Origin of the sequence: Peptoniphilus duerdenii ATCC BAA-1640 (assembly GCF_000146345.1) — a bacterium.
In the GTDB taxonomy this organism is placed as follows: domain Bacteria; phylum Bacillota; class Clostridia; order Tissierellales; family Peptoniphilaceae; genus Peptoniphilus_B; species Peptoniphilus_B duerdenii.
On record NZ_GL397071.1, the window covers coordinates 1 to 54048 of the forward strand.

At 36.8% G+C, this 54048-nt stretch carries 53 protein-coding genes, 2 tRNA genes, 1 other RNA gene and 1 riboswitch; of the genes, 14 read left to right on the forward strand and 42 right to left on the reverse strand.

What is annotated here, in order from left to right; all coding sequences use genetic code 11:
* The 6 genes from HMPREF9225_RS09915 to HMPREF9225_RS00025 all read right to left on the reverse strand — a co-directional run.
* Window positions 1-162, reverse strand: a 162-nt coding sequence (locus tag HMPREF9225_RS09915; RefSeq protein WP_008900842.1) for a LacI family DNA-binding transcriptional regulator, incomplete at its 3' end; no start/stop codon positions are given.
* A gap of 9 nt (window positions 163-171) precedes the next feature.
* Window positions 172-1071 carry a diacylglycerol/lipid kinase family protein gene (locus tag HMPREF9225_RS00010; RefSeq protein WP_008900843.1) on the reverse strand — a complete coding sequence of 300 codons (900 nt, stop codon included), beginning with the start codon at window positions 1069-1071 and terminating at the stop codon, window positions 172-174.
* A gap of 154 nt (window positions 1072-1225) precedes the next feature.
* Window positions 1226-1714 carry a methyl-accepting chemotaxis domain-containing protein gene (locus HMPREF9225_RS00015; RefSeq protein WP_008900844.1) on the reverse strand — a complete coding sequence of 163 codons (489 nt, stop codon included), beginning with the start codon at window positions 1712-1714 and terminating at the stop codon, window positions 1226-1228.
* A 22-nt stretch (window positions 1715-1736) separates the two neighbouring features.
* On the reverse strand, window positions 1737-2294 hold the full coding sequence (locus HMPREF9225_RS00020) for a YtxH domain-containing protein (RefSeq protein ID WP_040551218.1): 558 nt from the start codon (window positions 2292-2294) through the stop codon (window positions 1737-1739).
* Window positions 2295-2381: 87 nt separating this feature from the next.
* Window positions 2382-2564: non-coding RNA, 6S RNA (gene ssrS / locus HMPREF9225_RS09920), on the reverse strand.
* Between the two features lie 54 nt (window positions 2565-2618).
* Window positions 2619-3497, reverse strand: a complete 879-nt coding sequence (locus tag HMPREF9225_RS00025) for an RluA family pseudouridine synthase (protein ID WP_008900845.1) — start codon at window positions 3495-3497, stop codon at window positions 2619-2621.
* An 83-nt stretch (window positions 3498-3580) separates the two neighbouring features.
* Between HMPREF9225_RS00025 and HMPREF9225_RS00030 the strand changes: the two genes are divergently transcribed.
* Window positions 3581-4378 (forward strand): NAD(+)/NADH kinase, encoded by a 798-nt coding sequence (locus tag HMPREF9225_RS00030; protein ID WP_008900846.1) that lies wholly within the window; start codon window positions 3581-3583, stop codon window positions 4376-4378.
* Window positions 4379-4381: 3 nt separating this feature from the next.
* Here HMPREF9225_RS00030 and HMPREF9225_RS00035 read toward each other — a convergent pair whose 3' ends face one another.
* The 4 genes from HMPREF9225_RS00035 to pflB are packed head-to-tail and all read right to left on the reverse strand — an operon-like array spanning window position 4382 to window position 8105.
* On the reverse strand, window positions 4382-4777 hold the full coding sequence (locus HMPREF9225_RS00035) for a hypothetical protein (protein ID WP_008900847.1): 396 nt from the start codon (window positions 4775-4777) through the stop codon (window positions 4382-4384).
* 46 nt (window positions 4778-4823) lie between these two features.
* Window positions 4824-5747 carry a pyruvate formate-lyase-activating protein gene (gene pflA, locus HMPREF9225_RS00040; protein WP_008900848.1) on the reverse strand — a complete coding sequence of 308 codons (924 nt, stop codon included), beginning with the start codon at window positions 5745-5747 and terminating at the stop codon, window positions 4824-4826.
* 28 nt (window positions 5748-5775) lie between these two features.
* On the reverse strand, window positions 5776-6009 hold the full coding sequence (locus HMPREF9225_RS00045) for a glycine radical domain-containing protein (protein ID WP_008900849.1): 234 nt from the start codon (window positions 6007-6009) through the stop codon (window positions 5776-5778).
* Window positions 6009-8105 (reverse strand): formate C-acetyltransferase, encoded by a 2097-nt coding sequence (pflB, locus tag HMPREF9225_RS00050; RefSeq protein ID WP_008900850.1) that lies wholly within the window; start codon window positions 8103-8105, stop codon window positions 6009-6011. Before pflB ends, HMPREF9225_RS00045 begins: the two co-directional genes overlap by 1 nt.
* A gap of 225 nt (window positions 8106-8330) precedes the next feature.
* On the opposite strand from pflB, the gene HMPREF9225_RS00055 reads away from it, so the two are divergent.
* Genes HMPREF9225_RS00055 through HMPREF9225_RS00065 form a run of 3 tightly spaced genes read left to right on the forward strand, consistent with a single transcriptional unit; the run spans window position 8331 to window position 10390 of the window.
* A complete protein-coding gene (locus HMPREF9225_RS00055; RefSeq protein WP_008900851.1) occupies window positions 8331-8804 on the forward strand; it encodes a QueT transporter family protein in 474 nt (157 codons plus the stop codon).
* Window position 8805: 1 nt separating this feature from the next.
* The gene (locus HMPREF9225_RS00060; RefSeq protein ID WP_008900852.1) at window positions 8806-9255 is read left to right on the forward strand and encodes an NUDIX hydrolase; all 450 of its coding nucleotides are present in this window, start codon (window positions 8806-8808) and stop codon (window positions 9253-9255) included.
* Window positions 9248-10390 carry an MFS transporter gene (locus HMPREF9225_RS00065; RefSeq protein ID WP_008900853.1) on the forward strand — a complete coding sequence of 381 codons (1143 nt, stop codon included), beginning with the start codon at window positions 9248-9250 and terminating at the stop codon, window positions 10388-10390. Before HMPREF9225_RS00060 ends, HMPREF9225_RS00065 begins: the two co-directional genes overlap by 8 nt.
* An 84-nt stretch (window positions 10391-10474) precedes the next feature.
* Here HMPREF9225_RS00065 and HMPREF9225_RS00070 read toward each other — a convergent pair whose 3' ends face one another.
* The 4 genes from HMPREF9225_RS00070 to yqeC all read right to left on the reverse strand — a co-directional run bounded on the left by HMPREF9225_RS00070 (window position 10475) and on the right by yqeC (window position 13924).
* The gene (locus tag HMPREF9225_RS00070) at window positions 10475-11725 is read right to left on the reverse strand and encodes a hypothetical protein (protein WP_008900854.1); all 1251 of its coding nucleotides are present in this window, start codon (window positions 11723-11725) and stop codon (window positions 10475-10477) included.
* 792 nt (window positions 11726-12517) lie between these two features.
* Entirely contained in the window at window positions 12518-12973 is a 456-nt protein-coding gene (locus tag HMPREF9225_RS09925) for a DUF4364 family protein (protein WP_008900855.1), read from the reverse strand.
* 64 nt (window positions 12974-13037) lie between these two features.
* Window positions 13038-13113: transfer RNA gene (locus tag HMPREF9225_RS00080), tRNA-Lys, on the reverse strand.
* A gap of 115 nt (window positions 13114-13228) precedes the next feature.
* Window positions 13229-13924: a selenium cofactor biosynthesis protein YqeC gene (yqeC, locus tag HMPREF9225_RS00085; RefSeq protein WP_008900856.1), complete on the reverse strand. Its 696-nt coding sequence runs from the start codon at window positions 13922-13924 to the stop codon at window positions 13229-13231.
* Window positions 13925-14039: 115 nt separating this feature from the next.
* On the opposite strand from yqeC, the gene HMPREF9225_RS00090 reads away from it, so the two are divergent.
* On the forward strand, window positions 14040-14768 hold the full coding sequence (locus HMPREF9225_RS00090; RefSeq protein WP_008900857.1) for a glutaredoxin family protein: 729 nt from the start codon (window positions 14040-14042) through the stop codon (window positions 14766-14768).
* Between the two features lie 67 nt (window positions 14769-14835).
* On the opposite strand, the gene HMPREF9225_RS00095 is transcribed toward HMPREF9225_RS00090, so the two are convergent.
* The 3 genes from HMPREF9225_RS00095 to HMPREF9225_RS00105 all read right to left on the reverse strand — a co-directional run bounded on the left by HMPREF9225_RS00095 (window position 14836) and on the right by HMPREF9225_RS00105 (window position 19348).
* The gene (locus HMPREF9225_RS00095) at window positions 14836-15468 is read right to left on the reverse strand and encodes a YitT family protein (protein ID WP_008900858.1); all 633 of its coding nucleotides are present in this window, start codon (window positions 15466-15468) and stop codon (window positions 14836-14838) included.
* Between the two features lie 1336 nt (window positions 15469-16804).
* Window positions 16805-18199 carry a S1C family serine protease gene (locus HMPREF9225_RS00100; RefSeq protein ID WP_083772981.1) on the reverse strand — a complete coding sequence of 465 codons (1395 nt, stop codon included), beginning with the start codon at window positions 18197-18199 and terminating at the stop codon, window positions 16805-16807.
* Window positions 18200-18295: 96 nt separating this feature from the next.
* The gene (locus HMPREF9225_RS00105) at window positions 18296-19348 is read right to left on the reverse strand and encodes a DmpA family aminopeptidase (RefSeq protein ID WP_008900860.1); all 1053 of its coding nucleotides are present in this window, start codon (window positions 19346-19348) and stop codon (window positions 18296-18298) included.
* 132 nt (window positions 19349-19480) lie between these two features.
* On the opposite strand from HMPREF9225_RS00105, the gene nhaC reads away from it, so the two are divergent.
* Both nhaC and HMPREF9225_RS00115 read left to right on the forward strand, forming a co-directional pair.
* Window positions 19481-20899 (forward strand): Na+/H+ antiporter NhaC, encoded by a 1419-nt coding sequence (gene nhaC / locus HMPREF9225_RS00110; protein WP_008900861.1) that lies wholly within the window; start codon window positions 19481-19483, stop codon window positions 20897-20899.
* A 1-nt stretch (window position 20900) separates the two neighbouring features.
* Entirely contained in the window at window positions 20901-21887 is a 987-nt protein-coding gene (locus HMPREF9225_RS00115) for an asparaginase (protein ID WP_008900862.1), read from the forward strand.
* 103 nt (window positions 21888-21990) lie between these two features.
* Here the strand turns inward: HMPREF9225_RS00115 and HMPREF9225_RS00120 are convergent, their stop codons facing one another.
* The 12 genes from HMPREF9225_RS00120 to HMPREF9225_RS00180 form a co-directional block, all read right to left on the reverse strand.
* Window positions 21991-23364 (reverse strand): L,D-transpeptidase family protein, encoded by a 1374-nt coding sequence (locus HMPREF9225_RS00120; RefSeq protein WP_050748274.1) that lies wholly within the window; start codon window positions 23362-23364, stop codon window positions 21991-21993.
* 169 nt (window positions 23365-23533) lie between these two features.
* The gene (locus tag HMPREF9225_RS00125) at window positions 23534-23875 is read right to left on the reverse strand and encodes a type II toxin-antitoxin system PemK/MazF family toxin (protein ID WP_008900864.1); all 342 of its coding nucleotides are present in this window, start codon (window positions 23873-23875) and stop codon (window positions 23534-23536) included.
* Window positions 23876-23893: 18 nt separating this feature from the next.
* Window positions 23894-25036 (reverse strand): NAD(P)H-hydrate dehydratase, encoded by a 1143-nt coding sequence (locus HMPREF9225_RS00130; protein WP_008900865.1) that lies wholly within the window; start codon window positions 25034-25036, stop codon window positions 23894-23896.
* 67 nt (window positions 25037-25103) lie between these two features.
* Window positions 25104-25197: transfer RNA gene (locus tag HMPREF9225_RS10285), tRNA-Sec, on the reverse strand.
* 56 nt (window positions 25198-25253) lie between these two features.
* Entirely contained in the window at window positions 25254-26384 is a 1131-nt protein-coding gene (grdD, locus tag HMPREF9225_RS00135; RefSeq protein ID WP_008900866.1) for a glycine/sarcosine/betaine reductase complex component C subunit alpha, read from the reverse strand.
* Window position 26385: 1 nt separating this feature from the next.
* Window positions 26386-27921, reverse strand: coding sequence for a glycine/sarcosine/betaine reductase complex component C subunit beta (gene grdC, locus HMPREF9225_RS00140; protein ID WP_008900867.1), 1536 nt, complete (start codon window positions 27919-27921; stop codon window positions 26386-26388).
* 8 nt (window positions 27922-27929) lie between these two features.
* Window positions 27930-29240, reverse strand: coding sequence for a glycine reductase complex selenoprotein B (grdB, locus tag HMPREF9225_RS00150; protein ID WP_083772982.1), 1311 nt, complete (start codon window positions 29238-29240; stop codon window positions 27930-27932).
* Window positions 29241-29264: 24 nt separating this feature from the next.
* Window positions 29265-29744: a glycine/sarcosine/betaine reductase complex selenoprotein A gene (gene grdA, locus HMPREF9225_RS00155; RefSeq protein WP_083772983.1), complete on the reverse strand. Its 480-nt coding sequence runs from the start codon at window positions 29742-29744 to the stop codon at window positions 29265-29267.
* A gap of 80 nt (window positions 29745-29824) precedes the next feature.
* A complete protein-coding gene (locus HMPREF9225_RS00165) occupies window positions 29825-31114 on the reverse strand; it encodes a glycine/sarcosine/betaine reductase component B subunit (protein WP_008900872.1) in 1290 nt (429 codons plus the stop codon).
* Between the two features lie 17 nt (window positions 31115-31131).
* Window positions 31132-31449 carry a thioredoxin TrxA gene (gene trxA, locus HMPREF9225_RS00170; RefSeq protein WP_008900873.1) on the reverse strand — a complete coding sequence of 106 codons (318 nt, stop codon included), beginning with the start codon at window positions 31447-31449 and terminating at the stop codon, window positions 31132-31134.
* A 14-nt stretch (window positions 31450-31463) separates the two neighbouring features.
* The gene (locus tag HMPREF9225_RS00175; protein WP_008900874.1) at window positions 31464-32408 is read right to left on the reverse strand and encodes an NAD(P)/FAD-dependent oxidoreductase; all 945 of its coding nucleotides are present in this window, start codon (window positions 32406-32408) and stop codon (window positions 31464-31466) included.
* Window positions 32409-32418: 10 nt separating this feature from the next.
* Entirely contained in the window at window positions 32419-32796 is a 378-nt protein-coding gene (locus tag HMPREF9225_RS00180) for a GrdX family protein (RefSeq protein WP_008900875.1), read from the reverse strand.
* A 116-nt stretch (window positions 32797-32912) separates the two neighbouring features.
* Window positions 32913-33015, reverse strand: a riboswitch (glycine riboswitch).
* Window positions 33016-33127: 112 nt separating this feature from the next.
* On the opposite strand from HMPREF9225_RS00180, the gene selA reads away from it, so the two are divergent.
* Both selA and selB read left to right on the forward strand, forming a co-directional pair.
* The gene (gene selA, locus HMPREF9225_RS00185) at window positions 33128-34483 is read left to right on the forward strand and encodes an L-seryl-tRNA(Sec) selenium transferase (RefSeq protein WP_008900876.1); all 1356 of its coding nucleotides are present in this window, start codon (window positions 33128-33130) and stop codon (window positions 34481-34483) included.
* Window positions 34480-36348: a selenocysteine-specific translation elongation factor gene (gene selB, locus HMPREF9225_RS00190; RefSeq protein ID WP_008900877.1), complete on the forward strand. Its 1869-nt coding sequence runs from the start codon at window positions 34480-34482 to the stop codon at window positions 36346-36348. The genes selA and selB overlap by 4 nt, the downstream gene beginning before the upstream one ends.
* A gap of 1110 nt (window positions 36349-37458) precedes the next feature.
* Here selB and HMPREF9225_RS00195 read toward each other — a convergent pair.
* The 8 genes from HMPREF9225_RS00195 to murB all read right to left on the reverse strand — a co-directional run bounded on the left by HMPREF9225_RS00195 (window position 37459) and on the right by murB (window position 44178).
* On the reverse strand, window positions 37459-37989 hold the full coding sequence (locus tag HMPREF9225_RS00195; protein WP_008900879.1) for an NYN domain-containing protein: 531 nt from the start codon (window positions 37987-37989) through the stop codon (window positions 37459-37461).
* Window positions 37986-38705 (reverse strand): 23S rRNA (guanosine(2251)-2'-O)-methyltransferase RlmB, encoded by a 720-nt coding sequence (rlmB, locus tag HMPREF9225_RS00200; RefSeq protein ID WP_008900880.1) that lies wholly within the window; start codon window positions 38703-38705, stop codon window positions 37986-37988. Before rlmB ends, HMPREF9225_RS00195 begins: the two co-directional genes overlap by 4 nt.
* Before the next feature lie 3 nt (window positions 38706-38708).
* Window positions 38709-39470 carry an FAD-dependent thymidylate synthase gene (thyX, locus tag HMPREF9225_RS00205; RefSeq protein ID WP_008900881.1) on the reverse strand — a complete coding sequence of 254 codons (762 nt, stop codon included), beginning with the start codon at window positions 39468-39470 and terminating at the stop codon, window positions 38709-38711.
* Window positions 39460-39876, reverse strand: a complete 417-nt coding sequence (locus tag HMPREF9225_RS00210) for a Mini-ribonuclease 3 (protein WP_008900882.1) — start codon at window positions 39874-39876, stop codon at window positions 39460-39462. Before HMPREF9225_RS00210 ends, thyX begins: the two co-directional genes overlap by 11 nt.
* Window positions 39861-41246, reverse strand: coding sequence for a cysteine--tRNA ligase (gene cysS / locus HMPREF9225_RS00215; protein ID WP_008900883.1), 1386 nt, complete (start codon window positions 41244-41246; stop codon window positions 39861-39863). The genes HMPREF9225_RS00210 and cysS overlap by 16 nt, the downstream gene beginning before the upstream one ends.
* A gap of 270 nt (window positions 41247-41516) precedes the next feature.
* The gene (locus HMPREF9225_RS00220) at window positions 41517-42464 is read right to left on the reverse strand and encodes a gluconeogenesis factor YvcK family protein (protein WP_008900884.1); all 948 of its coding nucleotides are present in this window, start codon (window positions 42462-42464) and stop codon (window positions 41517-41519) included.
* Window positions 42461-43294 carry an RNase adapter RapZ gene (gene rapZ / locus HMPREF9225_RS00225; RefSeq protein ID WP_008900885.1) on the reverse strand — a complete coding sequence of 278 codons (834 nt, stop codon included), beginning with the start codon at window positions 43292-43294 and terminating at the stop codon, window positions 42461-42463. The genes HMPREF9225_RS00220 and rapZ overlap by 4 nt, the downstream gene beginning before the upstream one ends.
* The gene (gene murB, locus HMPREF9225_RS00230) at window positions 43294-44178 is read right to left on the reverse strand and encodes a UDP-N-acetylmuramate dehydrogenase (RefSeq protein WP_008900886.1); all 885 of its coding nucleotides are present in this window, start codon (window positions 44176-44178) and stop codon (window positions 43294-43296) included. Before murB ends, rapZ begins: the two co-directional genes overlap by 1 nt.
* Before the next feature lie 51 nt (window positions 44179-44229).
* Between murB and HMPREF9225_RS00235 the strand changes: the two genes are divergently transcribed.
* Entirely contained in the window at window positions 44230-44880 is a 651-nt protein-coding gene (locus tag HMPREF9225_RS00235) for a hypothetical protein (protein WP_008900887.1), read from the forward strand.
* Between the two features lie 92 nt (window positions 44881-44972).
* Here the strand turns inward: HMPREF9225_RS00235 and HMPREF9225_RS00240 are convergent, their stop codons facing one another.
* From HMPREF9225_RS00240 to HMPREF9225_RS00260, 5 genes are all read right to left on the reverse strand, one after another.
* On the reverse strand, window positions 44973-45905 hold the full coding sequence (locus HMPREF9225_RS00240; protein WP_008900888.1) for a magnesium transporter CorA family protein: 933 nt from the start codon (window positions 45903-45905) through the stop codon (window positions 44973-44975).
* Between the two features lie 174 nt (window positions 45906-46079).
* Window positions 46080-46922: a 3-hydroxybutyryl-CoA dehydrogenase gene (locus tag HMPREF9225_RS00245; RefSeq protein ID WP_008900889.1), complete on the reverse strand. Its 843-nt coding sequence runs from the start codon at window positions 46920-46922 to the stop codon at window positions 46080-46082.
* A gap of 12 nt (window positions 46923-46934) precedes the next feature.
* Complete coding sequence (locus HMPREF9225_RS00250; RefSeq protein ID WP_008900890.1) at window positions 46935-47717, reverse strand: enoyl-CoA hydratase-related protein; 783 nt, start codon at window positions 47715-47717, stop codon at window positions 46935-46937.
* 4 nt (window positions 47718-47721) lie between these two features.
* On the reverse strand, window positions 47722-48897 hold the full coding sequence (locus HMPREF9225_RS00255) for an acetyl-CoA C-acetyltransferase (RefSeq protein ID WP_008900891.1): 1176 nt from the start codon (window positions 48895-48897) through the stop codon (window positions 47722-47724).
* A gap of 19 nt (window positions 48898-48916) precedes the next feature.
* On the reverse strand, window positions 48917-49333 hold the full coding sequence (locus HMPREF9225_RS00260; RefSeq protein WP_008900892.1) for a MaoC family dehydratase: 417 nt from the start codon (window positions 49331-49333) through the stop codon (window positions 48917-48919).
* A 285-nt stretch (window positions 49334-49618) separates the two neighbouring features.
* On the opposite strand from HMPREF9225_RS00260, the gene HMPREF9225_RS00265 reads away from it, so the two are divergent.
* The 4 genes from HMPREF9225_RS00265 to wecB are packed head-to-tail and all read left to right on the forward strand — an operon-like array spanning window position 49619 to window position 53435.
* The gene (locus HMPREF9225_RS00265) at window positions 49619-50683 is read left to right on the forward strand and encodes an L-threonylcarbamoyladenylate synthase (protein ID WP_008900893.1); all 1065 of its coding nucleotides are present in this window, start codon (window positions 49619-49621) and stop codon (window positions 50681-50683) included.
* Complete coding sequence (gene upp, locus HMPREF9225_RS00270) at window positions 50671-51300, forward strand: uracil phosphoribosyltransferase (RefSeq protein ID WP_008900894.1); 630 nt, start codon at window positions 50671-50673, stop codon at window positions 51298-51300. Before HMPREF9225_RS00265 ends, upp begins: the two co-directional genes overlap by 13 nt.
* The gene (locus HMPREF9225_RS00275; RefSeq protein WP_008900895.1) at window positions 51301-52335 is read left to right on the forward strand and encodes a glycosyltransferase family 4 protein; all 1035 of its coding nucleotides are present in this window, start codon (window positions 51301-51303) and stop codon (window positions 52333-52335) included. It begins immediately after the preceding gene.
* Window positions 52332-53435 carry a non-hydrolyzing UDP-N-acetylglucosamine 2-epimerase gene (wecB, locus tag HMPREF9225_RS00280; RefSeq protein WP_008900896.1) on the forward strand — a complete coding sequence of 368 codons (1104 nt, stop codon included), beginning with the start codon at window positions 52332-52334 and terminating at the stop codon, window positions 53433-53435. Before HMPREF9225_RS00275 ends, wecB begins: the two co-directional genes overlap by 4 nt.
* Window positions 53436-54048 lie beyond the last annotated feature (613 nt).

Here is a 54048-nt window from a genome sequence, read left to right on the forward strand (position 1 = left end):
GGATCTTGCTACTTCGTTTGGTTTGTAGTCTAGTACTTCTATCGCTTTTAGTACCCTTCTTCTTGCTTCTGGGCTTACTGGTTTTGAGTCGTTTATTACTCTTGATACGGTAGATATGGACACGTCTGCCATCTTAGCTACATCTTTTATTGTGGATGCCATTATTTCCTCCTATATTATTATGGTTAAGGCTTCTTCAAGTACTTTAAAATTCATAGGTAATTTGCCTGATTGTTCTCCGTCTACGTCTATGTCAAGTTCTATGTCTGAACTTAGACTTATATCTTTTGTCTTTAGATAGATTACTTTTTCGTGGTCTATGTGATTTCCTGTTAGTACTAGTGGTGCTATTTGCATAAAGTCTACCAGGCTACATTCTTTGATTAGTAGTACGTCTAGATATCCATCTGTCACTGTTGCTGCTGGTGCCATCTTCTTAAATCCGCCCACTGATGATGTGTTTGTTATCAAGAAGAAGAATAGATTTTCTTCGCCTTTGTATTCTTCACAGTCAATCTTTACTTTGTAGGCTTTTTCGTCTTGGAAGTTTAGTTTTACCATTTGTCTTGCGCCTTCTAAGTAGTATGCCATTCTTCCTAGGACTGCTTTTTGATCTTCCGGTACTGTGTAGGCTATTTCTGTTAACATGCCTCCTGCTGCCACATTGGCAAAGACTCTATCTCCTGCTAGTCCCACGTCTATTTTCTTGGTCCTTCCTTCTTTTATTAGTTTATAAAATTTGGATGGGTCCTGTGGTAGTTTGAAATAGTTTGCGAAGTCATTTACCGTTCCTGCTTGTAGGATTGCTAGTGGTGTATCTCTTTTAGATTTTACTATTCCATTTACCACTTCGTTTAAGGTTCCGTCTCCTCCGCAGGCTACGATTATATCTTCTCCATCGTCTGATTCTGCGAATCTCATGCCGTCGCCTCTTTTATGTGTAAATAGTAAATTTATATCCCATTGATCCAGGCTTAAAAGTCTTATAAATTCCAATACTTTGTCTAAGGCTTCTTCCCTACCAGAAAGTGGATTGGCTATTATTTTTATTTTTTTGAATCTATTTTCCATAATTACCTCTTTATATATTATACATCATTTTCATTTTTCTTCCTATTATTGTAATACATTTCTAATCATTTTTTCTCTTATTTTTCTTCTTTCAAATAATTTTCATAAAAAAAAGAACAAGCTCTCGCTTGCTCTAGTTTCTTTTTGTTAAATTTTATAAGAACTTTTCTTTAAATACTTCTATTACTTCTTTTAGTATATAGAAGTAATCTATGACGTTATTTGCGTTTAGATTTATAGTTTTTGTTGCGTCGGATACTGTGTCGGTTACGCTGTTTACTGCTCCAGTGATGTTTAGTGCTACATTATCTATAGATCTTGTAACTCCTGATACTGTTTCTCCGACTTCTCCTACTGATAGTGCAAGTTTTTCCACTTCCGGTCTAACTGCTACTATGATTTCTTGTGCATCTTTAGATATTACAGATACATTCTTGGTGATTTCTGTAACATTATCTGTTAGTTCTGGCACTTGGCTTAAACTGTGGTCTATTGCTTCTTGGTTGTCTTCTATGACGTCATTAATCTTTCCAAGTATTGAAACCACTTTTTTAAGTGCTAATGCAAGATATACTAATACTCCAATTCCTGCTAAGTAAAGAAATATTCTTAGTAAATCGTTGAGAGTAATAGGACTATTCATGCTTATCCTCCTCTAATCTCTTTTATTTGTTAAGATCTTTTTTTACTTCTTTAGCTCCGTCTTTAACTTCTTTTCCTACTTCTTTTGCAGTTTTTTCTACATCTTCTTTGATGTCTTTAGATTTTTCTTTTGCTTCTTTTGCAGCTTCTTTAACGTCTTTTTCTATTTCGTCTTTCTTTTCTTTAAGATCGTCTTTTGTTTCTTCTGCTTTTTCTGAAAGTACTTCTCCAACTGCTTTTGCTTTTCTCTTAGCATTTTCCATAGCTTCGTTAAGTTCTACTTTTTTGTCTTGTGCGTAATCTTTTACATTTCCGTAAGTTTTCTTAACTTGTTCGCCAGCTTGGCAAGCTTTGTATTGTACGCTATCAGCTAAATCTTCTGCTGCATCTCTTGCATTTTCTGCAAGTTCTCTTGATTTATCAGCTATGTCTTTTCTAGTTTCTTTTCCAGATTTTGGTGCAAAAAGAATGCCTGCTAATCCGCCTAGTGCTGCTCCTGTTAGAACTGCTCCAGCTTTTTCAGCTGCTTCTCTTCTTTGTGCTTCTCTTCTTTTTCTTTCAAAATAATCAAATATACCCATTATTTTCCCCCTGTTTTCTATTAAAATTCATATTTATTACTTACCCAGTATTGTTATTTTAAAACAAATCCAAATTTTTTTGTAATAAAAAAATCCGCGGTGTCGTCAGCTATATTAATTCAGACCCGCTCCCAACTAGTAGGTGGGTGACCTGCTCGAGTACTCTAAAGTCCCGTCTGGCGGGCATTTTATCATACCAAAGACTCAGTCTCCCGGATCTTCGATGTCGGTTGAATTAATAAAAGACGTCGACGTGCATCGCAGATTAACTATCTATATTATATCAATTCCAGATTAGTTTTTCAAATTATAATCGTAAGTTACTTACTCTAAATCCAAGAGATTTTTCATGTCCTGAGGTAGTGGAGCTTCTATCTCGATTTCTTCCCCAGTTCTTGGCGATTTTATCTTTGTATAATAGGAGTGGAGTGCCTGCCTATTTATAAGTTCCGTTTCATTTCCGTAGAGGGTATCTCCCACAATTGGATGTCCAATATATTTTAGATGCACTCTTATTTGATGGGTACGACCAGTATGAAGCACAACTCTTAGAAGTGTCATATTATTTTTAGAAAGAATCGCTTCGTAGGAAGTCTTCGCATACTTTCCATTTGGATTTACTTCTCTTAAAATCCCATCTGGTCCTCTATCTATCGGTTCTTCTATTATGCCGCTACCTTCTACCACACCTTCTACAATTGCGTAGTACTTTTTCAAAATATTTCTATCCTGTAGTTCTCTCGCTACGGTACTATGAGCATTGGAATTTTTCGCAATTAAAATTACCCCAGAAGTATCTCTGTCCAAACGGTTGATAAGACGTACCTTTCTGTGGATATCATGTTTCAAAAAATAACATTGAACGTAGTTTGAAATGGTCCCCGTCTGTTTAAAATCCACCGCGTGTACTATCATAAAAGGCTCCTTGTTAACCGCCAAGATATCTCCATCTTCGTAGAGAATTTCTACTTTATAGTCCTCTGGGATTGCGTTTGGCTCCTCGTCTGGAATCTTTATGGACACCACATCTCCAGGCTGAAGGTCCACATTTCTTTTATTTAATTTTTCATTTATATATATCATCTCTTCCCTTATGGATCTTCTAATATATCTTGAAGAGAGATTTAATTTTTTTAAAAAATTCTTGATACTTATTTCTTCTTCTACCTGGTAATGATAGTAGTTAAAATTATCTTCTAGCATGGGTTTCCTTTCAAATTTTAAATTTGTTTCCTTTAATTTAGATTACATGATAAAATTAAATTATAAATGATAGAGGGTGCAATATGAATAAATATATAAATATAGTTTCAAATGCTAATATAGAATCGAGAAAAACAGCTCACGAGCTCCAGGAAAAACTTGCAAGTAGAGGTTATACCCCGGAACTTAGGTTCAATCCACAGAGTGAACTTACCATATGCGTAGGTGGTGACGGTGCTTTTATCAAATCTCTGCACAACAACTTCCCACGTATGCCGATTGTAGGAATTAACACTGGTCATCTCGGTTTCTTCCAAGAAATCCAACCGAACCAAATCGATTGGTTTCTCGATATGTACGAACAAGGCAGGTATGAAATCGAAGATTTAAAACTAGTTCGTGCAGAAATATTTACAAAGAATAAAAATATAGTAGTCCACGCTTTAAACGAAGTAATTTTAAAGGCACAAAGATCAAAAACTATACATATAAATGTTTTTGTTCAAAAGAATCACGTGGAAAAATTCTCCGGAGATGGTATGATGATCTCCACCCCATCAGGTTCAACTGCCTACAACTTCTCCTGTGGCGGCTCAATAGTATTTCCTACTCTCGATGTGCTTCAGTTAACTCCAATAAGTCCGGTGTTTTCTGCGGCATATAGATCTCTATTAAGTTCCATCATCGTGCCCGGAGATTTTGATATTTCTCTAGTGCCGGAGAGAAGGTACGCAAACTCTTCTCTAGTTGTGGTGGACGGAATGGAATACTATTATCCAGGACTTAAACGTGTCAATTTCAAAATGAGTAACAAATCCATCAAGAAACTTACCATCAGCCCAGATTCTTACTTTGAAAATCTTAAGAGTAAGTTTTTATAATTATTATTTTTTATCGAATAGATTGTTGATTATTACAATTATAATTATAAAGGACCAAAATCCAATATTTCTTCCATTACCTGAAAACACAAAGAATATTAAAAGAGCTGCTAACAAAATATTTACAGTTGGCACTCTTTTTCCTTTTTTGATAGGAAGCTCTTCCTCTTCCGTATCAAGCACTTCACTGAGTTCTTTCATATCACTAAATTCAGATAGAAGTTTCTCCCTCGCATCCGTTGGATTTAATCCGTTTTTAATCATATCGTCAAATCCAAGGTACATATTTTCCCTAATCTTTTCTTTTATTTCTATATTTCTCCTAGTAACTGGATATTTTTCAAAAGTTTTTTCAAGATACAGATCTATTTCTCTTCTATTGTTATCTATTTCTCTCATAGCTCACCTCTACTATATTATATCATCTAGAAATAAAAAAAGAGAGCTACCTGCTCTCCATTCTATATTTTCTCATGCCATATAATATTACATCTCTCGCGGACTTTGCGTGTTTGTCCGTCATAGGTTTCGTGCCCTTTAGAGGATATTCGATTCCTAACTCTTCATATTTTTTCTCACCCATATTGTGGTAAGGAAGCACATCCACCTTCTTTATATTTTTGTAGCGTCCAAGTTCATATCCGAGCCTTTCCAAAAGTTTTGCATCATAGGTGATTCCTGGAACTATGACATGTCTTATCCAGACTTCTACTCCATTTTCGTCTAAGAATTTTAGAAAATCCAAGATATTTCTATTTGAAAATCCAGTGAGTTTTCTGTGCCCTTCGTCGTCGATATGCTTAATGTCTAGAAGTACAAGGTCCACATACTTTATAAGTTCTTTGTATTTTTCTAAATTTGTTTCTCTTGAAAATAATGCTCCGGAGCTATCGAGAGCCGTGTGTATATTTCTCTTCTTTGCCTCTTTAAAAAGCTCCGTTACAAAATCCATCTGCAATAGAGGCTCTCCACCAGTGACGGTGATGCCTCCATTTTTCAGATAAACTCTGTACTTTTCGTAATCATTAAGCACTTCTTCTACGCTCATGAGTTTTCCGCCGGTGGTCCTCCAGGTATCAGGATTGTGGCAATATAGGCATCTCATGGGACAACCTTGCAAAAATAAAATGTACCTAAGCCCTGGTCCATCGACTGCGCCAAAGGTTTCTATTGAGTGTACCCTTCCAAGTATTTTGTCCGTTGATTTAGATTCTCTATCTAAATTTTTATTTTCACAGTTTAAAATAGGATTTTCATCTCTATATGCAGAATTAAAAAGAGGTGAATCCATAGTATTATCACTTGTAGAAATATTTTCTGAACTTATATTTTCGTTCAAATTATTTTTCTTTAAATGATTTAAATCCATGATTCACCTCCGATTTTATAGTTTATATTTACATTTGTCCGTGGAAAGTTCTGTTTACAATATCTTCTTGTTGTTCCCTAGTAAGTTTGTTGAAGTTTACCGCATATCCTGAAACTCTCACAGTTAGTTGTGGATATTTTTCAGGATGATCCATCGCATCAAGTAACATCTCTCTATTAAAAACATTTACGTTTAGATGATGTCCACCTTTTTCCATATACCCATCTAGCATGCTTACTAAATTATCAATTCTTTGTTCCATTATTTTTCCTCCTCGTAATCTAAAAATTCCATCAGCGTTGGACTTGTGCAAGCTCCATTGCTGCAAAGTTTCAAATCTACATCTATATCTCCCATAAATACTTCATCCTTTCCAAGAGCATTTGGAATGATTGAGAAAGTATTTGAAATTCCATCCTGTGCATCCTTAAACGGAAGTTTTGCCACTGAAGATAGGGATGCTAGTGCTCCATGAGTGTCGCGGCGATGCATTGGGTTTGCTCCAGGAGCGAATGGTTCGCCGGCACGTCTTCCATCCGGTGTATTTCCAGTCTTCTTACCATATACAATGTTTGAAGTAATGGTCAATATACTCATGGTAGGAATAGCATCTCTGTAGAATTTATGATTTCTTATTTTGTTCATAAATCTCGTTACTAAATCCTGAGCAATGGCGTCTACCCTGTCATCATCGTTTCCATATTTTGGATAGTCGCCTTCGATTTCATAATCCACAACCAATCCGTCCTCGTCACGAATAGCTTTTACCTTTGCGTATTTTATAGCTGAAAGGGAGTCTGTTACTACGGAAAGCCCTGCGATCCCTGTCGCAAAGTATCTCTTTACATCCCTATCGTGTAGCGCCATTTGAAGTGATTCGTAGGAATATTTATCGTGCATGTAGTGGATGATATTTAAAGTATTTACATAGAGTTCTGCAAGCCAGGTGAGCATATCGTCGAACTTTTCCATAACTTCGTCATAGTCAAGTATCTCTGAAGTTATAGGTCTATACTTAGGTCCCACTTGAATCTTTTGTTTTTCATCCATTCCACCATTTATAGCATAGAGTAGTGCCTTTGCCATATTTGCGCGGGCTCCGAAGAATTGCATCTCCTTGCCAACTCTCATAGAAGATACGCAGCAGGCAATTGCATAGTCGTCCCCATGTTCAGATCTCATGATGTCGTCGTTTTCGTATTGAACACTAGAAGTATTTATGCTGGTCTTAGCACAGAATCTTTTGAAATGCTCCGGCAAGTTTTTCGCCCAAAGCACAGTCATATTTGGTTCTGGTGAAGTTCCAATATTTATAAGTGTGTGAAGGAATCTAAAAGAGTTCTTGGTAACTAGACTTCTTCCATCCAGTGCCATTCCACCGATAGATTCTGTAACCCAGGTTGGATCTCCAGAATAAAGCTCTTGATATTCAGGAGTTCTAGCAAACTTAATAAGTCTTAACTTCATTACGAATTGATCTATAAGTTCTTGGGCTTCCTTTTCAGTAAGAGTTCCTTCCCTCAAATCTCTTTCGATGTAAATGTCTAAAAATGTGCTGACCCTTCCGAGACTCATTGCAGCACCATTTTGTTGTTTCGTTGCAGCAAGGTATGCAAAATAGGTCCATTGCACAGCTTCCTTCGCATTTTCAGCCGGTCTTCTGATGTCGAATCCGTACATATCTCCCAGTTCAATCAAATCTTTTAGAGCAGTGATTTGGTCAGAAAGTTCTTCCCTTAAACGAATGACACCTTCATCGAAAATTCCAGTAGTGTTTTCCTTTTGTTTCTTCTTGTCTTCAATTAGTAAATCGACACCGTATAGGGCAACCCTTCTGTAGTCACCAATGATTCTTCCTCTGCCGTAAGCATCAGGAAGTCCAGTTATAATTCCAGTGTGTCTAGCGAGTCTCATCTCATCTGTGTAAGCTTCGAACACCCCTTGGTTGTGAGTCTTTCTATACTTGGTAAAAATATCTCTTACCCTATCTGAAAGTTCAAGACCATGAGTTTTAAGAGCACCATCCGCCATTCTCACTCCACCGAAAGGTTGAAGAGATCTTTTAAAAGGTTTGTCCGTTTGAAAACCAACTATAACCTCTAAATCTTTGTCCAAGTATCCAGGACCGTGGGAAGTGATTGTGGAAATAGTATCCGTATCCATCTCCAAAACTCCACCGTTGTCCCTTTCCTTCTTGGTAAGTTCCATAACTTCGTCCCACAACTTAGTAGTAGCTTCCGTAGGACCCTCTAAGAAAGAATCATCGCCCAAGTATTCAGTGTAATTACTTACGATGAAATCTCTAACGTCTATATTTTGTTTCCATTTGTATCCAAGGAAATCTCTCCAATAATTCATAAGGCACCTCCTAATAATTTTTATCAATTAGATTTTATAGTATAAAAAATATTAAGTCTGTGATAATTATCACTTTTTGCTTTTATGATATAACCGTAAAATATTTAAACTCAGCTATTTTTTTAAATAATTATCATTAAATAAGAAAAACGAACACCCGACTTTAAAGCAAGCTCTCTACATGTTATAATTATTTAGTATTTTATAATAAGGAAGAGGTGAAATATGAACACAAAAGTATTAGTCAAAAACGCAATAGTGTTGGCACTATACATGCTTACAATAAGTTTAAATCCATATGGCTTTTTAATGTTTCAATTGAGACCTGGCGAAGCACTCTCAGTCCTTCCCTTCTTCAATAGAAAATATATGCCAGCACTAATAGTAGGAGGCGCACTAGCAAACATCACATCACCACTAGGACCAATCGACATGGTAGTGGGAGGATCATGCGCAATAATCACCTATGCAATTAGTAAATACATCAAAAATCCATACATCAACTCAGGAGTATTCTCCTTAGTATCTGGAATTTTGGTTTCAATCATGCTATTTAAGACTGGAAATATAGACATGTCACTTAAATTTCCATTTTTAATCTCAGTCTTAAGCATAGCAGGTTCAACTCTAATCGTAACAGTTTTGGCAACATGGATAATAAAAACTACAAAACTAAAATCAATAATAGAAGAGGATTAAATTGAAATTTACAGTAGGGTACATAAAAAGGGACGATGAGTTCCTTTTCTTGTACCGGAACAAAAAGAAAAACGATATAAATAAAGGCAAGTACATCGGAGTCGGCGGACATATAGAGCCTGGCGAAACACCAGAAGAATGTATGGTGAGAGAAGCCTATGAAGAAACGGGACTAAAAATAGAAAATCCAAACAGATTAGGCACAGTTTTATATGAACAGGACGACGGATACACAGAAGAGATGTACGTCTTTTATATAGATAAATATACGGGAGAGCTCCACGAAAGCGATGAAGGAGAACTGGAGTACATGACCCCAGAGGAATTTTATAAGAAGCCCCATTGGATTGGGGACGAACTATTTTTAAAATACGTATTTGAAAATAGAAAATTTGGAAAATTTAAGTTAAAGTACAAGAAAGACGAACTAGTGGAGGTAGAACATGAATAGTAAAATAAAATATTATACAACCATGGGACTTTACTGGTCAGTTATCGCCGCCTGCGTAAGTTTTCTAAACGTGTTCCTTACAGGAAGAGGACTTGGCACAGCAGAAATAGGATTTTTAACCGCAGTAGGTAACGGACTAGCCGCCATCTTTCAACCAATAGTATCCAAAGTCTGCTCCAGAAGCAACAAGAACGAAAGAGACTTCCTAGTCCTCATCTCCATGCTTGCAATGACCCTAGTAATCATGGCACTAGAAAGAAAAGCAGGACTCTCAATGAAGATAGAAATCGTCGCAGCCATAGCACTAGTACTAGTGATGCAACCACTACTAAACTCACTAGGCTACTTCTATATAGCAAGATCAGTAGAAATAAACTACGGAGTCAGTAGAGGCATCGGATCCATCACATTTGCCGGAACATCATTTGTCCTAGGAATTCTATCAGAAATAAACAAGGACCTCTCAATGGTCATGGCAGCAGTGCTACTAGGAGCATTAATACTCTCACTTCTAGCACAGAAACCAATCTCAGGTAACAACGTAGTCACAGTCTTCGACGGAAGAGCACAAAAACAAAAAATACAAAACTCAAAATTTGTAATCTTTCTACTAGCAGTAGGCATGCTCTTTACATTTTACAACGTCACAAACGTCTACCTACTACAAATAGCAAAGAGAATCGGAGGAGACGCAAAGACTGTGGGAACAGCATTTGCAGTAGCAGCACTCTTCGAATTTCCAATCATGTTCATGTTCAATAGACTAAAAGAAAAATTTAAGTCAAGAAGCATGCTCATCTTTTCAGGAATATTCTTCCTATTAAAAGGAATACTCACCTATATAGCCACATCACCAAGTACACTAATAGCAATTCAAGTGACACAACTCTTTGGATTCGCACTGTTTACACCATGTTCAGTAGACTTTATAAATGACATCATGAGCGACGAAAAGAAGATCACAGGACAAGGATTCTTGGCATCGGCAATCACCATGGGAGGAGTCATCGGATCAGTAGCAGGCGGCGTGCTCATAGAATCCACCGGAGTACTAAACACACTAATAATATCAAATGTAATATGTTTAATAGCGATACTACTAATAGTAATATCAACGAGAGGATGCAATGAATAGTTGCATCTTTTTTTAATATAAAAATGGCGACAATTGCCGCCATTTTTTTTGATATTCTATATTCTAAATAAACTCTAAAGATTATTATTTATTTAATTTATAATAATTTACACAGCGGTTTTGCCAAGACCATACTATACATTCATCTCCTGACAAATGCACACTGACGTGAGTTTGTGGAACACTGATTTTACCAATTTTCTTTCCATGGCCATCTATAAAATCTATATTTGTTCCCTTTTTATTGCTGATGACCACAGCTAATTTTTCGCCATCAGATACAACCTCATTTACATTTGAGTATAATTTCTTCGTTCCACTTCCATCACCCTTAGCCATAAATAGATTTGGATTTTTACCATCCGTAAAATATCCTCCAGCATCTACAAAGAATACATTTCCATCAATTGGTAGAATATCATAGTAAGGATTGTTCCCCTTGCTTAAAAGAGTCGTTTTCTTTGAAGCTAAATCATATTTATAAAGCATCTTTTGAGGCTCAGCCATATCTTTGGTAGTAGGTATATCCTTTAAGAAGTAGATCTCATCTTTCCCCATAAATATGGAATGGATACCCTCAGCTAGACAAGCTTCATCTTCTGTTTCAAGATCAAAAGATATCAAATCATAAGCATTAAAATTATCTTTTGTGTCTAAATCTTTTTTTAGATAGAGAGTGTTTCCTCTAAGGGCAGAATATTTATCAGCATAGCTAAATGCTTGGCCTTTCCCCTTTAAAGACTCAAGGAAATATACGCCACTGTAGGATTCCACCTTAGTTTGAGAAAATATCTTCCCATTCATCTCTCTTACAATATTGCCATTGTCCCATGCCCCTGTAGGAGTTATAATTATAGATTTTTTATCACTATCAAATTGAAAATTCCCATAGTTATATGTCAAAATATTTTTGCCCTTATTAGGTCCAGTTAGACCGTAGACAAAATCACTTCCCATAAAACCTCCACCTAGATGGTAGATCATGTATAGGTTCCCGTCACTTAATACTTTAAATGAAATGTCTTTTGCTGATAAATTATAAGAGTCATAGTAGTTCACTAAAGTATTCTTGCCCGTTTTTAAATCTCTTTCGTATACTTTAACATAGCAGTTTCCTCCATAAAGGTTGCCCTTACTATCTTTTTCCTGGTTAGTAATCTTTACATCTGTATAGTATAGCTTGCCTTTATGTACTGCCATATCTGATAGAAATGAACTTTTGTTAAGCTTTATCTTTTTTTCTAACTTTGGAGATAATGCGTAAGAGTAGCTATCGGCTCCTAAAGCAATTAAAAACACAAAGATAAATAATAAGAATTTGTGCATCTTTTTCATATCTAAAACCTCCCCCTTCAACTTATTCTCTTCTTAATTTTATCACATCACCATATTATAATGTGTGGAGTTGTTTCTATTTAATTAAAATGTAATATTAGCTTAATTTTTAAAACTCCCAATACAAAAATTAAAACACAACAAAAAACCGCTTGGTCTCCCAAACGGTTTCTTTTGTAAAAGGTATAAATTTTATGAGGTTAATCTCTAATTAATAGTATATATCAATTAATCTTCGTGTGAAACATAAATTTACTGTATTTTTATAAAAATTTTAAATTTATTCGCCTTTCATTTCTTTCTTTAAAAATTCCAGAGGAAGACTGTCACCTACCGACATTATATAAGGAAAACCCCCATGAAGACAGTCACCCTGAGCGGAAGAGCCGCAAGGCTCTGGAGTCGAATGGGTATAACCCTGGTGGGGTAATATAAGGATGACTTCAGTTGCAAAAACTAGGTATGCGGAAGTTATACCCGTTCGACTCGGAAAAAATTTTCCTCGCTCAGGGTGACGGCAGTTGGGGGGTATTCTCTATAAAAATTCCAGAGGAAGACTGTCACCATGGTGGGGTATCACACTGATGATTATTCGCTTTCGTAGCCGAAGCTACCAACTTCCACAACCATACTGTCCAGTTACAAAAACACAACAAAAAACCGCTTGGTCATCCCAAACAGTTCTTTTGTAAAAGGTATAAATTTTATGAGGTTAATCTCTAATTAATAGTATATATCAATTAATCTCTGTGTGCAACATAAACTTACTGTATTTTTATAAAAATTTTAAATTTATTCGCCTTTTATTTCTTTCTTTATATAATTGTAGATTTTTTCGTAGGAATTCATGAATTTCTCCCTCTCAAGCTGTCCTTCTATGGTTATTTGAAATTCGCTTCCCCATATTCTCGCAAAATCTCCTAAGTACTCTATCTTTAGCGGTTCCTTCACGACCTTTAAATATTCTTCAAGTCTTTCTTCCACATCTTTTAAAAGTTTTCCATCCACTTCTTCCCTTAAAACTTCCAAGGTTCTTCTACCCTCTTCGGTGATCCTCACATCGTCGTAGGAATGGACCAAGTTTGACTCTTGCAAAAATCCCAAATGGCTTCTGAAGTCAAAGTAATTCATAAGCTCCAAATTAAGCACAAATGTGGATAGTGTCTCCTCAGTCAATTTATCTTTCGATTTATCCAATATGTCTAAAAGTAATATTTTTTCTCTAGCATTTTCTAAAAAATTTTCCATTTCATCACCACGTACTCTTCCTGTTTTGATTTTTGGTATAAAAAAAAGCCTGTAAAAACAGGCTTGGTCCACTCTCAGGGACTCGAACCCTGGACCCACTGATTAAGAGTCAGTTGCTCTACCACCTGAGCTAAGAGTGGTTAACTAACTCATTCATTATAACTAGTATCTCTTTATTTGTCAAGGGGCTTTAAGATTTTTTATAAATATTTTCTACATAAATCGCATTTAACAATCGGATTGCTCGTAAATAACTTATATTTTATTGTATTTTCCTTCTTTTTGACTACCATAGATAATTTCCATGTCCACATGTTTTTTTATATAGTTTGCAAAATCAAAGAAGTCATCATTTTCTTTATAAACATTGGTGATAAGTAGAACCTTGCGACCCTTCGCTCCTTTAAAAAGTCCGTCTGGACTTGTGATTATATCCTTGTAAGTCTTCTTTGTTATGGCATCTTTTTCAAATCTCATTTTAAAAAGATTTTCATTTTGAACTATTTCGCCATTTACAAATCGCCCTAGATAACCCCAAGGGATTACACCTACGGTCATATCCGTTTCTTTAAGCACCTTCGGTTCGAAATCATCATTGGCTTTAAGCGGCTTGCTGTCGGAATTATCAGCATTTATAATCACATATTTAAAATTACTAAGCCCATCCAAACTTTCGATAGGACCCATCTTTCTACCATCGATTCCGTTTCCGTAGTAGACTATTTTTCTCGTGTGAGCAGTCTTTAGAAAAATCTTGTTCGGGATGAAGATCTCGTCCCAGCGAAGCCCTCTTGGGATAGCCATCCCCATAGTTGTGGTGATAAGGATACTCTCTCCGATTTTTAAATCATCTTTTAACTCCTTGGAGAAATTTTCAATAAAAGTTTTCTTGCCACCGGAGCCAACCACAGAGATTACTCCCCCATCTATATTAAGTAAATCTTTTAACATCGTAACCTCCTAATCTAAGTATATCATTAAAAGATTAAGTTTTCATGGTCAAATATTTTAACAAAATAAAGCAAAGAAATCTCATTCGTGGTACAATAATAAAAAAGGAGGAGTTATGAAAAATTTAAAAATAATTACTTGCTCACTTATTATCGCTATGATTCCAGGTTTTACAAAGGCTATTACCCCTTCAGACCAAGGAATCTATATAAACGACAACAAAGTAGAAATCTCTGGAGTAAAGCACCAAGGCTTCAACTACTTTCGTTTGAGAGACATTGCATATGTACTAAAAGAAACCCCATCTAAATTTGAAGTAGGCTACGACAAAGATAGGAAGTCCGTGGTAATTAACACAAAGACAGAATACACTGGTGACAAAATAAATCCAGAAAAACTTGGAGAAAACCTAAATCCAGTGGAAATTCCCATTGAAGTAAATAAGACTCTCTCCCACATAGAAGTTGTAAATGTTGACGGATACAACTACTTTAGATTAAGAGATCTGGCAGTGCTAGTAGGATTTGAAATAAAATATAATCCAGAAGATAAAAAAGTGGAAATAATCACAGAAAAAGAAAGTGAAGACGAAGATCTAGTTACGAAACTAAAAAAATCCAAAACACCAATAATCTATGGCAGAGACAGCTGTCCAGCCTGCATAAAACTAAAAGCCTACTTGGATAAAAATAAAATTGAATATGAATTTAGATCCACCGAAGAACCAAAAAATAAAGACGAACTCATATCCATGGGATTTAACAGCGTTCCACAAATGTTTTACGACGGAGAAGTCTACGGCGGATACAACGAAGACGAATTAAAAAGAATATTTGAAAAATAATAAAAAAAGTATTGGACATAAGTAAAACTTATCCAATACTTTTTTATTTTAGAATTTAATATCATTGTTACGCACTTGCAGCCATAGCCACTCTTCCCTTAAGCTCAATCTGTCCCACAATCACAGAACTAATCGTAGTCGTGATAAGAGAGAACACAAGTTGAGTAACAGGAATATAGCTAATAGACATGACAAGCACAACTATATCACAAATGATGTATACCATGGCAAGACTTAGGTTAAACTTGTCAGAAATGGCAAGAGCTAAAGCGTCATCACCGCCAGTAGCACCACCTTCAGTAACCACAAGACCGCAACCAAGTCCGATTAAAACCCCACCAAGTACAGCAGCCACAAGAGGGCTGTCATAAAGAGGCGGTAAAATAGTTCCAGTAAATTTAAAAATACTTAAAAAAACGGAAAATAAAATGGTCGCCACCATGGACTTCTTGATAAATTCGCCACCGAGGATTTTGTAACCCAAAATGTAACACAAAATATCAAGCACAACAGAAGAAATCGAAGGGTCAATCCCGAACATCTTCTTAAAAAATAGCATAAGACCAAGGATACCACCCTCAGTGACAAAACTTTGGTCATGCACATTTAACACGGCAAAAGCGAGAATCCCGCTGCCTAAAACAATCCTTAGAAATGATCTAAAGGATAAATCTAAAAAATTAAGTTTTTTATTTAGCATTATTTCACTCCTATTCTTAATTTACCTATCTTAAATCTATCGCAATAAAATTTTGCAACAAAAAAAAGACGGCCAAACGTCTTTTAGGTGAGATGCTTTTTTGTTTCTTAATTTTTTCTTGTAAAAACTCTGAACCAGAACCACTTTTTAGCCTATAAATCTGTCACATCAGACATAAACCAGGCTCTTTATCGTAAGAACTGTCATCAGATAAAAACTACCCGAAGGTAACCTTAAAAGATACTTAATTTTTCTTTCATAATAATATTATAACTTTTCTTTTAAGTTGTCAATAGAAAATGGCTATTTAAAGCCGTTTTATATAATGAATATAAAGTTTAATAAATGATTACGAAGATAATGGTCGCATAATTTGTTCAAACATGGGTGAATATTTATTTTGTAGCGGAAGCAATTTTAAGGAAGCCAGTCACCCTGAGCGGAAAAGGCGAAGGAGCTGGAGTCGAAGAATCTCTATGAAAAACTAAAGGAAGGCAGTCATCTTCAGTGGGTCTGCTCCCACCACCAGTCATCCTGAGAGGAAAAGGCGGTAGCCTTTGTAGTCGAAGGATCTCTCCCCTGGTGGGGTCAAGTACGGATGATTTCAGTTGCAAAGACCTGGTTAAATACAGCACTGCCCGTTCGACTCGGAAATAAATTTCCTCGCTCAGGGTGACAGTAGTTGGGAGGACTTTGTAGCCTTCGGCTGTGGAACCTAGAAGGTTCCGCTACGGGGTGTGTATAATAATTTAGGTTGTTGTGCGCCTAACGGCTGAATTTTGATTATTCGTCTGGATGGGTATTTGTTTAAGAGTATATTTACCTTGATGAATTATTTACTTTTGTAGCGGAAGCATTTTGCTTCCACAGCCGAAGGCGTGAAGTCTTTAAACTATGCAAATAATTTATAATTATAGAGCAAAAACTTTCCCAACTGGTCATCCTGAGCGGAGATTACGAAGTAATCGAAGTCGAAGGATCTCTAAAAAATAAAATCCATTGCCAAGACTGGGTTAAATATAGGTCAGATCCTTCGACTCACTTCGTTCGCTCAGGATGACAATAATCTCGCAGGGTAACAGTAGTTGATAGGACTCTCTCTGTAAATTTTAAAAAGAAAGACAACTATTTACTGACACCGTTTTAATAAAAATCTCAAGGAAGACAGTCACCCTGAGTGGAGACGGTGAAGCAACGCGGAACCGTCGTAGTCGAACGGGTATAACCCTGGTGGAGTCAAGCACTGATGACAATCCTCCACCCAAAAAAACACAAAAAAGAAAAAAAACTCTGCCGAAGCAGAGTTCTTTTATTCTTATTAGGTTTTTTACGTCTATTAATTATTAAATAATCCATTGAAGAAATCTAGGAAATCATCCATGTCGCCGTATCCATATCCGCCTTGGTCACCTTGACCTGAATTTCCTTGTCCGCCGTTAAATCCACCATCTTGACCTTGATCATTTTGGTTTCCGTCTCCTTGTCCTGGATCTACTCCATTTTGTCCTGGGAGTCCTTCTTCAATTTTTTGTTTTGGAACCTTGTAATCTGTAAATGTGATTTCAATTTTTACTTCTTTTCCGTTTCTCAAGATGGTTGCCTTTGCAACATCTCCTGGATTGTACTTGTAGAGTAATGCTCTTAATACTTCGTTGGTTACAACTTTTGTGCCGTCGATTTCCATAAGAATATCGCCTTTTTTGATTCCAGCTTTTTCTGCAGGGCTTCCACTTTCAACTTTGGCAATGAATTGTCCGTAATTTGTTCCAAGAGATTTATTTACCATTCTTTGAACTGATTGAACAGGCATGATAGTAGCTCCAAGGGCAACTGGTTGATATTCTCCAGTCTTTAAAACAGATTCTATGATTGGTTTTATTGAATTTATTGGAATTGCAAATCCCATACCTTCAGCACTTTGGAGTTTCACGGTGTTTATTCCTATGATCTTACCATTTTGGTCTACTAGCGGTCCACCAGAGTTACCTCCGTTTATAGATGCGTCTGTTTGGATAAGTCCAACCATGTATCCACCGCCGTCTACTTGACCGATAAATCTGTTAAGTCCAGAGATAACTCCCTTGCTTAGAGATCTTTGGAATGCAAGGTCAATTGGGTTTCCGATAGCGATAGCAGTTTGACCAACTTCAAGTGCATCGGAATCTCCGAGTTCAGCTGGCACTAAGTTGTTCGCCCCTTCAATCTTTACGATGGCGATATCTACAGCCTTGTCAGACCAAACGACTTTGCCCTTCACTTTTTGACCGTCATTTAGAAAAACTTCCACATCCTTGGCAATATTTTCGCCTATTCTAATTACGTGAGAGTTGGTCAAAATATATCCGTCCTTGGAAATTATAACTCCTGATCCAGTACCTGTTATTGCTTGTGTACCAAAGATTGTTCTTTGATATCCCTTGGTAGTGATACCAACTACAGATGGCACTACCTTTTTAAAGACTGCGCTACCCACATTTTCTGAATCGCTGGCGTTTATCTTAACAGGTGTAGTGCTGCCCCCTTCAGTTTCTGTCACAGAAGAATTCATATTGCTTCTGATTAAAAAATTATATGTGATAGCAGATCCTAGGATTGAACCTATAAGTGAGAAACAGATTGCTAAGAAAACCACAGACTTGCCGGATTTTTTTCTGTTTCTCCTTTTATTTTCTCTTCTAATTTCATATTCATTTAAAGGTTTATTTTCTAAATTGTTGTTAAATTCGTCCATTTTCTTACCTCCAATTTTTATTATACCCATTGTATCCTTGTTATGTGATAACGGGGTTAAGTTTTTGAGTTAAGAAAAACATTAAATGCTGAATGTTTATGGAAGATAATTTTCAAATAGAGAGATTTCTTTTAGAATGTCTTTTAGACTTTCAGCTTTAAAACCGCTATAACCCACCATGCTTTCTGCATGAAGCATAGAACTTAAAATTGCCTCATGAACCGCATCAATGGTTGCGTTAAATACAGGATCTATCTTGTCATCGAGAAGACATTTAACTTCTGTGAAATTTCCGCCTTCATGAAGAATCTTGTTATGTGTTGAAAAAGCGACAGCCACCTCTCCACTTCCATTTCCTGAGTTGGCGCCAGTTCTTGAGATTCCAGACATTGCCCTCTTAGCCACACGTTTAAGTTGTCTTGAAGAAAGAGGGATATCCGTAGCAATGATAACTATGATGGAGCCCTGTTCCTTTTCATTGGAACAATTAGTTCTTTCATTATTTAAATTGTCTCTATAGTCTTTGATGTTTACTCCCTCGATGGTGAGCTCGTCATACTTTGCATGGTTTGTAAGTACAAGGACACCGACAGTATAATCTTCCCCCAAATTTACAATCCTAGATGCAGTGCCTATTCCACCTTTGAGCTCATGACATCTCATGCCACGTCCAGCTCCGACAGCACCTTCTTCCACAACACTACCGGCAGAATCGATTGCTTTTAGTACATCCTCTTCCTTCACATGAAGAGCGCGAATATCATTTAGCCTCATATCGTTACACTCAAGCACTGGACAGTTAACAGTACCAGTGGTCCTTCCAATCTCAGGATTATTGCTAAGCATGTACTTCACAGAAGCAGTAAGAGCAGTTCCTACAGAAAGAGTGTTGGTTAATATGATCGGAGCCTCTAGAGTTCCTAGTTCTTCTATTTGGACAAGTCCGGCAGGTTTTGCAAAACCATTTATGACATGGACACCAGCAACAAGTTTTTCTTTAAAAATATTTTTTTTAGGAATGATTGCAGTGACACCAGTATTTTGACCCTCTCCCGTCAAAGTCACATGGCCAACTTCCACTCCAACTACATCGGTAATACTATTTTTTTTACCTTTTTTAAATCGTCCAATATTTATATTAAGTCCCATAATTCCTCCTTTTTTAAAAGTAATTATAGCACAATTTTTTAAATAAATTAATACAGTACTACTGTAAAATTTTTAATTGACATATGATAATTGAGGTACTACTATATAAATAAAATTAAAAGGAGGAATCAAATGAATAATGTAAAGACAAAGAAAAAACCAGAGTTTGGTTATGCAGTACTATTACTGCTCGTTCTTGCAGCAATACTCGTGTGTGGGCTTAGCGTAATCAAAGCACCACTAGCAGTAATCATGTTTATCTCGTGGCTTGTAGTGAATTTATTTGCAATAAGACTAGGATATACATATAGTGAGCTAGAAAAAATAGCAATCACTCAAGTAGGACACTCCCTACAATCAGTAGTTATAATGTTGGCGGTAGGTATGCTTATCTCATCATGGATAGCATCTGGAACCGTTCCAACCATAATATATTATGGACTACAAATAATTAATCCAGACTACTACCTAGTTACAACTCTAGTTATCTGCGCAATAGTATCTATGTTCACAGGAACTTCGTGGGGAACCATAGGAACAGTAGGGGTAGCTCTACTTGGAATAGGAATAAGTTTAGGAATCCATCCAGGAATGATAGCAGGAGCATTGATTTCCGGATCATGGTTTGGCGACAAACTTTCACCATTATCAGACACCACCAACTTCCAATCAGGAGTAATGGGTGTGCCTCTAATGACTCACGTAAAACATATGCTATACACAACCGTACCAGCATTTATAGTATCAGGAGTGTTATTCTTTATTCTAGGAAAAGGAAATGTGCAATCATTTAATGATTCTGTAATCCTAGAAATAACATCAAAGTTAAGTACATTTTTCAAAATAAATCTACTAACATTGGTGCCATTAATCGTAGTAATCATACTACTAATCAAACAAAGACCTGCATCACAATCAATTCTAATAGGAGCACTACTAGGTATGGCAATCGCAATATTCTACCAAGGTTTTGATGTAAAAATGGTAATCGGCAGTGGACTTACAGGATTTAAATACGAATTTAATGACGACTTCTTCAACAAACTATTAAATCGTGGAGGTATGGACTCAATGACTAGAACTATCCAAGCTCTTATCTTTACCACAGGACTAGGCGGTATGCTTAGAGAAATGGACATACTAAAAGTAATAATCGATCCACTATCACACAAAATAAAATCAACATTTGCACTTATAGCATCTGGAATATTCATAACATATCTATCAATAGCTCTAACAGGCTCTCATATGTTTGCAGCAATAATGGTTCAATCAACCATGTTAGATCTATACAAGAAAAATGGATTAAAACCAGAAAATGCATCAAGAATAACAGAGGACTGCGGAACTCTAGGAGTAACACTTATCCCTTACGGAGTAACAGCCCTATTCATAGTAGACACATTGGGAATAGACTTTGGAACATTCTTCCCATACGTATTCTTCTGCTTCCTATGCCCAGTATTTAATCTATTATGCGGCTTAACAGGCATCGGAATCGCAAGATACACAGAAGAAGAAATGAAAGAAATGGACTTACAAGAGGTATAAAATGGAAAAATTAGCTATTACAACCCGTGGCAGTCTTGAAGATATGTACACCTTCGGGACTGTAGTAGTTGTAGACGAAAAAAACAATATCATATACGAAAAAGGAAACAGCGAAGAAATCGCCTATCCAAGATCATCTGCAAAACTAATGCAAGCAATCACACCGCTTAGTTTAGGAGCAAAAGAAAAATTTAATCTAACAGAAAAAGAAATTGCAATAATCTGTGCCTCTCACTCAGGAGAAGACTTCCATATAGAAACTGTAAGAGGCATCCTAGAAAAAGCGGGACTAGATGAAAGTTATTTAAAATGTGGTCCTCACTATCCTTTCAAAGAAGATGTAGCAGAAAGAATGAAAAAAGAAGGCATAAAGCCAAGAGACATCCACAACAACTGCAGTGGTAAGCACACAGGTATGCTACTTTCCTGTTTAATCAAAGGTTGGAGTCTAGGTGACTACTATAAAATAGACCATCCAGTACAACAAAAAATAACAGAAAATATAGAAAAAATATGTATGTGTAAAATACCAAGAGAACACATCTCAGTAGATGGATGCGGAGTGCCAGTACATGCAATGACCATGAGAGAATTTGCCCATGGAATGGCAAGATTATCTGACTACGAAAACCTAGAAGGATACGAAGAAGCAGCAAAAGATATCATCCACGCCATCACAAACAACTCTAAGTACACATCAGGTTCAGACAGAATAGACCATAAATTAATTTCAAAATATCCAGGAAAAATCATAGTAAAATCAGGAGCAAACGGATATTTCGGAGGATTCTTGCCAGATAGAAAACTCGGCATAGCAATAAAAACCTATGATGGAATCAGCGAAAAGAGAAATCTAGTTTTAATAGAACTTTTGAAAAAACTAGAAGTTATACAAAAAGAAGACTATGACTACTTCGATAAACTATATAGCAAAGATATTAAAAATCATAGAGACGAAGTCGTAGGAGAAGTTAAACTCTGTCTATAATAACTAAATAAAAATTTCACTTTTTAAGAACTCTGCAATATGCAGAGTTTTTTATTTTGGTTTTATAACAATAAAAAAGCCGCATCTCTGCGACTTATATTATTTATTTAATTGTTGTAAAATTTGGATCACTGGAATCATATACAATTACAGGAGTCCCAACTTTTACTTTTGCAAATAGATCTTTCATTATTTCCGGTGGAGTATTGACACATCCGTGAGAACCTCTCGTGAGGTATATCTTGCCACCATATTCTGTTCTCCATTTAGAGTCGTGGACACCGCAGCCAGACCAGTTAAATGGCATCCAATAATCCACATGGGACTGATATGTTTCTCCAGTCAAGTATCTATCTTTTTCTCTAGACCATACTCTTCCTGTACCTGTTGGAGTTCCATTATCTTTACTTGGATTTCCTGTTACAACATCAGTTTCTATTGCAAGCTTGCCTTCTTCGTAGTACCACATATGTTGACGACCTAAATCTATTTCTATATAACTTCTACCAAGATCTGAACCGTCACGAGACATGGCTGTGAGTTTATATACAGGTTCTATATGTTTAGGTTCCATAGAAGAAAGTGACTCAACGATTAGATCCTTTGTCTTGTCCACATCCGTTAACCAACCGTAGATTCCTCCCTTTACCACTGTGAGTCCTAGACCCGTTGCGTAGAATGTTCTGTCAGTTTTATAAGTGTCGTATTTTCTTGAGAGCATCCTTGCAAATTCAAGTGCCTTATCTTGGTCCGGTACTATCTCTTGACCGTTAAAGTCATACATATTAGCAAGTTCTGTGCCGGATAATTTTTCTTCTTTACTTCCGATTTCTACTACTATTTCGTTTCCAGCAACCTTATTGTAGTTGTCACGAGCTTTTATAAGATCCTCGTTATTTTCGTAGATTTCTGGATCCATGTATAGTTTATTTTCCTCAATATTAAATTCTGTTTCTCCTGCAAGAATTTTTTTATTTAAGAGTTTTTCAAACTCATCGATGGAAAAAGTAGTACCCATGTCTTCTTTTACAATCATAAACTTGTCTCCAACGTAGTCGATACTTGCATCCACTGGAGGTTTCATATTTTTAACTTGTTTAAGCTCATGGATTTTTTCATTTAGGAGATGCTCATTAAAGTAAACGGTGTGTTTCGCCTCAATATTTTTTGGAACAAGCATAGAAATAAACCAGTAGAAAGGATTTTGAAATATATCATCGCTCTCTAATTTATCGGAATAATCTATATCTTTTCCCAGAATTTTCTCCTTATCTTCCCTGCCGACAATCTCTATCTTGTAACTGTCGCTGATTTCATTATAATTTTTCTCCAGCTCATCAATCCTCATCAAACTGAAATCATGACCGTTTATTGTGGTGCTTGGTAGGAAATATTTTGAAAATAAAAATACTCCCCCTATATATAAAAGAAGTATTACTCCTAATATTATTAAAAAAGATGTCTTTATAGCTTTCATCACTACCTCCATGTTTAAGTTTAGCAGAGGCGTTTGATTATTTCTATAAGATTTTAAAAATGTAAATAATTTTTAACCCTTTGTATTATAAATTTTTCAAATTAATTTACTTGTGTCCAGAAGAATTTATATACCTAAATAAAAAAGCAGGCTACTGCCTGCATATGTACTATAAATCTAAACTGACTCTTAGTGCCTTATCTATGTTTTCCATTATGTCATCTGGAAATGATCCGATTTTTTCTCTGAGTCTTTTTTTATCTATGGTTCTAATCTGTTCTAGCAGTACCACAGAATTTTTAGGAAGTGCCAGTCCTTCTGCCATGACGTTTAGATGGGTCGGGAGCCGTGCCTTGTTAAGTCTAGATGTTATCGCCGCTACAATTATCGTTGGCGAATATTTATTTCCTATATTATTTTGAAGTACTACTACCGGTCTAACTCCTCCCTGTTCTGATCCGATGACAGGACTTAGATCTGCGTAGAATATGTCTCCTCGTTTTACTATCATATTTGCACCTTTAATACCTTATAAATTTTTAATTGCAAATGGTATATTTTCTACTATATCTCGTGCAATTACTGAGTTCTCTCCTAGTTTTTCCTTGGCTATACTGCCGGATAGTCCATGGATGTATGCGCCCATTGATGCCGCTTTAAAAGGTTCTATCTTCCTACCTAGAAGAGATGTAATTATTCCTGAGAGCACATCTCCCGAACCCGCTGTGGCTAGCTCTGGACCGCCTGTATTATTTATATATACTCTATTTCCATCTGTTACTATTGTCTTATTTCCCTTTAGTAATAGAGTAGTTCTATATTTTTTTGCAAAATCTTTTGCTATTTCTAGTTTATCTTTCTCTATTTCTTCTATGGATAGTTTAGTTAGTCTTGAAAATTCTCCAAGATGTGGGGTGAGGACTTTGTTTTCTAAATTTACTTTTTCTAAATTTCTACTTAGAATATTTAGTCCGTCTGCATCTACTACCATTGGTGCTTCTTCTCTTATGACTTCTAAAAATAATTCTTCTTTATTTCCAAGACCTGGTCCAATACATATGGCATCCATTTCTTTTAAAAATTCAAGATCTTCTCTATATATCGCTTCAAAACATCTGGATAGTACCAAGTTTTTAATTTCTCTATCTGTGTTGAAGTAAACTAGCCCAGATCCTGTTCTAAGGCTCGCCATAAGGGATAGCATAAGAGCTCCAGGCATATTATTCGAGCCACATATGAATCCTACCCTACCATAGTCTCCTTTGTGACTGTCGACCTTTCTTTTTAATGCACCTTTAAATTCATGAGGTACTTCTATTTTTATACCACATTTTACTTCCTTTGCCATAGCTACTGCAAATTTTCTTTCGTGGGAGACTGAATATGTAAATCTTTTTTCCCCTATCTTTGCTATATATGGTTCAAATTCTAGTTTTATGTCTTTAAAAGAAATTCCATCTATGCCTGTTCCATTGGCTTTTGATATGGCTTCTTTGGCAGCAAAGTATGCAGAGATGCTTTCATATAAGTTTGGTCTACTTTTTATGTATGCTATTTCATCGTCGTTAAATATACGATTTAAAAACTTTTCTTTATGTTTTTCGTAGAGTTTTATAACTCGCGAAATTTCTATTATATCTATTCCCAACATATTGCTACCCATCTTTATCATTTACTATCTTATTTTATTATAATAAATTTTAGCTAAAAAATAAAGGAGAAGCGACTAACTTCTCCCATGGCGAGGAAGAGTAGGAATCGAACCTACCAAAGAAAAACTTTCTTACAACGGTTTTGAAGACCGCGGAGCACACCAGACACTCATTCTCCCCCATAAAAAGTCCCGGCCAAGCGGGACTATCTTATTATACTATAAATTTTCTATATTGTTAAGATATTAAACCTGCATTAGTTAAAATTTCTGCTGCTTTATCTTTGTTTGCTTCAGAAATTAGAACTATAGGTCCTGTACATCCCATTGCTGATTCAGCGTAGATGCCTTCTTTCCAAAGGGCTTGTACTGCAGTGTCCATTTCAAGAATATCTATTCCAGGTATTTGAGCTGTTACGACTTCTTTTGGTGGAGCTGCTACTGCTGCTTCTGCCTTTTCTTCTTTTTTGTCCATTGACGCTAAGATTTGTTCAAGGCCAGCTTTTTTAGCATCTGCATATACTTTCTTGGAAACTTCTACTAATTTTCCTCTTACTGATTCTACTGCATATTGAATAGCATTTCTAATTACAGGTGTACCACTTGCTCTAGAGACAATGAACACTGGTGTATGGTATCCTTCACCTAGTCCAGGTCCATATCCAAATCCAGCTGTTTCGAAGAATCCGCCAGATGTGAATGATGCAAATGTCTTGATAAGAACATTTCCTGTAAGTGAATCCATAACTACAACATCACAAGTTCCTGCTACTAGGTCATTTCCTCTTAGCACTGCGCCGCCGTCAGCTCTCTTAGATTCTGCAAAGTTGATTTCGAAACCATTGTTTTTTAGTTCGTTTAGTTTCTTTTCAACGATTCTTGCAGCTTCTATATTAAGAATACCAACTGTTGGATGTTCAATTCCATTGGCTTTTGCAGCGATGATTCCATTAATAGTGTTAAGAACCATTGCAATGTCTCTCTTCATATGGGTTGTTCCTGTAGTTGTCGCAATGTAAACTTCTTTACCCATAGCTGGAGTTACTGTTCTACCTACTGTAGAAACTCCGATTGGGAATGGATAGTGCATTGCAACTGCAGCGTCTATTTTACCTTCGTTAAATAGATGCTCAAGGGCTTCTGCAACTTCTTCATCGTTTGCTGCTTCTACACAGTTATAATCCTTGTAAGGTGTACCTACAACTGTGAATTCTACGTCTTTAAAGCTTTCCATAGCTTTATTTACGTTGTCAGCACCAAGTTCTGAATCTAGATTAGTTACAGCTATTCTAACAGTAGATGACTTAGATTTACCAGTTTCAATTTCTTCAGCAATGTCATTAATGAATTCTGCTAGTAATTTACTCATCTTACTCCCTTTCTAGAATATCTGAAGCTACTTTCTTCATTGCTTCTGCCAATAGCTTTCTAACCATTTCTTGATCTAGTCCTGTTTCAGCTTCTGCATCTTTTCCAGTATTTCTTTCAACTACTACTGAAATACCATCGAATAGATTTGTAAGTCTTCCTAGGAATAGTGATCCTTTACCTATTAGCATTGCTCTATTTAGATCTCCATCTGTTAAGTCATGAACCATGTGTCCTACGTATGGTACTGCTGAAGGAATATGTCCTTGAGTTGGTGCCCATCCGTGTAGTCCGTGTTTTTCGATGAAGTTCTTAAGTTCTTTTTTATCTAATTCACCTTTTGTTACTGCAAGTGCAGCTATCATCTTGTAGTTAGCTTCTGGAACGTTTCCTGCTCCTGCTGGTTTAGTGATATCTGGGTTTTGCATTTCTGGTGAATATTTGTCTACATCTGTAAATTTAAGTCCGTGTTCGTGAAGTGGATCGTATACTAGTGATGAAATTACAGCTTGTGGTGATGATCCAGTAGATACTTTGTGAGTTCCTACGATGTCGTTTCTAATAATTGGAGAAACTCCGTCGTTTTGAGAAACTATAACTCCGAATCCTCCTACACAGTCTTCTAGAATTGGTAGACCTTTGTTGATATGATCTCTTGCGTTCATACCAAGTTTAGCTGTTGAACCACCTGCTACTACTAGTACGTTTTCAAAAGTGCCGCCTCTTACATGTGAAGCTGCTGTAACTAGTGCATGTACTGGTGCTGCACAGAATCCTCTTACGTCAGAACCATTTGCGTTTTCTAGTCCACACATTTCTGCGATAGACTTAGCTATGTTTCCTCCACCTCTTTGGTTAATATCTCCTGCTGCTTCTTCTGAACATTCGATTACATAGTTAATTTCTTTTCTATCGATGCCTGATACTCTTAGAGTTTCGATTGCAGCTAGTGCTCCTGATGCTTTAGATACAAGATTTTCAAGCATGGTGTGTGCTGAAAGGTTGACATCTGTATCATGAGCTGCTCTTACATATCCATAAAGTTTTCCATCATGGTATAGTGCAACTGCTTTATCATTTGCGATTAATTCTTCAGCCTTTGAAATATCTTGTCCTTTTAGTTTAGGGAACATCTTTTCAAATTCTGGATATCTTTCTTCTAATACAGATTTAAATTCATTTACATAATCTTCTGATAAGAATACTAAATCAAATTCATCCGCGTACTTAAGAAGTCCTATGAACTCTTCTTCTGGAACTATGATACCAAACTTACCTTCTCTAGTTCCTTTATTTTCAATTTCTGTATATGGAAGTTTTTTGTCTGCTAGTGCATCTGGGGTAGCGTTTCCAATATAGATTTGATTTGGTAAATAATTTACAACTTCATCAAAGCTTCTTAAGTGATCTTGTACATTTTTTAATAAATCTGAGTCAGGATTAAGTATTTTTTCAGTGGTAAATGTAGCCCCAGCAGTTTCTACTAGCTGGGGTGTATTTACCAATACATATCCTGCACCTTTAATTACAGAATACATTTAGCCTCCTAGTTATCAAATATAGTTTGATCGTCTACTTCTGTTTCAAGAGCTTTAAGTGCTCTTTCAACTAGTCTTTCTCTTAGTTTGTATTCCTCTTCGTGAGTCATGTTAGGATCTCCAAGTGGGTGAGGAATAGCTACTGCAGGTACAATTCTATTTGCTCCAACTGTTAGAGAAATAGGTGTAATTGTACAAATGTGTACTACAGGGATTCCTGTAGCTTCAATACCTTTTACCATAGTTGCGCCGCAACGTGTACAGGTACCTCAGGTACTTGTTAGTATAACTGCGTCAACCTTGTCTTCTTTTAGGTATTCAGCGATCTTTTCTGAGAACTTCTTAGCACTTGCTACTGCAGTTCCGTTACCTACTGTTGAGTACCAGTAGTGGTGAAGAGATCCAATCTTTCCTTCTTTTTCAAAGTTTCTTAGAACATCAACTGGGATAACTCTGTCTGCGTTTTCGTTAGCATACACTGGGTCATATCCACCGTGAGCTGTTTCTGAATTTTCAGGAGTTAAGTCAGTTATGTTAGAGAAATCATATCTACCAAATTTAGATGCTGATGATGATTCAATGTGGTCTGGGTTTCCTTTTGGAACGATACCACCTGAAGTAACGATAGCGATTCTAGCTTTGGTTATATCTTTAATAGCTTTTGCAGGTTCAACTCTGTCAAATGCTGGCATTGGATATTCAGTTTCGTATTCTTCGCCACTTATTTTCTTTAGTAGCATTTCAACAGCACGAGCTGATCCAGTTTTGTCAGAGAAGTAGTTGATACGTCTTCCTTGTGGGAAGTATCCGCCTTCTTCTGGTGTTCCTACATCTTCGCCTTTAGCGTATTTTTCAGTAAATACGGTTATAGCTTTAAGAGCTTTTCTCATTCCGGCAGCTGAGTCTGCTGTTTTAATAACGTAAACGTCTTTAGCAAACATATCTCTACCTGGGTTTTCGTCATACATTGCTGTGATTGACTTAATGCCAAGTTTATCTTGAACTTCTTTAGCGATAGTTCCAGATGCCATACCGTATCTACCAGCGTTAAATGCTGGGCCTGCTATGAAATAGTCAGGGTTAAATTTTCCAATCATGTCGATCAATTCAGCCTTAGCTTCTTCAAGGTTTTCATTGAAGTAAGAGTCTCCACATACGATTGTAGCTACAATCTCGAAGTCATCTCCAAGGTTTTTTTGAAGTTGAGCTGAAATTGGTGGTAGTTGTTCTGCTACAAATGGTTTTGTATCAGCTTTTTCTTCTCCACCTATTCCTGCAAAGAACTGATTGACATAATGAACTACTTTTATTTTATCCATTATATTCTCCTCGTTAGATATTAATTATAGATATTTACAGTTTTCGTTTCTGATTTCTTGCATTTCTTCAACTATTTCATCAACGTCAAGTACCATTTCCATCATGCCTACTTGTTCATCATATACGTCTGGATCAAATAGTTCTTTCACTTCATCTTCAACTACGTGGAATGCTAGTAATCCTAGTTCAACTCCTGCTAATGGACCTGCAAATGTTGGGTCCCCTGCCATTACAGTTTCTGCTGCAAGACCTGCAGCTTCGGCTTCTGCTCCTCCTAGAATAACAACTAAGTTTTCTGGTCCGTATTCTTCTGCGAAGTTTTTAACTCTTTGTTGGTTTTCTAGGTCCATAGCGCCTGCGGCAGTTCAGACAAAGCATTCAGTTGCTGAGAAAATTACATCAGTATTATCTACAGTTTCAACACATGCTTTGATAGCTTCACCAGGTACACCGTCACGGTCACCGATGATTATTATCTTTTTGTTTTCTAAATAATTAGTCATGTGATTTTCCTTTCTTAATTTAAATATTAATTTTAATCGTTGTTACATTTAACAATCTAAAGTTTCTAAAAATAGAAACCTTAGAAAGTTTTTGCTGATAGATAGTTAAATCCTGTTTCGTTTGTAGCTCCAGTTATAACTTGGATTTCTACTTCAAGAGTTCCGTCTTCTAGAATAGCTTCATCAGATCCACCTGCTATAACAAGTACAGCTTTTTCGTCTCCGATTACGTTGTCTAGTTTTGGAAGTCTTACTACTTCGTTTGCGTTACCACCAGTTACTACAGCATTAGCTAGTGGATCAGCGTCTGCTAGAGATTGTGATTTACCATCACGGCCAGCGTATTCGTCAGTAATAATTACTGTGTCTACGCCTTTCTTTTCAATCTTAGTACAGTTCATGATAAGGTCAGTGTCTGGGTTACCGAATCCTTCTTGAGATACGATAGCTGCATCTGCTCCTAGGAACTCTACAAGTTTAGCAGTCATATCTGAATGTCTTTGTTTATCCATTAGATATACGTTTTCGTTTGTGATTACAACTCCAAGGAAGTTTATAGTCTTTCCATGTTGTTTGTAAAGATTCTTGATAACGTCGTTGTTTAAGTGAACATATGTTGGGTTTTTGTCGCATGCTGATACACAGTTACCACTTACAACAGCTCCATCCATAAATTCTGTTGGATATAGGAATGTTGGGATAATTTTCTTTGCGTCAACGCCGTATACATATGTGTCATGTAGTAATCCTTGAGTTTGAAGCATACATACGTAGATAACTTTCTTAAGATCTTTGTACTCTTCTACTTGTTCAAGTATTGGTTTTGTTTCGTAAACAGTTGTGTTTTCTGGAGTAAGATCTTTAGCTAAACGACCGATGAAATCAGTAATTTTAAGTCCTACCATTCTTACTGAATGTTCGTGGTTAGCTTTAGATATTCCTTCTTTAGGTTCTACCTTAACAACTAGGTTTACTAGTTTTGAGAATGGAGTGTATTTAGCTCCTTCTCCAGTCATGTCTATGATTCCTTCTTGGAATCCAACTATTGATCCGGTTGTAATTACTGCCATATTCTTAAGAGCGATAGTCTTTCCAGATCCTACTGTGTCGACTTTGTTTAAGATTCCAGGGAACATTTCTCCACCTTCAACCTTAACTCTAGGCTCAAGAACATCTTTTACCGGAATTATTCTCGTACTATCACCAGGGCGCGCGATGAAGAATTCAATTGATTTTAAATAATCATCGTTAGCTACCTCTGATACTTCTTCAAGTTCAGCTTTGCTTACATAAAGTACTCCGTTTTTGATTTCGGATTTGTCTGCAAACTGAATATCTTGAATTTTAATTTCGCCAAGTTCAAGACGCATAACTCACCTCTAATTAATTAATAAAATTTTTTGATCATTGCTTCGATGTTTTCAAGAGTTGCTGTATCTTCTCTGATTTCATCTACTTTTTGACCATCTTTAAACATAAGCATTGTAGGAAGTCCAAGAACTCCTTGCTTAATAGCGTGACGTCTTGCTTTTACAATATCTAGAGAACAGAATTTGATCTTATCTCCATATTTGTCAGCAAGTTCGTGAACTCCTGGCATAAGTGCCTTACATGGTTCACATGATTGTGACCAGAAGTCTACAAATACATATCCTTCTGCATTTAGTACTTCATCGTCAAAATTGGTTTTGTCTAGTTCTATCACTTTTTTACCTCCTATTAATAATCAAGTGCTTTTAGTTCTTTTTCTATAGTAACAGCTGCGATCGCTCCATCGGATGCTGCTGTTATTACCTGTCTAAGTGGAGTATTTCTAATATCTCCGATTGCATAAACTAGTTCTTTGTTTGTTCTCATGCATTCGTCAGTTAGGATATATCCATCATCTGTCATGTCGATTTTACCTTCGAACATTTGTGATGCTGGGTCTGCACCGATAAATACGAATACACCTACTAGTCCGTCATCTTCATCTGCATGGAAAACTGTTTCTTCTCCAGTTTCGTTGTTTACAAATAAGATTTCGTCTAGCATTCCATCGTTAGATCTAAGTTCTTTAATAGATGTGTGATACTTGATTTCAAGATTTTCTTTCTTTTCTGCTCTCTTAGCTACAATTTCATCACATCTTAACTTTTCACGTCTAACAAGAAGAGTTACTTTTCTAGCGAAGTCGCATAGATAAATAGCTTCTTCTACTGCTGAGTTACGAGCACCAACTACGAATACTTCGAAGTCTGTAAAGAAGTCTGCATCGCAAGTTGCACAGTAAGAAACTCCCTTACCGGTAAGTTCTCTTTCTCCTGGAACGTTAAGTTTTCTAGGAGCTGCACCTGTTGCTATGATTATAGCTTTTGCTTCAAGGACTTCATCCCCAGCTAAGTACACTTTTTTAACTTTTCCGTCAAGATCTACATCTTTAACGTGAGCTTTTTTGAATTCGCATCCAAAAGTTTTAGCTTGTTCTTCCATTCTGTCTGTTAGTGTTCTTCCTGATTCATTTTCAGTAAGTCCACCAGGATAGTTTTCAATTGATGCAGTAATCGCAATTTGTCCGCCTGTTACTTTTTCTTCAACGATTAGTGTTTTAAGTCTAGCACGGCCAGCGTATAATCCTGCTGCTAATCCACCAGGACCTCCACCAATTATAATTAAATCATACATTCTTATCACCTTATAAATTATTTAGAACTGGTAGTATCAGTTCCATATCTATTTCACTCAAATCGCTTATTATGGATTCTGTCATATGTCTAGGAGATTGTTCATTAAAAGCGTGCTCTGCTCTTTTAATGGCTCCTTCTATAAGTTCTATAGAATCAAGGTCAATCTTATCTTGTTTTTCTACTATAAAACTTCTAAAAAGAGTATCTCTAGGTCTGAAGTTTCCATATAGCGGATGAGTTAGTAGCTTGTAGTTTAAATGTAGCAAATCTCTAACTTTGTAGAACATTTCCAAGTATCCACTTTCATTGTAAAATTTAACTTCAACTTTGTCAAATTTTTGATTATCGAATCTAGGATTGTTCGTCAAAAGTAAAAGTTCTTTCATAGTTCACCTTCTCATTCAATGTAAATGTCATATTCAAGCCTTTTTTTTAATCTCATTTGTTCTATAAAAAAACAGGAAAGAGACTGTGCCTCTTCCCTGTCGCATAGCTTCAGAGTCATAACTCAACAGTCTTGTTACCTGAGAAATTCATATTGCAGCGGCCGCTCCAATACTTGTACCTTCGGTTTTTCACAATCGAAAATTTCCCATTGAGTTCTTGAATATAGATATTTTTTATTATATGATAAAAGTAAACATTTACATCAGCTTTATCTTAACATATAACTAAACAAAAATCAAACATAAGAATAGGAAAAAAAGGAAGTTTTAAATGCAAAATATCTACAAAAAATTGCCAAAGATGGATGAAATCATAGAAAGGTTTAAAGACCATCCCAAAAATTTACTTAAATATATTTCTACAAATATTTTAGAAGATTATAGAGAAAAAATTAAATCTGGATTTGTAGATTTCGAAATGGAAGATGTGTTTTCTTCCATAGAAAAAAATCTAAATAACGAAGAGTACTTTTCCCTTCGTAGAGCTATAAATGCATCTGGAGTTATAATCCACACAAATCTAGGTAGATCAATCGTTCCGCAGTTTGCCTTAGATAGAATCGAACAGGTTTCTAAAGGATATATGAACCTGGAATATAATATTGAAAAAGGCGAAAGAGGATCCCGTTACGACCACTTAAGAAAGATTGTCTGTGAACTTACCGGTGCAGAGGATGCTCTCCTTGTAAACAATAATGCTGCAGCAGTATTTCTTATGCTAAATACATTTTGTCAAGGAAGTGAAGTAATAGTTTCTCGCGGAGAACTAGTTGAGATCGGAGAGTCATTTAGAATAAATGAAATCATGGGTAGGTCAGGTGCTATTTTAAAAGAAGTAGGTTCTACAAATAGGACCCACCTATACGATTATGAAAACGCAGTCACAGAAAATACAAAGGCTCTTATGAAGGTGCACCCTTCTGACTACAAAGTCGTAGGGTTTACAAAGGAAGTTACCGCTTCTGAGTTAAAAGGACTGGCAAAAGAAAATGACCTACTTATATTAGAAGACTTGGGTTCCGGTTCACTGATTAATATGTCCAAGTTCGGTCTATCCGATGAAAGAACAGTAAAAGATTCTATAAGAGAAGGAGTGGACCTCGTTTCATTTAGCTGCGACAAACTCTTAGGCTCTGTTCAAGGAGGAATCATCGTTGGAAGACGCGACTTAATAGCAAAGATTAGAAAGAACCAACTTCTTCGTGCCTTTAGAGTTGGCAAGCTAACCATCATGGCTCTTGAAGCTACCATGATTAAATTCCTAGATGAAGATGTGGCTATAAGAGAGATTCCGACACTTCGTATGATTGCAAAGACCAAGGAAGATATTTTAAAATCTGCTGAAGAACTTAAAAAAGTAGCTAAAGCCGCTTTACCAAATTTTGAAATAGAAATTGAAGAGTGTAACTCCAAAGTTGGCGGTGGAACCTATCCTGTGGATACACTTCCTTCCTATGCGGTAAGTTTTAAGACTGATGACATAATGAAATTTGAATCATACCTTAGACTTTCCAGACACCACATCATCGCAACCGTAAGAGATAATAAACTTTACATGGATCTTAGATGCATACAGGACGATGAAATATCAATGATAGAAGAAATACTTAAGGAGTATAAAAATTGAGACATATAATAATCGGTACTTCCGGTCACATTGACCACGGAAAGACCACGCTTATAAAGGCTCTAACCGGCACAAGTACAGATAAATTAAAGGAAGAACAACAAAGAGGTATCTCTATAAACCTAGGCTTTACCTACTTCGATCTTCCAAGCGGACTAAGGGCAGGAATAATAGACGTGCCCGGTCACGAAAGATTCGTAAAGAACATGCTCTCTGGAGTTGTCGGCATGGATCTAGTGCTTCTAATCATCGCAGCAGACGATGGTGTCATGCCACAGACTATTGAACACGCGGACATCCTCGAATTCATGGGAGTTGAAAATCTAATATTTGTCGTAACCAAGACAGGAATGGTTGAGCCGGATATGCTTAACCTAGTCATAGCAGATATAAGAGAAAATTTCAAACATTCCCGTTTCAAAGATTCTAAAATAATTCCCGTAGATTCCCTTTCAAGAGATGGAATAGATAATCTAGTAGAAGAAATAGATAAAATGGTTAAAGATATTCCAGATGTGGATCTCCATAAGTCAGCTAGACTTAATGTAGATAGATCATTCTCACTAAAGGGAATCGGAACCATAGTTACTGGTACATTAATAGAAGGAAAAATCACAAAGGACACTCCCCTTACCCTATACCCTTCAGAAAAAGAAGTGAAGGTAAGGTCCATAGAAGTCCACGACACCCCAGCGGAAGAAGCAGTAAAAGGTCAAAGGACCGCCCTTAATATTATAAATTTAAAAAAGGACGAAATAGAAAGAGGAATGGTAATCGCAAAGACCGGCTCTCTTACCAAGACCTCATTGATAGACGTAAAACTCTCCACTTCCACCCATCAAGATGTAACATTGAAACATTTTACAAGGGTGAGACTGTTCCACGGAACCAAGGAAATAATGGCGAGGGTCATCCCACTGGATAAGAAAGAAATCGCCCCGGGAGAAACACAAGTAGTACAACTTCGACTAGAAGAAGAAATCTACGCAAAAATAGGCGATCCATTCGTAATACGTCTCTTCTCACCAATGGTTACAGTAGGCGGAGGAATAATCCTAGAAACATTTACCAAGAGACACACATTTTCAGATAAAACCTACTTAGAAGAGTTGAAGAAGAAGGAACTAGATCCGGAATACATCATAATCTCCTACTTAAAAGAACACGGATACAAGGGTGCAAGCTACGAAGATATCTACTCCTACATCGGATACGAAGAAAATTATCTTAAAAAAATTCTAGAAGAAATGATAGAATCCAAAGAAATTTTCTACATCGGCGGAGTCTATGTAGACAAAGAAATGCTAATAGAATTTAGAGATGAACTTCAAGAAACCTTGACCGAATATCACAAGGAAAATCCATTTGAAAAAGGAATCAACAAAGAAGTATTGAGGGCGAAATTAAAATATCCACTCTCAACCAAGTTCTTCGCAGACATCACATCAACAGAAATCATTGACAAGATACTAAAAGTAGACAAGACCATGGTGTCATTAAAAGGAACCAAGACCGAACTAAAAGGAATGGAAAAACAAGAATTCGATAGAGTAATGAAGATCATAAAAGACGAAGAACCAGGACTACTAAAAGAACCGGACGCAAAATCCCTATTTAAAAATAAAAAACTCATCCCGCTTCTATCAGAAGAAGTAAAGATAATAGATGGATTTGTAATTCGAAACGAATTTTTCCAAGAAATAATAGATAAACTAATGAAACACTTGGAAGAAAAAGAAAAAGTAACAGTAGCAGAATTTAGAGATCTCATAGGATTTTCAAGAAAGAATGCAATAGCAATCCTAGAATATCTAGACAGAGAGAAATTCACCAGAAGAGATGGAGATTTTAGGTATAAATATTAATAAAATTTAAAATATTTGAATGTAACTAAGGTAGGTGCAAAAGGAAGCATCTACCTTTTTTGTTGATTTAATTTGTATATCACGTAGCGGAAGCATTTTGCTTCCACTACGGGGATAAATAGTAATTAAATTTGTCGTACGGCTTCGCCTGATTTTTGTTTTTCTCTATGTAAAATTAAAAGTCTCTCTACAGATAAAACACAATGCAAATTTCGTAAATATAATCTTTAAACCTTACTACGACCAAACTATGCAACTTACGTGATTTTCCATGAGGCGTTAAAAAATTTGGGTGTCTGAGCGTAGCGAGTTCCCAAATTTTAGCCGAAATGTGAAAATCACTTCCCTGATAATGCGAGGTGGGTAGAGGGAGCTCGAGGGAGAAGGGAGGAAACTGCGAGTCTCGTTCGTAAAACCGGAGGTTTTATCGGCGAGACGTTAATTTCTTACCTCTCCCTCGTAAAAGAAAATTTGAAGGATAAAAAATGGGATTAGGTTTTGTATAGGATATTTATTTACATTTATTATAATTTTTGAAATTATTTCATTTGTAATGACTCGACCTTCGGAGGTTATACCCGTTCGACTCACTGCGTTCGCTCAGGGTGACTGTAGTTGTGATGGTTTTCTCGTGAATAGTCCCAAAGGAAGACAGTCACCCTGAGCGGAGGGTGGAGGTTTACCGACACCCGTAGTCGAATGGGTCTAACCATGGTGGGGCTATGTATGGATGACTTTAGTTGGAAGATTTATTGTAGCCTCTCGGCTGTGGAACCTGGAAGGTTCCGCTACGGGTGTGAATAGTAGGAATGGTTGAGGCACGCTCGACGGCTGAGGAAAGAGAATTTAGTGTCAAGACTTATGGAAGCAGGTTGCTTTCGCTACATTGTAGTTGCAAGGACTAGGTCTGTGGAGGTTATACCCGTTCGACTCACTGCGTTCGCTCAGGGTGACTGCAGTTGGGATGTTGGTCTCGTGCAAAGTGTTCCAAAGAAGACGAGCATTGCGAAGTCTGATTTGTAGAACTCGACTGCCTCTCAGGGTGACGATCTTCATCATGGTTGCTTCCGCTACATATATAATATTTTTCGACAATAAAAAAGAGCGCAATTAACGCTCTAAATAATCTTCTTTTAATTTTTTAAGTATTTCCAAATTATCTCCCATGGAGTTTAGTTTTTCCTGTTTCAACATCTTTTGGTGTCTCTTTGTCTTTAGTCTTTCGTTTATGATTTCTGCTTCTAGTTCTCTTGCAGATAGACGGATGCCTCCTCTTGAGAGTATCATCTGCTGTTCTATATTGTCAGAGGTCGCTACTCTTACATCTCTTAGTCTGCCGATTTTATCCAGTTCTCTTTCGATGTAGTGGTCAGCTGTTACAAATTCTTTTGTAAAGACTACTTCTATTCCCTTGTGCATGTAGTTTGACCCTGGCGATTTCTTGACCAGGTAGCCATCGAAAACCAGGATTACATATTCTCCGGTGGAACTTGCAAATTCTGCCATCATGTCCATGGTCTTTTCTCTTGCCTGTTCCAAATCTAGCTCCATTAGATTTTTTAAGTTGGAAAACTGATTCATTATATTGTATCCATCGACAAAAAGGTAGTGGACTCCCTTCTTGTACCTTCTTCTTATCATTTTGTCTGTCTGGTTACTTCGTAAAGAATTATTCCGCAGGCTACTGATGCGTTTAGTGAGTTGATACTGCCTAGCATTGGTATTGAGATTAGTTCGTCGCAGTTCTTTTCTACTGCGTGGCCGAGTCCTTTTCCTTCGTTACCTATTACTATGCAGATATTTCCCACTAAATCTTGGTCACAGATTGGATCACCTTCCATGGTTGCTCCGTAGACCCAGATGGAATTTTCTTTTAGTTCTGATATGGTTTGACTTAGATTATTTACTACTGCTACTTTTATGGATTCTATCGCTCCTGCTGAAGATTTGTAAACTGCATCGTTTACTAGTGCAGATCTTCTCTTCGGTATTATTATTCCATGAAATCCAAAAGCTTCTGCACTTCTTGCTATGGCTCCGAAATTGTATGGGTCTTCTATTTCATCCAGCATGATGAGTTTGATATTTTCTCCTCTGCTCTTTGCATAGGCGATGATATCTTCTACCTGTGAGTATTCAAATGATGAGGATAGTGCCACCACTCCTTGGTGATTTACTTCTCCCACCATGTCCTTCAATTTTTTCTTGTCTGCTTCAACGATGACAATCTTTTGTTCTTTTGCCATTGCGTAGATCTTGCCGATGGAACCTTTTAGTCCCGGTGCAGCGTAAATCTTGTCCACTTTTTTATTTTTTAGCGCTTCTATTATCGCGTTTCTTCCGTATATATATGACATTTTTCACCTTAATTTTAAAAAATATTCTCTTACTTCTTTTGCACGTCCGCAGCTCATCTTGCCTTCTTTGCAAGGTCCGCTTACACAGCTTGGTCCTGCTTCACTAAATATTACTGGAGCTACTGATTTTACAAGTTTTAGCATCTCTTCTGCCATTTCTCTTATTTCCCATTGGGCTCTATTGCAGCATCTAAGTTCAAAGAAATGAAGCAGTGTCCTTGCGTTCATGGTAACTACGATTTTGGTTTCACAAGCGTTTGGAAAGACGTATCTCGCATCTTCGATGGATTCTTTTTCCGCCATCTTCTTTGCCTTTTCTTCTTCTATTCCATCTGCCATGTATTTTTTCTTGTTCTCTTCTATTAGTAGGTCGGTTAGTTTTAAGTACGCCTTTCTATCATTTTCCATTGCTTCTATGAAGACTTTTTTCGCTTCTTCGTTCTTTTCTATGGATTTTGGAATGATGTACTCAAAATTATCAAGCCTTACATATCTTTGGGATTGTTGTGAATAGGATGCTATTCTATGTCTAACTAGTTGATGGGTTAATGTTCTCGATACTCCTTCCACCGCAAATGTGAAGCTCACATGTTCTAGCGGAGATGCGTGCGAAAATCCCATAAGCATCTTTACGAATTTTGCTGTGGACTCTTCATCCAATTTTTCCCTGATTTCATCTACTCCAACTGGTGAGTAACACAGTTTTGCAGATTGAGCCACTACCAGCTCTGGATTTTCTGTATATGCTAAAAGTTCAACCTTCATTTAATCCCCTTTCCAATAGTTCGACCATCCTCTCGTGTTTGCCCGTTATATATAGGTACCCGAAGAGGGTCTCAACTCCCGTGGCTATTTTATAATCTCCAACGGATTGGTTCTTAGCCATGGTGTTTTGTTTCTTATTTCTTCCTCTCTTTAAGAAATATATTTCGTCTTCATTTAAGATATCCATAATCTTTTCGGCGAAATCCGCCTGAGCATAGGCAGCCACATATTTCTTCGCTTCTCTGTTTAGTTGGTTTGGTGGCAGATTTCTAAATATCATGGTCCTGATAAATAGTTCGTACACCGCATCTCCTATATAAGCAAGAGAAAGAGGGTTCAAGTTACGCGCCTCAAGCTCGGTCATAACCTTACCCACCTTTAAAAATACTCCTAAATTCTCTTCCAAGTCGTTCCTTCTCTACTATCTTTAACTTCTATTCCCATCGCAAGAAGTTTGTCCCTTAGTTCGTCAGACTTTGCATAGTCCTTGTTCTTTCTAGCTTCAAGTCTTTCGTAAAATAGAGCTTCTTCTTCTGGGCTTAGTCCTTCTTCTTTTCTTTCCAAAATTCCAAGCACCTTGGATAATTTGTTTAGACTATCTCTTACATATTCCAAAGTTTCTTTTGAGCTGTCATCAACTTTTGTATTTATGATCTTAACGATATTAAAGATTGCAGTTAGAGCATCGGCTGTGTTGATATCATCTTCCATTGCATCTTCGAAGTATTTAACTTCTGCATCTACAAGTTCTTTAACTTCTTCATCAAGACTTCCTGCATTTGCATTTTCAATTAGTTTTTCCAATTTTTCCTTTGCATTGTACATCCTTTCAAGGGACGCCTTACATTGGTCCATAACTTCGTGGGAGAAGTTAATAGGTGATCTGTAATGGCAAGTTAAAAGAAAATATCTAAGGACTTCAAGATCATATTCCTTTGAAACTTCTCTAATTGTGAAGAAGTTGCCCTTTGATTTACTCATCTTTTCGTTATCCACGTTGATCATACCGTTGTGGAGCCAGTAGTTTGCAAAAGTCTTGCCGTTTGCAGTTTCTGATTGGGCGATTTCATTTTCATGGTGAGGAAATTGTAAATCTTCTCCGCCGGAGTGAATGTCAATGGTATCTCCTAGGATTGTCTTAGCCATTACAGAGCATTCGATGTGCCAACCAGGTCTTCCTTCTGACCATGGGCTTTCCCAGGAAGGTTCTCCTTCTTTTTTCTTCTTCCAAAGGACAAAGTCTCCAGGATTTCTCTTGCCTTCAGCAACTCCGATTCTCGCACCAGCCATAAGTTCGTCGATATTCTTCTTAGAAAGTTTGCCGTAGTCCTTCGCCTTATTGATGTCGAAGTACACGTCCCCATCTAGTACATAGGCAGCGTCTTTTGATTCCAAAATCTTTATAAATTCAATCATCTCTTTAATCATTTCAGTTGCACGAGGATTTATCGTTTCGTAGTCGTAGAGATGAAGTCCATTGGCATCCTTTTTGAACTCTTTGATATATCTTTCGCTTATTTCTGTGAAATCAACATGTTCTTCATTGGCACGATTAATTATTTTATCATCAATATCCGTAAAGTTAACCACGAAATTAACGTCGTAACCTTTGTAGATAAAGTATCTTCTCAAGGTGTCAAAAATTACAAGGGGTCTAGCATTTCCAACGTGAATGAAATTATAAACTGTAGGACCACAGTTGTACATATTCACCTGTCCTTCTTTTACAGGGACAAATTCTTCAAGGGACCTACTTAACGTATTGTAAAGTTTCATGTTACCTCCAAAAAAAATCGCCTCCTAAGAGACGATCCACTCAAATTCTAATAAATATTGCTAACAAGCGCATCTGCATCTTCGAAATTCGAGACTCTCACCAAATGTCTCTTCTCTTTAAAATTTCTTCCGATACCTTCTCTTATATCTTCGCAATTATACTCAATACATTAATTATACTGTAATATACCAAATTTTTAAAGGGTAAAATGTAAGATACTCTAGGAACTAGAAAAAGACCATCTCTGGTCTTTTCTATTTATCTCCATTTTATTTTAAATCTTTTACGATATTTCCTATTTTTTCTCCGTTGTGGCGGAGTCTTCCGTCCACCATGTCCACAAAGTCTCCTTCTATGATTTCTATATCTAAATCTTTTAGAATTTCTCTGTCCTTGTCGAAGGTTAAAACAAGTCTCTCCTTTAATTCTTCTGGAGTTATCTCTTGTAGATATTCGTTTCTCGTGGCAAATACGTAATCTATTAGCCCTTCTTTGGAATATTTTTCTATTTCAAGTACATGGTGGCTTAGGCTTAGGTGTTCGCTCTCTCCCAGTTCTGAAAATGCATTTGCAATATAGATTACTTTTGCCTTTGTGTTATAGATTGCTTCTGCAACTCCATCCACAAGTAGGTTTGCGATGGTTGAGCTATATAGAGAACCCGGTCCTAAAAATATAAAATCCGCATCTTCTATTTCTAGAGTCGCTTTTGAAAAAGCCTGTGGCGCATGGGGCGATAGTCTTAAATTTTCTATCTTCGCCTTGGTCCTTTTCATCTCTTCTCTGATGCTCGTCTCTCCAAAGACTTTGGTGCCGTTTGTTAAGATTGCTTCTAGGTTCGATGGCTCAAGTGTCACCGGGTAGATCTTGCCTGTTATATTTAAAAATTCTGCCATGTAGTCGATGGCGCTTTCGAATCCGTGGTACATGTCTGAGATGGCAGCTATAAATAGATTGCCGAAGCTCTGTCCGCTATATGTTCCGGATTTATATCTATAATTTAGTAAATCTTCAAATTCTTTTCTCGAGTTTGAAAGGGCGAGAAGACAGTTCCTAAAATCTCCTGGAGGAATCATTCCATAATCTTCTCTCAATATTCCAGAGCCTCCACCGTCATCTGTGGTGCAAATTATCGCAGTGATATCCTTGGTCACTCGTTTAAGTCCACGAAGAATGGTGCTGGTTCCAGTTCCTCCTCCTATTACTACTACTTTCATGGTTTGTCCCTATGGGTGATGTTGGTCTTGTAGCCGATTTCTTCCAGTCTCTTTGCAACTTCATTTGAAATCGCAACGGATCTGTGAAATCCTCCAGTGCAACCAAATCCTACCACCAATATATTTTTCCCTTCCTTTTTATAGTTTGGAATCAAAAATCTGAGCAAGTCCACAGTCTTATCTATAAACTCCCTCGTCTCTTCAAATCCCATTACAAAGTCGATGACTTCTTGGTTTTCGCCGCTGATATTTTTTAATTCTTCTATATAGAATGGATTTTCGATAAATCTTACATCGAATACGAGATCTCCATCGAGAAGAATCCCATTTTTAAATCCAAAGGATACTACGGAGACCAGGAAATCCACTCCCTCTCCTTGGAAGAGTCTCTTCACTTCGTAACGAAGGTTTGAAAGTTTCATGTTTGAAGTGTCGAGCTTAAAGTCGCTTGCCTTTTCCAAAAATTCCAGAAGTTTCTTTTCTTTTTTAATTCCTTCTGTTATGGATTTGTCCAGTGGATGAGGTCTTCTGCGCTCCTTGTATCTATTTATAATCGCCTTTTCGCTTGCAGTCACATAGAGAATCTTTACATCTATGCCCATGCTTTTAAGTCTCTTTATGGATGAATCGTACTCATTGAAGAATTCCCTGGAACGAATGTCCACTACACAGGCAACTTTTTCAATTGGGCTTGCTGTGCTCAGTTCCATAAACTTCGTCAAAAGTTCTGGAGGAAGATTGTCCATTGCAAAGTATCCCATGTCCTCCATAATATTTAAAACTTCCGATTTCCCTGCGCCGCTTAAGCCAGAAATAATTACAACTTCCATTATTTTTCTCCTACAGTTTTAAGTTCAGTCTCTAGACTTACTCCGAATTTATCGTAGACAACTTTTCTAACTACATCTATGGCGTGGAGCACATCTTCCGCCTTGGAATCTCCATAATTTACTATAAATCCACAATGTTTCCAGGACACTCCGCAATTTTTATATCTAAAACCTCGAAGTCCACTGTCTTCAATCAATTTCCCTGCGAAGTAACCTTCCGGTCTTTTAAATGTACTTCCGCAGGACATCATATCCAGTGGTTGCTTGGAACTTCTTCTCTCGTCGAAGTCATTCATATCGTTTAAAATTTCTGATTTTTCCCTAGGCTTTAGTTCAAAAGTTGCAGAGAGGACGATCTCATTATTTTTTATGACTCTGGAATTTCTGTAAACAAAATCCATATCTTTTCCATCCACGTCAATGATTTTAAGATTCTCTGTGAGAAGTTTTACACTTTTAACCACATCCTTCATCTCACCGCCATATGCACCGGCGTTCATCACCATGGCTCCGCCCACAGAACCTGGGATGCCGTGAGAAAACTCCATGCCGCCAAGAGAATTTTCGTAGGCTGCTTCACTTACAGCTTTAAGTGTGGCTCCTGCTCCAGCTGTGATAAGATTTCCATCTACATCTATCTCGCTTAAGGATCCATCTTTTAAAATTATTGTAAGTCCACGAATCCCACCATCTAGCACCAATACATTGGTGAGATTTCCAAATATATGAACGGGAATATTATTTTTTCTCGCAAGTTTTATCGCATCTATTAAATCTTCTACCGAATTTGGAAAAAGTATGTAGTCACAGACTCCGCCTATTCCAAAAGAAGTATATTCATCTATCTTTTTATTTTCGAAAAATTTTCCAAAATTATTAAACATTTTCCACCTCTAATTAATTATACCATTGTATAATGGATAAGAGGTGAGGTTATGGACAAAGAATACAATAGATTTTTATTATCCGAGTTATTATTTAAAAAATTTGAACTGAAGTACTATGTATATCCGCAAATCTACGCAGAATACTTGCAAGGACTTAAGTTTTATGAATTTGAAATTGAAAAATTAAATATTCTATCCTCAATAATGAGATTTAAAATGAAGAATCTCGATATTTCTGAAGATGAAGTGGAAGAAAAATTCAAAGATGAACTAAATAAGATCCATAGAAACGAAATTTTAATCGAAGATTCCAAAGATTATTTAAACATAGATGAAAATTATAAGGAGTACCTATACTTCTTGGCGGATGAATTTAATCCAATCGCTTTTGAACTAGACGAAAGCGAAAAGACCATCTACGACTCAATCCTAGATAGTTACAGCAATCTAAATTACACAAATATTTCCACCTATGTTGAACAAATTAAGAATGAAAATCTGGATTTAAATAAGCGATATCCAAGTGACGAAGAGTTAAATATTATAAAGGAAGATATCAAAGATATTTTAGAAACTCTCGAAAATCTCGACTATTCAGAAGAGGAAGTAGGAGAACTAATGGATCTTGTAGAAAGATACAAGGAGACTTTCTCCAACTTGGAAGAAGAATACAATATTAAGATGTCCGGGAATAATTGATCAGGGAAATAAATTTTTATTTAAACAAAAATTTCAACAAAATAAAAAAATAATTCGCACACAAAAAGGAAGGTCAAGCCTTCCTTTATTTTTTATAGATAATCATTTTTCTTCAAGATCCAAAGGGTTATAATCCCGATTAAAAGACTAAGTGCCATCAAAATCCAAAAGCCATGTTCGGAATCTTGCCAAGGAAGCCTTACATTCATGCCCCAAATTCCTCCTACAATGGTTGGGATGGTCATGAGTATAGTAACAGAGGTAAGGATCTTCATAACTTCGTTTAGATTGTTGTTTATGACATTTGTGTAGAGGTCGGATAGTTTGTCTAGCATCAGCGTCGATCTCTCTACCATGACCCTCGCCTGTTTATTTTCAACCTGCAAATCGCGGAGAAGATCGTCTCTATTTTCTGATTCAGATAGGTAATCAAGCTCAAAAATACTTTCTATTACAGGGACATTTTCCCTCGTTGACATTTGAAAAGTGGTGAGACTCTTTTGAATTGCTATGATTTTTTCCAGATATTTCGTCTGGGTCGATCTCTTAGTTTGATTTTGAAGTTCGTCAATCTCAATATTTAAAACCTTGATGTAATCTATATAGGCTTTTGAAATTTCCCAAGCAATCTCCAAAATAAAATTTTCTATCTCCTCAATATTATCCATCTTATGTGATTTATTTGATTTTATATTATCAAACACCTCCGCATCTTCACTGCAGATGGTGATCACCTTCTCCTTGTCGATGATTATTGCAATAGCTCTTGTAATATATTGGTAGTTAGAAATTTTAATCGGATATGAAAGAATAAACAGATTGGGCATATCGTCCTCTAAGCCTTCCGTCCTTGGAAGTTCGTAAGGGTCGGAGACATCAAAAACATAGTCCCTAGGAAGATTAAATTTTGAAAGCAGACTCTTTAGTTCTTCTTCCGTAGGACTCATAATCTCAAGCCAGTTATAATCTTCGTCATTATCAGTTAATATAAAGTTCTTCTCTTGTAAAATATATTTATTGTGCAATGGTACTTCCTTTTCATTTATTTTATATTATTTATTATAGAATATCATATTTTTAAAATTAATTATAGTCGATGGCTATCCTGATTTACATAGATCTTTAAATTTTAAAAAGTTTTACTAGTTTTGCAATAAAAAAGAAAGCAAAGATTTCTCTCTGCTTTCTAAAAAATTTAATTATTTGCTGTAGTCGTAGAATCCTTTGCCAGTCTTTCTTCCTAGTTGACCAGCTCTTACCATCTTCTTTAGAAGAATATGTGGTCTGTATTTTGGATCGCCATATTCAGTGTAAAGAACTTCCATGATTGCTAGACATACATCTAGTCCGATTAAGTCCCCTAATTCAAGAGGTCCCATTGGATGGTTTGCACCAAGTTTCATAGCTGTATCTATATCTTCTGGAGCTGCAACGTTATCTGCGTAGATTCCAATTGCTTCGTTGATCATAGGAATTAGTATTCTATTTACTACGAATCCTGGAGCTTCAGCTACTTCTACTGGAGTCTTGCCTATTTCTTTTGAAAGTTCGATTATTGTCTTCTTAGTTTCTTCTGATGTTAATTGTCCAGAGATAACTTCTACAAGTTTCATCATTGGAACTGGGTTGAAGAAGTGCATTCCGATAACTTTGTCAGGTCTCTTAGTTGCTCCACCGATATCTGTTATAGATAGTGATGAAGTGTTAGATGCTAGGATAGTTTTAGCATCGCATTTTTCGCAAAGTTCTTTGAAGATTGCTTTTTTAACTACTGGATTTTCAGTAGCTGCTTCGATTACTAAATCGCAATCTTTGATATCATTGATGTCTGAAGAAACTTTGATTCTAGCAAGTGCTGCGTCCATTTCTTCTTGAGTCATTCTTTCTTTAGATACGTTTTTAGCATATCCTTTTTGGATTTTTGCCATTGCTTGTTCCAATGCTTCTGGAACTATATCTCTAACGATTACTTCGTGATGTGTTGCTAGTACTTGAGCAATACCTGCTCCCATTGTACCTGATCCGATTACTGCTATTTTCAATTTATTTTCCTCCTATAGTCCTTTAAATTCTGGTGATCTCTTTTCAAGGAATGCTTTCATTCCTTCTTTTTGATCTTCTGTTGCGAAGCATAGTCCAAATGCTTGTCTTTCGATTTCCATACCTGTTTCTATATCAGTTTGGATACCATTTACTATTGCGCATTTAGAATATTCAACTGCAAGTTTAGCTTTTGAAGCGATCTTCTTAGCAATTTCTAATGCCTTGTCGATTAGTTCTTCTGGCTCATAAACATGGTTTACAAGTCCGATTCTAAGTGCTTCTTCTGCGTTTATAATGTCTGCAGTATAGATTAATTCTTTTGCTGCTCCCGGTCCTACTGTTCTAATAAGTCTTTGAGTTCCACCAAATCCTGGTGTGATTCCTAGACCTACTTCAGGTTGACCGAATTTTGCCTTTGTAGATGCAACTCTAATATCACATGCTAGTGAAATTTCGCATCCACCGCCTAGAGCAAATCCATTTACTGCAGCTATTACAGGTTTAGAATTCTTTTCAATCTTCATGAAAGTTTCCATTCCAAGCTTAGCAAATTTTGCACCTTCTGATGCGTTTAGAGATGCCATTTCAGAGATGTCAGCTCCTGCTACAAATGCCTTGCCCTTACCTGTTAAAACTACTACCTTTGTCTTTTCACATTGGTCTATATGAGTAAATAATGTGTTTAGTTCAGTTAAAACTTCTGAGTTAAGTGCGTTTAAACTGCTTTCTTTATTTATTGTTACTAGAAGAATTCCATCTTCTTTTTCTTCAACTATTAAAAATTTATATTCCATATTCTTATCTTTCTACTACTAGAGCAGTTCCCATTCCACCGCCGATGCAAAGTGTTGCTAGGCCGTACTTAGAATTACGTTTCTTCATTTCATAAAGAAGTGTAGTAAGGATTCTTGCTCCAGATGCTCCTATTGGGTGTCCTATAGCTATTGCTCCACCGTTTACGTTTACTTTTTCCATATCGAAGTTAAGTTCTTTTGCTACTGCGCCTGCTTGTGCTGCGAATGCTTCGTTAGCTTCGATTAGATCCATATCTTTTACTTCAAGTCCTGCTTTTTTAAGTGCTGATCTTGATGCTGGGATAGGTCCAGTACCCATTACGTCTGGTTCAACCCCTTCAGTTGCGTAAGAAACGATAGTTGCTAGAGGTTCTACTCCTAGTTCTTTAGCTTTTTCTTCGCTCATGATAACTAGCATAGCTGCTCCGTCGTTGATACCTGAAGCGTTAGCTGCTGTAACTGTACCATCTTTTTTGAATGCTGGTTTCATACCAGAGATTGATTCAGCTGTTACGCCGTCTCTTATATATTCATCTGTATCTACTACAGTAGTTGCTTTCTTTGTAACTATTTCAACTGGAACGATTTCGTCTTTGAATCTTCCTTCTGCTCTTGCTTTTGATGCTCTTTGTTGAGAAGTTGCAGCTATTTCGTCTTGCATTTCTCTTGTGATTCCATATTTTTCAGCTACGTTTTCTGCAGTTATTCCCATGTGGTAATCGTTGAATGCGTCCCAAAGACCATCTTTGATCATTTCATCAACTGCTACGTCGTTGCCCATTCTAGCTCCGTATCTGTGTTTTGGAAGTAGGTATGGTGCCATTGACATGTTTTCTGTACCACCTGCAAGGATGATGTCTGCATCGCCATTTCCAATAATTTGAGCTGCTAGAGATACTGCTCTAAGTCCTGATCCACATACGATGTTTATAGTCATTGCTGGAGTTGTGTAAGGGATACCTGCTCCAAGTACAACTTGTCTTGCTATGTTTTGTCCTTGTCCTGCTTGTAGTACGTTACCTATATAAGCTTCGTCTACCATTTCAGGTTTTACATTTGCACGTTTAAGTGCTTCTTTTGCAGCTACTACTCCTAGTTCTACTGCTGGTGTGTTTTTAAATGATCCACCAAATGATCCTACAGCTGTTCTTGCAGCACTCGCTATTACTACTTTTCTCATAATACCTCCTATTACTCTCTTATTCTCTCGGTGGCATAACTGTTGCCACTCCGTCTAGTACCAATTCACCTTTTTGATTGGTTGCTGTCGTTTTTAACTTAACGATTTTTTCTTTTATTATTTCTGACACTTCACATTTAGCTGTGATTGTATCACCAAAGTATACAGGTTTTAAGAAACTAAGTTCTTGTCCCATATAGATGGTGCCTGGTCCAGGTAGTTGTGTACCAAGTACCGCAGAAATAAATCCTGCAGTTAGCATACCATGTGCAATTCTTCCTTTGAACATGCTAGCTTCTGCAGCTACCTGATTGACATGTGCCGGATTTAAATCTCCAGTTACTCCTGCATATAGATATACATCGCCTTCTGTTACAGTCTTAGTAAATTCAGCGCTATCTCCTATGTGCAATTCTTTTATCGTTTTTCCTTTCATTGATACCCTCCAATTAAACTTAAATAGTTTACCAGTTATATCTTACCCATATAGTAAGTTTTAAACACAACGTTTTCAAAACTTCTTTCTCTTAATACTTTAGCACATGTCTTTGTTTATATTATATCAATCTTTTATTTCATTTTCAATTATATTTATTTTTTATTTTATCTGTTTTAATTTTTATTTTAATTTACATTTATTTAATTAATTTATGCTTTTAACCTTATGTTCATCTACTTTATACATTTTTTTGTGGTATAATTTTTTAAGAATGGTGATGATATGATTACTAAAATTATAAAAATTGAAAATGAATTTGAAAGAGAAAAGATAAAAGAGGTTGCATCTGCACTTAGAGATGGCAAGCTCGTCGTGTTTCCAACAGAGACAGTGTACGGTCTTGGAGGCAATGGACTAAATGAAGATGCTCTTAAAAATATTTATGTTGCTAAGGGCAGACCTTCTGATAATCCACTAATCCTTCACATAGCAGATCTTGATATGCTAGATACTTTGGTTAGAGATATTCCAAAAGACGCAAAACTTCTTATAGATAAATTTTGGCCAGGACCACTGACCCTTATTTTTAATAGGAAGAGTATCGTTCCTGACAGAGCGACTGGAGGGCTAGATACGGTTGCCATTAGGATGCCTTCAGACAAGGTTGCCCATGCTATTTTAAAAGAAGCCAAGGTGCCTGTTGCTGCTCCATCTGCAAACCTATCTGGTAAACCAAGTCCTACTTCTACTGCCCATGTCATAGAAGATTTAGATGGCAGAGTTGACTATATTGTGGACTCAACTAGGTCCTTTGTCGGCATAGAAAGCACTGTGGTGGATATGACAGTTAATCCGCCGATGATTCTGCGCCCAGGTTATATTACCTACGAGGATCTAAAGAGCGTAATCCCAGATGTGTGCTACGACAACACAACCATCGACAAAGATGACAAGAGTGTTCCGAAAAGCCCGGGACAAAAGTATAGACACTACGCTCCAAGCGCAAATTGCTATACCTATGTGGGAGATGTAAATCTCGTAAGAGATAAGATAAAAGAAGAAATAAATAAAAATAAGGACAAGAAAATCTGCGTTATTGCAACGGACAGAGTCCTTAAAGAGATAGAAGAAGATGTACTTAAGCTAAGCCTTGGTTCTGGAGAAGATCTGTTAGATGCGTCTCACAATCTTTTCTACAACTTGAGAGTAGCTGATGATAATGATGTAGATATTATTTTCTGCGAAGGTTTTGAACAGGTTGGTCTTGGCGTAGGCATTATGAACCGACTTACAAAAGCTTCAAGCGGAAATGTTACAGTTTTAGGAGGTAAAAAATGGGAAAATTAATTATTACTGATCATCCACTTATTCAACACAAACTTACTATTATGAGAAAGAAAGAAACTTCAAGCTCTGACTTTAGAAGTCTAGTTACAGAAATTGCAACCCTTATGGGATACGAAGTTACAAGAGATTTAGAACTACAAGATGTGGAAATCGAAACTCCACTTATGAAGACCACAGGCAAAGAAATCTCTGGTAAAAAACTTGGAATAGTTCCTATCCTTAGAGCAGGAGTTGGAATGGTTGACGGATTTCTTTCACTAGTTCCAGTAGCTAGAGTTGGATACATCGGTCTATACCGTGATCCGGAAACTTTAAAACCAGTTACCTACTACAACAAGATGCCATCTGACGTTGCTTCAAGAACTATGATCGTACTAGATCCTATGCTTGCAACAGGTGGTTCACTAATAGAAGCGGTAAACGAACTAAAAGCTACCGGCGCAACTTCTATAAAGGCAGTCTGCATCCTAGGCGCTCCAGAAGGAGTAGAAGCTTTTCAAAAGGCTCATCCAGATGTAGATCTATACCTTGCAGCAATTGACGAAAAACTAAACGATCACGGATATATCTTACCAGGACTAGGGGATGCTGGTGACAGAATTTTCGGTACAAAATAGATGAAGTCCATATGCCTTCCCTTTTTAATATCTTTTGCCATCTCCCTCATACTAACTCCAGTAGTTATTAAAGTGGGACCTAAGTTTGGCTACTTAGATATTCCAAAGGACAATAGACGGATGCACAAGCGTCCTATGCCTATTGCAGGTGGAGTAGCGATATATCTTGCCGCAACGGTTGCAATCTTGGTCTTTATCCCCTTAAATAAAAATATCATAAGCCTTTTAATAGGCTCAACGGTAATTTTAATTTCCGGGCTGCTTGATGATAAATTTTCAATAAGTCCAAAGGCCAAAATATTTTTCCAACTAGCAGCAGGGCTAATCATCGCCCTCTCCGGCTCACAGATAGAATTCTTTACAAATATAATAAGCACCAAGGAAGTTGTGTGGTTAAAATATCTATCCATCCCAGTGACACTATTTTGGATCTGCGGAATCACAAACACAGTGAACCTAATAGATGGACTTGACGGACTAGCAGCAGGGATTTCACTAATCTCAGCAGTATCTTTAATGTGTATCGCCCTAAAGATGAACCTACTAGCAGTAGCGATAATTGCAGCGGCAATAGGTGGAGGATGTTTGGGATTCTTGCCATATAATTTCAACCCTGCCAAGATATTTATGGGAGACACAGGAGCATTGTACCTAGGATTTATGCTCTCCTATATATCCATCCAGGGCGTCATGAAGTATGCCACAACCCTTATGATTTTTGTGCCAGTGTTGGTACTTGGAGTCCCAGTGTTTGACACAGCATTTGCCATGATTAGAAGATACATCTCAGGCAAGAAGATCTTCGCAGCAGACAAAGGACACTTACACCACAGGCTTTTGGCACTAGGACTGACTCAAAGACAGACAGTATTAATCCTCTACGCAATCTCACTTATATTTGGAATACTAGCAAATGTAATCTCAGACTTCGATCCAGTAATAGGAATAATAATTTCACTTTTAATAATAATATTAATATTCCTAGTAGGATGGTTAAGCGGAATGTTTAAGACTGTAAAAAAGGAGGACAAATGAAAGTATTAGTAGTTTTTGGAACGAGACCAGAAGCGATTAAAATGGCACCAATCGTCCATGAACTTAAAGCTAGAAATATAGACAGCAAAGTTTGCGTAACAGCACAACACAGACAGATGCTCGACTCAGTATTAGAAATATTTAAAATCGTGCCAGATTATGATTTAAATATCTTCAAAGACGGACAGACATTAACAGAAATCACAACCAGATCCATCACAGGACTAGAAGAAGTAATCAAAGATTACAAACCAGACCTACTACTAATCCAAGGAGATACCACCACAGTATTCTCAGGAGCACTGGCAGCATTTTACCAACATGTAAAAGTTGGTCACGTAGAAGCAGGACTAAGATCCTTTAACCTACAAAGCCCATGGCCAGAAGAAGCAAATAGAAAACTCGTATCAGTAATATCAGACTTCAACTTCTGCCCAACCGACTCAAACAGACAAAACCTACTAAAAGAAGGATACACAGGCGACAATATATATCTCACAGGTAACACAGTAATCGACGCATTAAAATACGCAGTAAATAGCGACTACGAATTTGAAGACGAATTTTTAAGAAACTTCGACTTCGACAAAGGTCCAGTGATTCTCCTTACTTCTCACAGAAGAGAAAATATCGGAGAACCGATGAGGAATATATTTAAAGGGATAAAAGATGCACTGGACTCAAAAGAAAATTCACAGGTAATCTTCCCTATACATCTAAATCCAAAAGTAAGAGAAATAGCAAGAGAAGTCTTCGCAGAGGATGAAAGAATCCATCTCATCGAACCACTTCAGTACCTACCATTCTCAAAACTAATGAGCAAAGTATCATTCGTAGTGACAGACTCAGGCGGAGTACAAGAAGAAGCCCCAGCATTAGGAAAACCAGTGGTAGTAGTAAGGGACGAAACCGAAAGGATGGAAGGAGTCGAAGCAGGAACAGCGAAACTCGTAGGCACATCCTATGAAAAAGTCTATGAAGCAGTGAAAGATCTGTTGACAGATGAAAAAATCTACATGGAAATGGCACACGCAGTAAATCCATACGGCGACGGCACCAGTGCGAAGAAAATAGTAGATGCGATAGTAGAAAATATGTAAAATATTTAAATTTTAAATAAATAATTTTTAAATAAAAGATTTAAAAGAGATTTGAATTTAAATTAGTAATAGTTTAGATTTAGATCTCTTTTTTATTTTGTATCGGAAGCAATCTGCTTCCATCAGCCGGGCAGTCGAGTTCTGCTAATCAGCCTTCGCAATGCTCGGCTTCTTTGGAACTCTTTGCACGAGACCTGCTGCGAAATCGAAGATTTCGGCTAGGGCTTCGACGCTCTACTTAGAAAACCTTAAGGAAGACAGTCACCCTGAGCGAACGAAGTGAGTCGAATGGGTATAACCTCTGTAGGTCAAACATGGATGACTTATTTTGTAGCGGAAGCTACCAGCTTCCATAAACACTGATACTAAATTATCTTCCCTTAGCCATTAGGCATAATACATCAAAATTTGTTATATAAACTTTGTAGCGGAAGCATCTTGCTTCCACAGCCGAGAGGCTACAGTAAACCTTGCAAATAATTAACACATATTGGGCATCAAGTCTCCCAACTTGTCATCCTGAGCGGAAAAGGCGTTAGCCTTTGAAGTCGAAGGATCTGACCCATATTTAACCTAATTAAGACAAAAATGTAAAATAATAAATATAAATAAA

Bases quoted from the DNA above. Each gene is read 5' to 3' on its own strand.
- cysS (WP_008900883.1), bottom strand. From the start codon at position 41,246: ATGAAACTTTACAATACGTTAAGTAGGTCCCTTGAAGAATTTGTCCCT.
- HMPREF9225_RS00055 (WP_008900851.1), top strand. From the start codon at position 8,331: ATGAACACAAAAGTATTAGTCAAAAACGCAATAGTGTTGGCACTATAC.
- nhaC (WP_008900861.1), top strand. From the start codon at position 19,481: ATGAATAATGTAAAGACAAAGAAAAAACCAGAGTTTGGTTATGCAGTA.
- HMPREF9225_RS00045 (WP_008900849.1), bottom strand. From the start codon at position 6,009: ATGGAACAAAGAATTGATAATTTAGTAAGCATGCTAGATGGGTATATG.
- yqeC (WP_008900856.1), bottom strand. From the start codon at position 13,924: ATGTTAAAAGATTTACTTAATATAGATGGGGGAGTAATCTCTGTGGTT.
- grdC (WP_008900867.1), bottom strand. From the start codon at position 27,921: ATGTATTCTGTAATTAAAGGTGCAGGATATGTATTGGTAAATACACCC.
- HMPREF9225_RS00180 (WP_008900875.1), bottom strand. From the start codon at position 32,796: ATGAAAGAACTTTTACTTTTGACGAACAATCCTAGATTCGATAATCAA.
- HMPREF9225_RS00010 (WP_008900843.1), bottom strand. From the start codon at position 1,071: ATGGAAAATAGATTCAAAAAAATAAAAATAATAGCCAATCCACTTTCT.
- HMPREF9225_RS00095 (WP_008900858.1), bottom strand. From the start codon at position 15,468: ATGCTAAATAAAAAACTTAATTTTTTAGATTTATCCTTTAGATCATTT.
- HMPREF9225_RS00020 (WP_040551218.1), bottom strand. From the start codon at position 2,294: ATGGGTATATTTGATTATTTTGAAAGAAAAAGAAGAGAAGCACAAAGA.
- upp (WP_008900894.1), top strand. From the start codon at position 50,671: ATGGGAAAATTAATTATTACTGATCATCCACTTATTCAACACAAACTT.
- thyX (WP_008900881.1), bottom strand. From the start codon at position 39,470: ATGAAGGTTGAACTTTTAGCATATACAGAAAATCCAGAGCTGGTAGTG.
- HMPREF9225_RS00065 (WP_008900853.1), top strand. From the start codon at position 9,248: ATGAATAGTAAAATAAAATATTATACAACCATGGGACTTTACTGGTCA.
- HMPREF9225_RS00015 (WP_008900844.1), bottom strand. From the start codon at position 1,714: ATGAATAGTCCTATTACTCTCAACGATTTACTAAGAATATTTCTTTAC.
- HMPREF9225_RS00250 (WP_008900890.1), bottom strand. From the start codon at position 47,717: ATGGAATATAAATTTTTAATAGTTGAAGAAAAAGAAGATGGAATTCTT.
- rapZ (WP_008900885.1), bottom strand. From the start codon at position 43,294: ATGGAAGTTGTAATTATTTCTGGCTTAAGCGGCGCAGGGAAATCGGAA.
- HMPREF9225_RS00105 (WP_008900860.1), bottom strand. From the start codon at position 19,348: ATGGGACTTAATATAAATATTGGACGATTTAAAAAAGGTAAAAAAAAT.
- murB (WP_008900886.1), bottom strand. From the start codon at position 44,178: ATGTTTAATAATTTTGGAAAATTTTTCGAAAATAAAAAGATAGATGAA.
- pflB (WP_008900850.1), bottom strand. From the start codon at position 8,105: ATGAATTATTGGAGAGATTTCCTTGGATACAAATGGAAACAAAATATA.
- HMPREF9225_RS00175 (WP_008900874.1), bottom strand. From the start codon at position 32,408: ATGTATGATTTAATTATAATTGGTGGAGGTCCTGGTGGATTAGCAGCA.
- rlmB (WP_008900880.1), bottom strand. From the start codon at position 38,705: ATGTCATATATATACGGAAGAAACGCGATAATAGAAGCGCTAAAAAAT.
- HMPREF9225_RS00260 (WP_008900892.1), bottom strand. From the start codon at position 49,333: ATGAAAGGAAAAACGATAAAAGAATTGCACATAGGAGATAGCGCTGAA.
- HMPREF9225_RS00220 (WP_008900884.1), bottom strand. From the start codon at position 42,464: ATGAAAGTAGTAGTAATAGGAGGAGGAACTGGAACCAGCACCATTCTT.
- HMPREF9225_RS00125 (WP_008900864.1), bottom strand. From the start codon at position 23,875: ATGATAGTAAAACGAGGAGACATATTCTACGCAGATCTAAGTCCTGTC.
- HMPREF9225_RS09925 (WP_008900855.1), bottom strand. From the start codon at position 12,973: ATGGAAAATTTTTTAGAAAATGCTAGAGAAAAAATATTACTTTTAGAC.
- HMPREF9225_RS00090 (WP_008900857.1), top strand. From the start codon at position 14,040: ATGAAAAATTTAAAAATAATTACTTGCTCACTTATTATCGCTATGATT.
- HMPREF9225_RS00025 (WP_008900845.1), bottom strand. From the start codon at position 3,497: ATGCTAGAAGATAATTTTAACTACTATCATTACCAGGTAGAAGAAGAA.
- wecB (WP_008900896.1), top strand. From the start codon at position 52,332: ATGAAAGTATTAGTAGTTTTTGGAACGAGACCAGAAGCGATTAAAATG.
- HMPREF9225_RS00165 (WP_008900872.1), bottom strand. From the start codon at position 31,114: ATGCGTCTTGAACTTGGCGAAATTAAAATTCAAGATATTCAGTTTGCA.
- HMPREF9225_RS00265 (WP_008900893.1), top strand. From the start codon at position 49,619: ATGATTACTAAAATTATAAAAATTGAAAATGAATTTGAAAGAGAAAAG.
- HMPREF9225_RS00070 (WP_008900854.1), bottom strand. From the start codon at position 11,725: ATGAAAAAGATGCACAAATTCTTATTATTTATCTTTGTGTTTTTAATT.
- HMPREF9225_RS00275 (WP_008900895.1), top strand. From the start codon at position 51,301: ATGAAGTCCATATGCCTTCCCTTTTTAATATCTTTTGCCATCTCCCTC.
- HMPREF9225_RS00100 (WP_083772981.1), bottom strand. From the start codon at position 18,199: ATGGACGAATTTAACAACAATTTAGAAAATAAACCTTTAAATGAATAT.
- HMPREF9225_RS00130 (WP_008900865.1), bottom strand. From the start codon at position 25,036: ATGATAAAGATGGGTAGCAATATGTTGGGAATAGATATAATAGAAATT.
- grdD (WP_008900866.1), bottom strand. From the start codon at position 26,384: ATGAGTAAATTACTAGCAGAATTCATTAATGACATTGCTGAAGAAATT.
- pflA (WP_008900848.1), bottom strand. From the start codon at position 5,747: ATGGATTTAAATCATTTAAAGAAAAATAATTTGAACGAAAATATAAGT.
- HMPREF9225_RS00195 (WP_008900879.1), bottom strand. From the start codon at position 37,989: ATGATAAGAAGAAGGTACAAGAAGGGAGTCCACTACCTTTTTGTCGAT.
- HMPREF9225_RS00120 (WP_050748274.1), bottom strand. From the start codon at position 23,364: ATGAAAGCTATAAAGACATCTTTTTTAATAATATTAGGAGTAATACTT.
- HMPREF9225_RS00035 (WP_008900847.1), bottom strand. From the start codon at position 4,777: ATGAGAGAAATAGATAACAATAGAAGAGAAATAGATCTGTATCTTGAA.
- HMPREF9225_RS00115 (WP_008900862.1), top strand. From the start codon at position 20,901: ATGGAAAAATTAGCTATTACAACCCGTGGCAGTCTTGAAGATATGTAC.
- HMPREF9225_RS00255 (WP_008900891.1), bottom strand. From the start codon at position 48,897: ATGAGAAAAGTAGTAATAGCGAGTGCTGCAAGAACAGCTGTAGGATCA.
- HMPREF9225_RS00235 (WP_008900887.1), top strand. From the start codon at position 44,230: ATGGACAAAGAATACAATAGATTTTTATTATCCGAGTTATTATTTAAA.
- HMPREF9225_RS00030 (WP_008900846.1), top strand. From the start codon at position 3,581: ATGAATAAATATATAAATATAGTTTCAAATGCTAATATAGAATCGAGA.
- selA (WP_008900876.1), top strand. From the start codon at position 33,128: ATGCAAAATATCTACAAAAAATTGCCAAAGATGGATGAAATCATAGAA.